Annotated in this window: 58 protein-coding genes and 2 tRNA genes (1 of these 60 running past the window's edge); 25 read left to right on the forward strand and 35 right to left on the reverse strand. The window is 67.5% G+C overall.

Annotated elements, in window-relative coordinates; genetic code table 11:
- Positions 1-119: 119 nt before the first annotated feature.
- Positions 120-464, reverse strand: coding sequence for a putative quinol monooxygenase (locus tag ACWEH3_RS23585; RefSeq protein WP_452358386.1), 345 nt, complete (start codon positions 462-464; stop codon positions 120-122).
- 508 nt (positions 465-972) lie between these two features.
- On the opposite strand from ACWEH3_RS23585, the gene ACWEH3_RS23590 reads away from it, so the two are divergent.
- The 4 genes from ACWEH3_RS23590 (at position 973) to ACWEH3_RS23605 (ending at position 3,903) form a co-directional block, all read left to right on the forward strand.
- Entirely contained in the window at positions 973-1,779 is an 807-nt protein-coding gene (locus ACWEH3_RS23590) for a hypothetical protein (protein ID WP_450015208.1), read from the forward strand.
- 200 nt (positions 1,780-1,979) lie between these two features.
- A complete protein-coding gene (locus ACWEH3_RS23595) occupies positions 1,980-2,153 on the forward strand; it encodes a CsbD family protein (RefSeq protein WP_379252935.1) in 174 nt (57 codons plus the stop codon).
- A gap of 204 nt (positions 2,154-2,357) precedes the next feature.
- Positions 2,358-3,071, forward strand: coding sequence for a FadR/GntR family transcriptional regulator (locus ACWEH3_RS23600; protein WP_450015209.1), 714 nt, complete (start codon positions 2,358-2,360; stop codon positions 3,069-3,071).
- A gap of 4 nt (positions 3,072-3,075) precedes the next feature.
- Positions 3,076-3,903, forward strand: coding sequence for a sterol desaturase family protein (locus ACWEH3_RS23605; protein ID WP_450015210.1), 828 nt, complete (start codon positions 3,076-3,078; stop codon positions 3,901-3,903).
- On the opposite strand, the gene ACWEH3_RS23610 is transcribed toward ACWEH3_RS23605, so the two are convergent.
- From ACWEH3_RS23610 to ACWEH3_RS23630, 5 genes are all read right to left on the reverse strand, one after another.
- Positions 3,864-5,981 carry an MMPL family transporter gene (locus ACWEH3_RS23610; protein ID WP_450015211.1) on the reverse strand — a complete coding sequence of 706 codons (2,118 nt, stop codon included), beginning with the start codon at positions 5,979-5,981 and terminating at the stop codon, positions 3,864-3,866. The two genes, ACWEH3_RS23605 and ACWEH3_RS23610, sit on opposite strands and share 40 nt — an antisense overlap.
- Before the next feature lie 150 nt (positions 5,982-6,131).
- On the reverse strand, positions 6,132-6,941 hold the full coding sequence (locus tag ACWEH3_RS23615; RefSeq protein ID WP_450015212.1) for an RNA polymerase sigma factor SigF: 810 nt from the start codon (positions 6,939-6,941) through the stop codon (positions 6,132-6,134).
- A complete protein-coding gene (locus ACWEH3_RS23620) occupies positions 6,934-7,371 on the reverse strand; it encodes an ATP-binding protein (RefSeq protein ID WP_450015213.1) in 438 nt (145 codons plus the stop codon). The genes ACWEH3_RS23615 and ACWEH3_RS23620 overlap by 8 nt, the downstream gene beginning before the upstream one ends.
- 237 nt (positions 7,372-7,608) lie before the next feature.
- The gene (locus ACWEH3_RS23625) at positions 7,609-8,091 is read right to left on the reverse strand and encodes a DUF4254 domain-containing protein (protein WP_450015214.1); all 483 of its coding nucleotides are present in this window, start codon (positions 8,089-8,091) and stop codon (positions 7,609-7,611) included.
- Positions 8,092-8,201: 110 nt separating this feature from the next.
- Positions 8,202-8,627, reverse strand: a complete 426-nt coding sequence (locus ACWEH3_RS23630) for a VOC family protein (protein WP_450015215.1) — start codon at positions 8,625-8,627, stop codon at positions 8,202-8,204.
- A gap of 138 nt (positions 8,628-8,765) precedes the next feature.
- Between ACWEH3_RS23630 and ACWEH3_RS23635 the strand changes: the two genes are divergently transcribed.
- Entirely contained in the window at positions 8,766-9,740 is a 975-nt protein-coding gene (locus ACWEH3_RS23635) for a GlxA family transcriptional regulator (RefSeq protein ID WP_450015216.1), read from the forward strand.
- 202 nt (positions 9,741-9,942) lie between these two features.
- The gene (locus tag ACWEH3_RS23640) at positions 9,943-11,814 is read left to right on the forward strand and encodes a potassium transporter Kup (RefSeq protein ID WP_450015271.1); all 1,872 of its coding nucleotides are present in this window, start codon (positions 9,943-9,945) and stop codon (positions 11,812-11,814) included.
- Positions 11,815-11,868: 54 nt separating this feature from the next.
- On the opposite strand, the gene ACWEH3_RS23645 is transcribed toward ACWEH3_RS23640, so the two are convergent.
- Positions 11,869-12,594: a glucose 1-dehydrogenase gene (locus ACWEH3_RS23645; RefSeq protein WP_450015217.1), complete on the reverse strand. Its 726-nt coding sequence runs from the start codon at positions 12,592-12,594 to the stop codon at positions 11,869-11,871.
- A gap of 88 nt (positions 12,595-12,682) precedes the next feature.
- On the opposite strand from ACWEH3_RS23645, the gene ACWEH3_RS23650 reads away from it, so the two are divergent.
- Together ACWEH3_RS23650 and ACWEH3_RS23655 are read left to right on the forward strand one after the other, a co-directional pair.
- Complete coding sequence (locus tag ACWEH3_RS23650; RefSeq protein ID WP_450015218.1) at positions 12,683-13,105, forward strand: MarR family winged helix-turn-helix transcriptional regulator; 423 nt, start codon at positions 12,683-12,685, stop codon at positions 13,103-13,105.
- Positions 13,106-13,307: 202 nt separating this feature from the next.
- A complete protein-coding gene (locus ACWEH3_RS23655; RefSeq protein ID WP_450015219.1) occupies positions 13,308-15,164 on the forward strand; it encodes a DNA/RNA non-specific endonuclease in 1,857 nt (618 codons plus the stop codon).
- Between the two features lie 11 nt (positions 15,165-15,175).
- Here ACWEH3_RS23655 and ACWEH3_RS23660 read toward each other — a convergent pair whose 3' ends face one another.
- The 3 genes from ACWEH3_RS23660 to ACWEH3_RS23670 form a co-directional block, all read right to left on the reverse strand.
- Positions 15,176-15,634: an SRPBCC family protein gene (locus ACWEH3_RS23660; RefSeq protein ID WP_450015220.1), complete on the reverse strand. Its 459-nt coding sequence runs from the start codon at positions 15,632-15,634 to the stop codon at positions 15,176-15,178.
- A 489-nt stretch (positions 15,635-16,123) separates the two neighbouring features.
- On the reverse strand, positions 16,124-17,350 hold the full coding sequence (locus ACWEH3_RS23665) for a cytochrome P450 (RefSeq protein WP_450015221.1): 1,227 nt from the start codon (positions 17,348-17,350) through the stop codon (positions 16,124-16,126).
- Positions 17,347-17,565, reverse strand: coding sequence for a ferredoxin (locus ACWEH3_RS23670; protein ID WP_450015222.1), 219 nt, complete (start codon positions 17,563-17,565; stop codon positions 17,347-17,349). The genes ACWEH3_RS23665 and ACWEH3_RS23670 overlap by 4 nt, the downstream gene beginning before the upstream one ends.
- A gap of 456 nt (positions 17,566-18,021) precedes the next feature.
- On the opposite strand from ACWEH3_RS23670, the gene ACWEH3_RS23675 reads away from it, so the two are divergent.
- Positions 18,022-21,183, forward strand: coding sequence for a BTAD domain-containing putative transcriptional regulator (locus ACWEH3_RS23675; protein ID WP_450015223.1), 3,162 nt, complete (start codon positions 18,022-18,024; stop codon positions 21,181-21,183).
- A gap of 87 nt (positions 21,184-21,270) precedes the next feature.
- Here ACWEH3_RS23675 and ACWEH3_RS23680 read toward each other — a convergent pair whose 3' ends face one another.
- The 4 genes from ACWEH3_RS23680 to ACWEH3_RS23695 all read right to left on the reverse strand — a co-directional run bounded on the left by ACWEH3_RS23680 (position 21,271) and on the right by ACWEH3_RS23695 (position 24,605).
- On the reverse strand, positions 21,271-21,915 hold the full coding sequence (locus tag ACWEH3_RS23680) for a DUF4097 family beta strand repeat-containing protein (protein WP_450015224.1): 645 nt from the start codon (positions 21,913-21,915) through the stop codon (positions 21,271-21,273).
- 46 nt (positions 21,916-21,961) lie between these two features.
- Positions 21,962-22,723: an ABC transporter permease gene (locus ACWEH3_RS23685; RefSeq protein ID WP_450015225.1), complete on the reverse strand. Its 762-nt coding sequence runs from the start codon at positions 22,721-22,723 to the stop codon at positions 21,962-21,964.
- On the reverse strand, positions 22,720-23,664 hold the full coding sequence (locus ACWEH3_RS23690; RefSeq protein WP_450015226.1) for an ATP-binding cassette domain-containing protein: 945 nt from the start codon (positions 23,662-23,664) through the stop codon (positions 22,720-22,722). Before ACWEH3_RS23690 ends, ACWEH3_RS23685 begins: the two co-directional genes overlap by 4 nt.
- Positions 23,665-24,029: 365 nt before the next feature.
- The gene (locus ACWEH3_RS23695) at positions 24,030-24,605 is read right to left on the reverse strand and encodes a dihydrofolate reductase family protein (RefSeq protein WP_450015227.1); all 576 of its coding nucleotides are present in this window, start codon (positions 24,603-24,605) and stop codon (positions 24,030-24,032) included.
- A 72-nt stretch (positions 24,606-24,677) separates the two neighbouring features.
- On the opposite strand from ACWEH3_RS23695, the gene ACWEH3_RS23700 reads away from it, so the two are divergent.
- The 3 genes from ACWEH3_RS23700 to ACWEH3_RS23710 all read left to right on the forward strand — a co-directional run bounded on the left by ACWEH3_RS23700 (position 24,678) and on the right by ACWEH3_RS23710 (position 26,426).
- Positions 24,678-25,259, forward strand: a complete 582-nt coding sequence (locus ACWEH3_RS23700; protein WP_450015228.1) for a TetR/AcrR family transcriptional regulator — start codon at positions 24,678-24,680, stop codon at positions 25,257-25,259.
- Positions 25,260-25,313: 54 nt separating this feature from the next.
- Positions 25,314-26,117 (forward strand): LLM class flavin-dependent oxidoreductase, encoded by an 804-nt coding sequence (locus ACWEH3_RS23705; protein WP_450015229.1) that lies wholly within the window; start codon positions 25,314-25,316, stop codon positions 26,115-26,117.
- Positions 26,118-26,189: 72 nt separating this feature from the next.
- Positions 26,190-26,426, forward strand: a complete 237-nt coding sequence (locus tag ACWEH3_RS23710; protein ID WP_450015230.1) for a DUF6374 family protein — start codon at positions 26,190-26,192, stop codon at positions 26,424-26,426.
- A 101-nt stretch (positions 26,427-26,527) separates the two neighbouring features.
- Here ACWEH3_RS23710 and ACWEH3_RS23715 read toward each other — a convergent pair whose 3' ends face one another.
- Both ACWEH3_RS23715 and ACWEH3_RS23720 read right to left on the reverse strand, forming a co-directional pair.
- On the reverse strand, positions 26,528-27,187 hold the full coding sequence (locus tag ACWEH3_RS23715; RefSeq protein WP_450015231.1) for a serine protease: 660 nt from the start codon (positions 27,185-27,187) through the stop codon (positions 26,528-26,530).
- 233 nt (positions 27,188-27,420) lie between these two features.
- On the reverse strand, positions 27,421-27,666 hold the full coding sequence (locus tag ACWEH3_RS23720; protein ID WP_450015232.1) for a hypothetical protein: 246 nt from the start codon (positions 27,664-27,666) through the stop codon (positions 27,421-27,423).
- Between the two features lie 697 nt (positions 27,667-28,363).
- Here ACWEH3_RS23720 and ACWEH3_RS23725 point away from each other — a divergent pair.
- From ACWEH3_RS23725 to ACWEH3_RS23735, 3 genes are all read left to right on the forward strand, one after another.
- A complete protein-coding gene (locus tag ACWEH3_RS23725) occupies positions 28,364-28,678 on the forward strand; it encodes a hypothetical protein (protein ID WP_450015233.1) in 315 nt (104 codons plus the stop codon).
- An 857-nt stretch (positions 28,679-29,535) separates the two neighbouring features.
- Positions 29,536-29,706, forward strand: coding sequence for a hypothetical protein (locus ACWEH3_RS23730; RefSeq protein ID WP_450015234.1), 171 nt, complete (start codon positions 29,536-29,538; stop codon positions 29,704-29,706).
- A gap of 326 nt (positions 29,707-30,032) precedes the next feature.
- Positions 30,033-31,829 (forward strand): serine/threonine-protein kinase PknD, encoded by a 1,797-nt coding sequence (locus ACWEH3_RS23735; RefSeq protein WP_450015235.1) that lies wholly within the window; start codon positions 30,033-30,035, stop codon positions 31,827-31,829.
- 87 nt (positions 31,830-31,916) lie between these two features.
- On the opposite strand, the gene ACWEH3_RS23740 is transcribed toward ACWEH3_RS23735, so the two are convergent.
- A tRNA-Ile gene (locus tag ACWEH3_RS23740) sits at positions 31,917-31,990 on the reverse strand.
- A 113-nt stretch (positions 31,991-32,103) separates the two neighbouring features.
- Between ACWEH3_RS23740 and ACWEH3_RS23745 the strand changes: the two genes are divergently transcribed.
- Positions 32,104-32,532 carry a nitroreductase/quinone reductase family protein gene (locus ACWEH3_RS23745; protein ID WP_379252909.1) on the forward strand — a complete coding sequence of 143 codons (429 nt, stop codon included), beginning with the start codon at positions 32,104-32,106 and terminating at the stop codon, positions 32,530-32,532.
- 5 nt (positions 32,533-32,537) lie between these two features.
- On the opposite strand, the gene ACWEH3_RS23750 is transcribed toward ACWEH3_RS23745, so the two are convergent.
- The gene (locus ACWEH3_RS23750) at positions 32,538-32,702 is read right to left on the reverse strand and encodes a hypothetical protein (RefSeq protein ID WP_355072572.1); all 165 of its coding nucleotides are present in this window, start codon (positions 32,700-32,702) and stop codon (positions 32,538-32,540) included.
- 64 nt (positions 32,703-32,766) lie between these two features.
- Positions 32,767-33,762, reverse strand: a complete 996-nt coding sequence (locus ACWEH3_RS23755) for a zinc-binding dehydrogenase (protein ID WP_450015236.1) — start codon at positions 33,760-33,762, stop codon at positions 32,767-32,769.
- A gap of 78 nt (positions 33,763-33,840) precedes the next feature.
- Here ACWEH3_RS23755 and ACWEH3_RS23760 point away from each other — a divergent pair, with 78 nt between their 5' ends.
- Both ACWEH3_RS23760 and ACWEH3_RS23765 read left to right on the forward strand, forming a co-directional pair.
- A complete protein-coding gene (locus tag ACWEH3_RS23760) occupies positions 33,841-33,993 on the forward strand; it encodes a hypothetical protein (protein WP_174553193.1) in 153 nt (50 codons plus the stop codon).
- Positions 33,994-34,299: 306 nt separating this feature from the next.
- Positions 34,300-34,812 (forward strand): hypothetical protein, encoded by a 513-nt coding sequence (locus ACWEH3_RS23765; RefSeq protein WP_450015237.1) that lies wholly within the window; start codon positions 34,300-34,302, stop codon positions 34,810-34,812.
- Between the two features lie 2 nt (positions 34,813-34,814).
- Here ACWEH3_RS23765 and ACWEH3_RS23770 read toward each other — a convergent pair whose 3' ends face one another.
- From ACWEH3_RS23770 to ACWEH3_RS23780, 3 genes are all read right to left on the reverse strand, one after another.
- The gene (locus ACWEH3_RS23770; protein WP_450015238.1) at positions 34,815-36,593 is read right to left on the reverse strand and encodes an SDR family oxidoreductase; all 1,779 of its coding nucleotides are present in this window, start codon (positions 36,591-36,593) and stop codon (positions 34,815-34,817) included.
- Between the two features lie 32 nt (positions 36,594-36,625).
- Positions 36,626-37,663, reverse strand: a complete 1,038-nt coding sequence (locus ACWEH3_RS23775) for a PDR/VanB family oxidoreductase (protein WP_450015272.1) — start codon at positions 37,661-37,663, stop codon at positions 36,626-36,628.
- Between the two features lie 62 nt (positions 37,664-37,725).
- A complete protein-coding gene (locus ACWEH3_RS23780; protein ID WP_450015239.1) occupies positions 37,726-38,628 on the reverse strand; it encodes a metal-dependent hydrolase in 903 nt (300 codons plus the stop codon).
- A gap of 196 nt (positions 38,629-38,824) precedes the next feature.
- Between ACWEH3_RS23780 and ACWEH3_RS23785 the strand changes: the two genes are divergently transcribed.
- Positions 38,825-40,216, forward strand: coding sequence for a WS/DGAT/MGAT family O-acyltransferase (locus ACWEH3_RS23785; RefSeq protein WP_450015240.1), 1,392 nt, complete (start codon positions 38,825-38,827; stop codon positions 40,214-40,216).
- Positions 40,217-40,262: 46 nt separating this feature from the next.
- Here the strand turns inward: ACWEH3_RS23785 and ACWEH3_RS23790 are convergent, their stop codons facing one another.
- Positions 40,263-41,072: an alpha/beta fold hydrolase gene (locus ACWEH3_RS23790; RefSeq protein ID WP_450015241.1), complete on the reverse strand. Its 810-nt coding sequence runs from the start codon at positions 41,070-41,072 to the stop codon at positions 40,263-40,265.
- A gap of 286 nt (positions 41,073-41,358) precedes the next feature.
- On the opposite strand from ACWEH3_RS23790, the gene ACWEH3_RS23795 reads away from it, so the two are divergent.
- Entirely contained in the window at positions 41,359-42,099 is a 741-nt protein-coding gene (locus ACWEH3_RS23795) for a glucose 1-dehydrogenase (RefSeq protein WP_364427488.1), read from the forward strand.
- Between the two features lies 1 nt (position 42,100).
- Here the strand turns inward: ACWEH3_RS23795 and ACWEH3_RS23800 are convergent, their stop codons facing one another.
- Positions 42,101-43,102 (reverse strand): YdcF family protein, encoded by a 1,002-nt coding sequence (locus ACWEH3_RS23800; RefSeq protein ID WP_450015242.1) that lies wholly within the window; start codon positions 43,100-43,102, stop codon positions 42,101-42,103.
- A 199-nt stretch (positions 43,103-43,301) separates the two neighbouring features.
- On the opposite strand from ACWEH3_RS23800, the gene ACWEH3_RS23805 reads away from it, so the two are divergent.
- Positions 43,302-44,492, forward strand: coding sequence for a lipase family protein (locus ACWEH3_RS23805; protein WP_450015243.1), 1,191 nt, complete (start codon positions 43,302-43,304; stop codon positions 44,490-44,492).
- A gap of 77 nt (positions 44,493-44,569) precedes the next feature.
- Here the strand turns inward: ACWEH3_RS23805 and mbp1 are convergent, their stop codons facing one another.
- Complete coding sequence (mbp1, locus tag ACWEH3_RS23810; RefSeq protein ID WP_039804891.1) at positions 44,570-44,821, reverse strand: microaggregate-binding protein 1; 252 nt, start codon at positions 44,819-44,821, stop codon at positions 44,570-44,572.
- A complete protein-coding gene (locus ACWEH3_RS23815) occupies positions 44,724-45,317 on the reverse strand; it encodes a protein phosphatase 2C domain-containing protein (protein ID WP_450015244.1) in 594 nt (197 codons plus the stop codon). The genes mbp1 and ACWEH3_RS23815 overlap by 98 nt, the downstream gene beginning before the upstream one ends.
- 20 nt (positions 45,318-45,337) lie before the next feature.
- Here ACWEH3_RS23815 and ACWEH3_RS23820 point away from each other — a divergent pair, with 20 nt between their 5' ends.
- On the forward strand, positions 45,338-45,469 hold the full coding sequence (locus ACWEH3_RS23820; protein WP_450015245.1) for a hypothetical protein: 132 nt from the start codon (positions 45,338-45,340) through the stop codon (positions 45,467-45,469).
- Positions 45,470-45,569: 100 nt separating this feature from the next.
- Here ACWEH3_RS23820 and ACWEH3_RS23825 read toward each other — a convergent pair whose 3' ends face one another.
- From ACWEH3_RS23825 to ACWEH3_RS23835, 3 genes are all read right to left on the reverse strand, one after another.
- Positions 45,570-47,051, reverse strand: a complete 1,482-nt coding sequence (locus tag ACWEH3_RS23825; protein WP_450015246.1) for an MDR family MFS transporter — start codon at positions 47,049-47,051, stop codon at positions 45,570-45,572.
- Between the two features lie 388 nt (positions 47,052-47,439).
- Positions 47,440-47,919 (reverse strand): YybH family protein, encoded by a 480-nt coding sequence (locus ACWEH3_RS23830; protein ID WP_450015247.1) that lies wholly within the window; start codon positions 47,917-47,919, stop codon positions 47,440-47,442.
- Between the two features lie 52 nt (positions 47,920-47,971).
- Positions 47,972-48,550, reverse strand: a complete 579-nt coding sequence (locus tag ACWEH3_RS23835; protein ID WP_450015248.1) for an NADPH-dependent FMN reductase — start codon at positions 48,548-48,550, stop codon at positions 47,972-47,974.
- A 137-nt stretch (positions 48,551-48,687) separates the two neighbouring features.
- Here ACWEH3_RS23835 and sigJ point away from each other — a divergent pair, with 137 nt between their 5' ends.
- Positions 48,688-49,578 carry an RNA polymerase sigma factor SigJ gene (gene sigJ / locus ACWEH3_RS23840; RefSeq protein ID WP_450015249.1) on the forward strand — a complete coding sequence of 297 codons (891 nt, stop codon included), beginning with the start codon at positions 48,688-48,690 and terminating at the stop codon, positions 49,576-49,578.
- A gap of 398 nt (positions 49,579-49,976) precedes the next feature.
- Here the strand turns inward: sigJ and ACWEH3_RS23845 are convergent, their stop codons facing one another.
- Positions 49,977-50,219, reverse strand: a complete 243-nt coding sequence (locus ACWEH3_RS23845) for a hypothetical protein (protein ID WP_450015250.1) — start codon at positions 50,217-50,219, stop codon at positions 49,977-49,979.
- Positions 50,220-50,232: 13 nt separating this feature from the next.
- Between ACWEH3_RS23845 and ACWEH3_RS23850 the strand changes: the two genes are divergently transcribed.
- Positions 50,233-50,367: a hypothetical protein gene (locus ACWEH3_RS23850; RefSeq protein ID WP_450015251.1), complete on the forward strand. Its 135-nt coding sequence runs from the start codon at positions 50,233-50,235 to the stop codon at positions 50,365-50,367.
- A gap of 470 nt (positions 50,368-50,837) precedes the next feature.
- Here ACWEH3_RS23850 and ACWEH3_RS23855 read toward each other — a convergent pair whose 3' ends face one another.
- Together ACWEH3_RS23855 and ACWEH3_RS23860 are read right to left on the reverse strand one after the other, a co-directional pair.
- On the reverse strand, positions 50,838-51,155 hold the full coding sequence (locus ACWEH3_RS23855; protein ID WP_450015252.1) for a DUF222 domain-containing protein: 318 nt from the start codon (positions 51,153-51,155) through the stop codon (positions 50,838-50,840).
- Positions 51,156-51,565: 410 nt separating this feature from the next.
- Positions 51,566-51,638: transfer RNA gene (locus tag ACWEH3_RS23860), tRNA-Asn, on the reverse strand.
- Between the two features lie 203 nt (positions 51,639-51,841).
- On the opposite strand from ACWEH3_RS23860, the gene ACWEH3_RS23865 reads away from it, so the two are divergent.
- Positions 51,842-52,087: a hypothetical protein gene (locus ACWEH3_RS23865; RefSeq protein WP_039796811.1), complete on the forward strand. Its 246-nt coding sequence runs from the start codon at positions 51,842-51,844 to the stop codon at positions 52,085-52,087.
- 70 nt (positions 52,088-52,157) lie between these two features.
- Here ACWEH3_RS23865 and dnaG read toward each other — a convergent pair whose 3' ends face one another.
- The 3 genes from dnaG to ACWEH3_RS23880 all read right to left on the reverse strand — a co-directional run.
- On the reverse strand, positions 52,158-54,077 hold the full coding sequence (dnaG, locus tag ACWEH3_RS23870) for a DNA primase (protein ID WP_450015253.1): 1,920 nt from the start codon (positions 54,075-54,077) through the stop codon (positions 52,158-52,160).
- An 87-nt stretch (positions 54,078-54,164) separates the two neighbouring features.
- On the reverse strand, positions 54,165-54,914 hold the full coding sequence (locus tag ACWEH3_RS23875) for a Mut7-C RNAse domain-containing protein (RefSeq protein ID WP_450015254.1): 750 nt from the start codon (positions 54,912-54,914) through the stop codon (positions 54,165-54,167).
- Positions 54,911-55,655, reverse strand: partial view of an FIST signal transduction protein gene (locus tag ACWEH3_RS23880; protein ID WP_450015255.1) — the 3' portion only. Its footprint extends 410 nt past the window's final position; the window shows 745 of its 1,155 coding nt (coding positions 411-1,155); the start codon falls outside the window, past its right edge — the gene reads right to left on this strand; its stop codon occupies positions 54,911-54,913. The genes ACWEH3_RS23875 and ACWEH3_RS23880 overlap by 4 nt, the downstream gene beginning before the upstream one ends.

The following is a 55,655-nucleotide window of genomic DNA, read 5'->3' on the forward strand; positions in this document are numbered from 1 at the left end:
CGCTGGAATCCAATGGTGCACGAGACAGTGCGGGCGCTGGCTCGTGCGGAAGCACGCAGCGTCGACACCGTCCACGGCTTCGCCGTATGGTGCGGGATCGCTGCGCGCCTGTGATCCGGTCAGTCTGCCGCAGGCAGTCCCTTCGCATCGGCAGGGGCCAGGAATTCCACCCGAAACGACGCGATGTACTTCTCACGCTGACCCAGGAAGTGCTTCGTGTGCGGCTGCCGCTCGTGCGTATCGAACGCGTCGCGGTCGCGGTACACCTCGTAGAACACTCGTGACAGCGGTTCGTTCTCAACAGCGTGAGTGGCGTAGACCAAAGTTCCGGGTTCCAGTTCGGTGATGGCATGGACGGTTTCAGCGACCAGTTCGTCGAACTCGGCCGCCTTCTCGGCGTCCTGAAGTTCGAACCTCACAACGAGCGCGAACATAGCTCCTCCTCGGCACTGGTACACGGCCACCGTACATGCCCAGGACCAGCAGCCAGACTGGTTCGACGTGCTCGATACCCGCGTGTCGATGTCACTGCGGGGCGCTTCGACCGCTTTGTCGGATGCCTGGGCTGCTTTGCGGAACTCGGCCGCGAGGAGTTACATCCGCTCCGAGGTGAGGTAGCCGTCGCGGAGTGTCGTGCTGACCAGTTCGCCGACCACTTCGAAAGCCCCCACACGACGGGGATCGGATGGGCTCTTGATCAGGCCGCTGCGTGGCTCGGAACCCGGACAGCGGGGCAAAGCCCCGTTTCGAGGGTGGTTTCCCTGATTTCGGTTGAAGAAACCCAGCAGCAGCGCAGTCGCGATCGGTTGACCACGGCGGCAAGGCTATTCGACGCTCTCACGCGGATTCGATTGGCAGCGGCGCGTTTCACCACAATCGAAAATAAATTGAACTGCCGCGCATCCGTATGGCTTTCTGGACCGAACTAGAAGGGTAGGTACATGTCCTCTTCAGAATGAGGTGGGTAAGTCCATGGGCATAGCAGTACCCGAAATCGAAACTCCAGCACACCCGTTCTTCCGCCGCGCCGCCACTCTGGTAGTCGCGGGCGCCATCCCGTTGTCCTTGGTCGGCGCCGCCGCGACCGCCACCGCGAACCCGCTGCCGGAGATCTCCGTCCAGGTTCCGTTCGCCCCGGGTCCCGGCCTTGGCGTCATCCCGGTGGCCGATCCCGCGGACCCCGAGGCTCTTCCGGCCGCACCTCCGGTTTCCGCGGGCCGCAACGACCTGAGCGTCAACCGGCCGATGCCGGATCCGAACCTGCTCGCGCCGATCGAGCCGCAGCGACTGCACCTGCCCAACCCCGCCGCCCCGGCTCCCGCGGTCGCGCCGATCGAGGCGCCGCCCGGCACGCTGCGCGTGGGTTCGGTGGTGGTCGGCCGCCCGGATTTCATGACTCCCGAGCAGGGCAAGATGTTCAACGACGCGATCGCGGGCCCGGAAGCAGGCATCGCGCAGACCCTGGATTCGGCGGGCTTCGATCCGTCGCGTTCCGACCGCATCGCCGCCGACCTGATCGGCTCCACCGCCATCGGCGCCTCGGCGGGCAGCATGGTGGCCGCGCCGGTCGCCTCGATCGGAGCGGTCATCGGCGCCATCTGCGGCGCCATCGCGGGCCTGCCGATGTTTCCGACCGGGACGGTGGCCGTCATGGCCTTCGGCGCCGCCATCGGTTATGGATTCGTCGCCTCCCCCGCCATCGCCGTCGGTGCGGCCCTCGGCGCGGGTGTCGGTGTGCTGCAAGGCCTTCTGACGCCGCCCACGGTTCCGGCCGCATAATTTCCGGCGCGCCGGAGACCGCACGCAGTATGCGGATTCGGCGGCGATTTCGAATACGCACGATTTCCGCGAAGACCCGGTTTTCCGCCGGGTCTTCCGCTTTTACAGGAATGGCCGATGTTTGGCCGCCCGATTACGGGCTACTGCGAAGAAGACCGGCTGAAGATGGCCGGCCGGTCGCTTCAAAAGGAGGTTGTGACATGAGCACAGTCGACAAGGCGAAGAACAAGACCGATAAAATCGCTGGTCAGGCCAAGGAAAAGCTGGGCGAGGCCAAGGGTGACCGGGGGAAGCGCGACGAAGGTCGCACCGACCAGATCAAGTCCGACCTGAAGGACGCGGGCGAGAAGGTCAAAGACGCCTTCCGGCACTGACCGCCGCTTGTGCGCTGCCGGACGCAGTCCGTCCCGGGCGGCGCGCGGCCGGACAGAACGCGGGAAAACCACCCGCACGGCGTTGCGAAAGCATAGCTAGGTATGGCGTAGGCGGATGGCCGCAGCGAGCGGTCATCCGTCTCTCTTTCGAAGCAACTGGTCCAACCAGTTGACCTGTTGACCTCAGTGCGCGACACTCGGGGCATGGAATTCGCCGCGGTCGCCCGCACCGCCGTCTCCGATGTGGTCTTCGGTCAGATCATCGACGCGATCCTGAGCGGCCGGCTCGCCCCCGAGGCGGCGCTCCCCTCCGAGCGCGAGCTGGCCGAAATGTTCCAGGTGAACCGCCACGCCGTGCGCGAAGCGCTCAAGCGCGTACAGCAGAGCGGGCTGGTCCGCGTCACGCCGGGCGGCAAGACCCGGGTTCTCGACTGGCGCTCGCACGCGGGCCTGGACATTCTGACCGCGCTGACTCGCTCCGGGGCGGTACCGGCCACACGGATCCTGCACGACATCGCGGTGATGCGGCGTTCGGTCGCCGCCGACGCCGCCCGCTTGTGCGCCGAGCACGCCGACGCCCATCAACTGGCGATCGTGCAACGCGCCGCCGCGGCCTACCCGGACGCCACCGCGCCGTTCGGCGCCGTGGTCGATGCCGATCTGGCGTTCTGGGTGGCGATCCTGGACGGCTCCGGCAATCTCGCCTACCGGCTGGCGTTGAACACCCTGGTCTCCGGCTATTTCGGGATAGGTATGGAAATCGTCGCCGAACTAGGCCTGAACAAGGAATACATCGATCCGGGCGCCCATCGCGCGCTCGCGGAACACATTGCCCGCCGCGATTCGTCCGCGGCCTACGACACCGCTTACGCCCTGCTCACCCGCCTGGTGGACGCCCAAGCAGCACCGAAAGATTGACCCGTTGTTCGACCTGATCGCCCACGCCATACCGGTTTTCGTGCTCTGCCTGGCGCTCGAAGCGGCCTCCTTCCACCTGCTGCCCGACGACGACCATCTCGGCTACCAGTTCCGCGACGCGCGCACCAGCGTGCTCATGGGGCTGGGCAATGTGGTGGTGAACCTCGGCTGGAAACTCGCGGTCGTCGCGGTGTACGCCGCGGCGTACCTGGCCGCCCCGTTCCATCTCCCGGCGGACCACCCGCTGACCTGGGTCGCGCTGTTCTTCGCCGACGAGATCGCCTACTACTGGTATCACCGCACGCACCACACGGTGCGCGTGTTCTGGGCCAGCCACGTGGTGCACCACTCCAGCGAGTTCTACAACCTCTCCACCGCGCTGCGCCAGCCGTGGACTCCGTTCAGCTCGCTGCCCTATTGGTTGCCGCTGGCGCTGGCCGGTTTCCCAACCTGGATGATCCTGCTGCAACAGTCGGTCAGCCTCGTCTACCAGTTCTTCATCCACACCGAGCGGTTCGCGACGCTGTGGCGTCCCGTGGAATTCGTGTTCAACACCCCGTCCCATCACCGGGTTCACCACGGCTCCAACGATCGCTACCTGGACAAGAATTACGGCGGCATCCTGATCATCTGGGATCGGCTGTTCGGCACCTTCGAGCCGGAGGACGAACGCGTCCGCTACGGGCTGACCAAGAACATCGAGACGTTCAATCCGGCGAAGGTCGCCACCCACGAGTTCGCCTCGATCTGGCGGGACCTGCGTAGCGCGCCCTCGTGGCGCGCCCGCGGCGGCTACTTGTTCCGCGGCCCGGGCTGGGCGCCCGCCGACTGATCCGTGCCGCCGCGCCCGCCGCCCTCCTCCTCGACGAGCCGCAGCTCGCTCGGCCACCAGATCTTCCGCCCGATCAGGCTGAACAGCGCGGGGATCACCACCGTGCGCACGACGAACGTGTCCAGCAGGATGCCGAGGCCCACCACGATGCCGACCTGAGTCAGGGTGATCAGCGGGAGTACGCCGAGCACGCAGAACACCGCCGCGAGCACGATGCCCGCACTGGTGATCACCGCGCCGGTCACCGACACCGCCCGCACCATGCCATGCGTGGTGCCGTGCCCTGGAGTCTCCTCGCGGGCCCTGGTCACCAAGAAGATCGTGTAGTCGACGCCGAGCGCGACCAGGAACAGGAACGCGAACAGCGGCACGCTGATGTCCAGCGCCGGGAACCCGAACACGTGCTCGCTCATCCAGCTGCCCAGCCCGAGCGCCGCCAGCGCGCTCAACACCGTGACCGCGACGAGCAGCAGCGCGGCAGGCACCGCGCGCAGCAGCACCAGCAGCACCACCAGCACCACGATCAGGATCAGCGGAATGATCAGCTTGCGGTCGCGGCTCGCGGCCGTCTGGACGTCCAGCGCCTGGGCATCGGTGCCGCCGACGAGCGCGTCGGCACCCGGCACCTGGGCCACCGACGCGCGCAGCGCCTCGATCGTGTCGAAGGCACGTGCGGAAGACGGCGGCGCGTCGATCACCACGGCCCACCGGGTCAGCCCGGTCGGCGAGGTGCCGGTCTGCCAGGTCATCACCACGCCCTCCGTGCGGTGGAACGCCGCGTCGATCTCCACCACCGCGTCGCTGCGCGCGAGGACGATCGCGGGATCGGAAGCGCCGGAGGGGAAATGCCGAGCGAGGGCGTCGAATCCCTCCACCGACTCCGCGCGAACCCGGAACTGCTCGGTCTGCGACAGGCCCACCCGCGTCGACAGCAATCCGGTCGCACAGATGGCCAGCACGACGAGCGCGGTTCCGGCGACCACCGCGGGCCTGCGCACCACCCACGCGGCGACCGCGTGCCAAACTCCCTCGTTCGCCGTATCGCGATCGTCGGCCTCCGGCACGAACGGCCAGAACACGTTGCGTCCGCACAACGCGAGCGCGGCGGGCAGCGCGATCAGGACGAACACCACCGCGACCAGCAATCCCAGCGCGGCCATCACACCGAGACTGCGTGTGCTCGGCACGGACGCGAGCACCAGCACGAGCAGGGCGGCGACCACCGTGACGTTGCTGGCCAGGATCGCGGGCCCGGCGCGCCGCACCGCGTGTCGCAATGCCGTGCGGTGGTCGGCTTCCCGATGCAGTTCGTCCCGATAACGCGACACCAGCAGCAGCGCGTAGTTGGTGCCCGCACCGAACACCAGCACACTCGTGACACCGGAGGTCGAGCCGTCGAAGGTCAGGGCGGTCACACGCGCCAGCGCGGTTCCGGCGCCGGTGGCCACCCGATCGGCCGCGCCGACCACCGCGAGCGGCACCAGCCACAGCACCGGGGAGCGGTACGTCGCGATCAGCAGCACGGCGACGACCATCGCGGTCACCGCCAGCAGGGTGACGTTGGCGCCGGAGAACGAGTCGGCGATGTCGGCGCCGAACGCCGGACCGCCGGTGACCTGCAGGACGAGTCCGTCGGGCAGGCCGTCCCGCGCGACGGCACGGATTTCCCCGATCCGGTCGGTCAGTGGGAATCCGCTCAGGTCGGCGTCCACGGGCACTTGCCCGATCGCCGCTTTCCCGTCCGGCGCGGAGAGCAGGTCGCTCGGACCGGGTGCCCGTCCCGACGCGCGGGCCACCGCCGCCACGGTGGCGTTGCGGTCGTCCTCGGTCAACTCTCCGTCATCGGCGCGCGTGACCACGATGATCGCGGCGGCCGACCCCGCGTCCGGGAACTCCTCGAGCGCCTGTTCGACTCGCGCCGATTCGGCGGAGGCCGGTAGCGCCGTGGGCGCCTGCCCGGCGGACTCGTTCTCGCCCACCGCGCCGATCAGGCCGATCGACGCCGCGGCGAGCACCACGAGCAGCACCCACGAGGTCCGGGCGGTCACCACCGACGCATAGCGATCCCAAGCGCTCACGCCGCAACTCTCTCAGAAACTGAGCCGCGATGGCCGAACTGCCCGACGCGGATCTGCGCGCCGCGCACCGCGTGCTGGTCGCCGTCGTCCACGCGATGCGCGAGCATCACGACGAGCTGACCGGCGAGTGAACGCCTCCGTCGGGGCGTGTCAGTCCCGCAGCGCCTGCTCGCGCAGCGATTTCAAGGTCTTCGACAGAATCCGTGAGACCTGCATCTGCGAACACCCGATGCGCTGGGCGATCTGCTCCTGGGACATCGAGTCGAAGAAGCGCATCACCAGCACCTGCTTCTCGCGTTCCGGCAGCGCCGCCAGCAGCGGCTTGACCGCCAGGTAGTTCTCCACGGTGCCGAAGTCCGGGTCTTCGGCGCCGAGCGAGTCCAGCAGCGAGGGACCGCCGGACTCGGAGTCGTCGGTGTCCGAGGCGGCGTCGATCGAGGAGGTCTGGTAGGCGTTGCGGGCGATGAGCGCCTGGGTCACCTCGTTCAGGTCCGCGCCCAGTTCCTCGGCGATCTCCCGCGCCCGCGGCATCCGGCCCAGCCGCTGCGACAGGATCTCCACCGTCGGGCCGATGGTGGACTGGATCTCCTTGAGCCGCCGCGGAACCCGCACCGACCAGGCGTAGTCGCGGAAATGCCTGCGCACTTCACCCATGATCGTCGGCACCGCGAACGACAGGAAGGTCGCGCCGTGCCCCGGATCGAAGCGGTCGACGGCGGCGAGCATACCCACCCGAGCGATCTGCAACAGGTCCTCGAAGCTCTCGCCGCGGCCGCTGAACTTGCGGGCGATGTGTTCGGCCAGCGGCAGGCAACGTTCGATCAGCTCGGTGCGCACGGCTTCCCGGCGTGGATCGTCCGGGGCCAGCGCGGCCAGTTCGGCGAAGAGCGGCTCGATATTGTCGTAGGTGTCTCCCCGCGATTTGCGCTTGGAAGCGACCTGATTCGACTCGCTACTCATTATTCGAGCCGCCGCGCACCCAACGGAAGTCGACGACAGTCGGGTAGCCGCCCGCAGCGGAATCGTGTGCGCCTCGGGTGGCCGAGACCGAATCCGTGAGCGTCGCCACGATGTGCCAGCCGAAGCCGGACTCGTCCGGGCTGGCGTCCGACACCGTGACGGTGGAGACGCGCACCTCCACCGCGTCGTCCTCGAAGCCGAACGCGCACTCCAGCTCCGCCCCGTCCACCGCGTCCAGCACCAGGGCGCTGGCCACCTCGTCGAGGGCCAGCCGGATGTCGGTCACCTCGTCGATGCCGAAATCGGCCATGAGCACGACGGTCTCGGCCAAAGCACGCAACATCGCGAGCTGTTCGGACACCGCGGGCACCCGCACGCTGATCGTGCCGGTCCGCGTCGTAGCGGGAGGAGTCCCCTCACCCTTGCTCATGCACCGCTCCCAGAAGTTGCGCCGTCCGTCGGAGCGCCAAGCCTACGCCCTCTCCCGTAGTGAGCTCGATCGGCCACGGCTCGGCGCGCGCGTCTTCGTCCGGGGACGGCTGATCGCGAGGCGCCGCGACGCGGACGCGCGCACTCCCCACAACGGCTGCCGACGCCGATGACCAGCGCGTTCGTCCGATGCGACCGACTCGGCCACTCGATCGGCCGCCGGTAGGCCACCCCGGCATCACCGGGCCCCCGAAGCGCCGGTTCGTCCGGACGGAAGACGCCGACGGCCGTCCCCGATCGCGCGCACCAGATCGGCGTAGGCGATCTCCAGTTCGGCCAGCCGGGTCCATGCCGCGTGCATGCGCTCGCCTCCAGGATCGTCGTGCATCAGCAGATGGAACGCGTCTTCCGCGACGGCGGCCATCCGGTCGATCATCTCGCCCAGGCTCTCGTGGTGCACCCGCACCGCGGGGTCGGCGCACGGCAGGTGCAGCGCCGCCCAGGTGTCGATCCGTTCGACCAACTCGGCGCGCCGCCGCCGCGTCTCGACCGCCTCCCGTGCGTCCTCCCGGCGCCGCCGGTGTAGTTCGGTCAGCTCGCGCGCCCACCGGCTCACCGGGCCCTGCACGTGCTGGCCGCCCAGCGCGCACAGCAGTGCGCTCGGACTCGGCAGCGCCGAATCCTCGGACAGCTTCCGCGGTCGCGCACGCTGGACCAGCATCGGCCTACCTCCCCGGCACGACCGCACCGCTCGTACGGCCGGTCGGCCAAGCCTTCATCAGGACAGCGTTCATTCCCGATCGGGCATGCCCGCTGCGGGCGGACGCAAACTCACAGGGGCGCAGTGAGTTCGAGATGGATGCCGTCGGGATCGGAGAACGACAGGATCGCGATGCCGAAATCGGCCATCTCGGTGATCTCCCCGTGTTCGATGCCCGCATCGGCCAGGCGAGCGGCCGCGGCCGCCAGATCGTCCCGCGCCGGGACGGTGAAGCTGAGATGGTCCAAACCCACACGTTCGGAATCGAATCGGTCCGCCGGATCGGCGACCGGACGCAGGCCGAGCAACATGCCGTTGGCCTGGAACACCACCCCGCCGAACAGTCGCATCGGGTCGACGCGCACCTCCGGATCGTCCGGGCTGCCCGGCGATTCGGCGGCGATGGGGAAACCGAGTACATCTCGGTAGAAGGCACGCGACCGGGCGATGTCGGTCACGGTCAACCGGATGTGATGCGTCCCGGTCGTTTCGATCATGGTCACGCTCCCAAACGAGGTACGGCGGGTCGATCGGCTCCCCGGTTCGCTCGGCGGCGAGCCGTCTCGCGATGACGGTAGGACAGAATCCCGGCGGAGCCGAGTGTCGCAAACGACATCTTCGGTACCGTTTCCGACATGGACGTCGTCGTCTTCGTGGTGGACGGCGTAGCCGATTTCGGATACGCCGCCCTACTGGAAACCTTCAACACCGCCAACGCCGTGCGCACCGAGCTGCCCGACCCGCCGCAGGCATGGCGGGTGCACAGCGCGTCGTTCGGCGCCACGGTGCGGTCGGGCAACGGCCACACCGTGCCGACGATCCCGCTCGACGAGCTCGGCGACGGGTTCGATCTGATGATCGTGCCCGCCGTGCACGTCCTGGAGGCCGCGGCGCTGATCGACCTGGTTTCCGCACCCGCCAGCCGTCCGGTGCTCGACCGGCTGGTCGCGGCCCGCGATCGGGGCGCTCACCTCGCCGGCGCCTGCACCGGAACGTTCTTCCTGGCCGAGGCGGGCGTGCTGGACGGCTCCCCCGCGACCACGAGGTGGTGGCTCGGCCCCAGCTTCCGCCGCCGCTACCCACACGTGGAACTCGACGAGGGGCGCACGCTGTGTCGCGGTCGACGCGTCACCACAGCGGGCGCCGCGCTCTCGCACATGGACCTGGCGCTGTCGCTGATCGCGAGCAAGAGCCCGGCGCTGGCCGAACGCGCCATGCGCTACCTGGCGGTGGGCGCGGGACGACCGCAACGCGAGTTCATCGTTCCCGAGATCATCGCCCGCGGCGATTCCGTCACCGCCGCCTTCGAACGCTGGGTCCGCGCGCACCTCGGCGAGAATTTCCGGATATCCCAGGCCGCTCGCGCCATCGGCGTCACCGAACGCAGCCTGCAGCGGGCCACCCACGCCGAACTGGGCATGCCCCCCACGGAATTCGTGCACGACATCCGCCTGGAACGCGCCGTGCAACTGCTGCGCACCACTTCGCTCACGGTGGACGCGGTGGCCGCCAAGGTGGGTTATCTCAACGCCGGAACACTGCGCGGATTGTTCCGCCGCCGCCGGGGCATGTCGATCTCCGAGATCCGCATGACGCGCGTGTCGTATTGAGCCGCGGTTGGCACGACGCCGGAGGTCATGCGGCGGCTACTGCCCGACGGCCGAACTCCGGGAACGGTATTGTCCGCACCGGCGGCCGGACAGCCCGCGCGAGGAGGACTCGGTGATCGATCGGCAGCACACGACCACATCCGACGAGGAGCGACCCCCCGCGCCCGCCGCGACGAGCGCACACGACACCGCGCGGCTCGGCGTGGTGGTCGCCGCACTCGGCGTGGTGTTCGGCGACATCGGCACCAGTCCGATCTACACCATCCAGACGGTGTTCAACCCTGCCGACCCACATCCGGTGCCGGTGAGCGTGGACAACGTGTACGGCGTGGTCTCGCTGATCTTCTGGTCGGTCACCATCGTCGTCACCGTCACCTACATCCTGCTGGCCCTGCGCGCCGACAACGACGGCGAGGGCGGCATCATGGCGCTGATCACGCAGCTGCGGCGGTGGGGCTCGCAGCACGGCCGACGGCAGACCGCGGTACTGGCGGCGCTGGGCATCTTCGGCGCTTCGCTGTTCTTCGGCGACAGCATGATCACTCCGGCGATCTCCGTGCTGTCCGCCGTCGAGGGAATCGAGGTCGTGCAACCGTCGCTGGCGGATTTCGTCGTACCGATCACCGCGGTCATCATCGTGACGCTGTTCCTGGTGCAGCGCCGGGGCACCTCGGCCGTGGGCCGGGTGTTCGGGCCGGTGATGATCGCCTGGTTCGCGGTCATCGGTGCGTGCGGGGTGGCGGGCATCGCCGATCATCCGCAGATTCTTCGAGCCCTGTCACCGACCTACGCGCTGGGCTTCCTGTTCGGTCATTTCGGCACCGCCTTCTTCGCCTTGGCCGCGATCGTCCTCGCGGTGACGGGAGCCGAGGCGCTGTACGCCGACATGGGTCATTTCGGTCGCCGGGCGATCACCCGTGGCTGGCTGTTTCTGGTGTTCCCGGCGTGCATCCTCAGCTATTTCGGCCAAGGCGCGCTGATCCTCGGCGATCCCGGCCACGTCAGCAGCCCGTTCTTCCTGCTCATGCCCGCATGGGGCCGCCTGCCGCTGGTGCTGTTGGCCACCGCGGCGACGGTGATCGCGTCGCAGGCGGTGATCACCGGCGCGTATTCGGTGGCATCCCAGGCCGCCCGGCTCGGGTACCTGCCCCGGCTGCGCATCGCGCATACCTCGGAGGCGACGGTCGGCCAGATCTACGTGCCGTGGATCAACTGGCTGCTGATGGTCTCGGTGCTCACCCTGGTGTTCGCCTTCCGCAGCTCGGCGGCGCTGGCCTACGCGTTCGGCATGGCGGTGACCGGCACGATCACCATCACCACGCTGTTGTTCTTCTACGTCGCCCGCGCCCGCTGGCACATCCCGCTGTGGCTGCTGGCCGTGGGCGCCGTCCCCCTACTGTCGGTGGACCTGCTGTTCGTCGCGGCCAACCTGACCAAGCTCGTGCACGGCGCGTGGCTGCCGCTGCTGATCGGTCTCACCGCGTTCACCATCATGACCACCTGGCAACGCGGGCGCGACATCGTCACCGCCGAACGCGAACGGCGGGAGGGGTCGCTGCGCGAGTTCGTCGACCACTTGCACGCGGGCGACCCGCCGGTACTCGAGGTCCCCGGCACGGCCGTCTTCCTCAACCGAGGCAAACGAACCGCGCCGCTGGCCTTGCGGGCAAACGCCGAACACAACCACGTGCGCCACGCGCACGTCGTGATCATGTCGATCGAGACCGAACCCGTGCCGCGGGTTCCGGCGGACGAACGGATCAGCGTCGATTCCCTCGGCTACGCCGAAGACGGCATCATCCACGTTTGCGCCCGGTTCGGCTACATGGAGTCGCAAAACGTGCCCGGCGCGCTGGCATTGCTCGACCCCGCTGTCACCGAGGGACCGTTGCAGCTGGACCGTGCGTCCTACTTCCTGTCGAAGATCGAGCTGCGCCCCGGCACCGAGCCGACGATGGCCCAGTGGCGCAAGCGGCTGTTCATCGCCACCTCCTACATCACCGCCGACGCCGCCGAGCAGTTCGGCCTACCCCGCGAGCGCACGGTGATCATGGGCGCTCACATCGAGATCTAGGCGCGCATACCCTGATTCCGTCTCGGCACCGTCTCCGTCCCAGTGCGCTCGCGGTCAGAACGCTCCCCCACCGACGGGCACGCTCGCCCCGGTGATCCAGCGAGCCTCCTCCGACGCCAGAAAGCCGACCACATCCGCAATGTCGTCGGGCTCGCCCATGCGGCCGAGCGGAACCGATTGGCGGATCCGCTGATTCGCCCCGATCGCCCCTGACGCGGCGAGTGCGTCGGTGCGCACCGCACCGGGCAGCACGCTGTTGGCCGTGATGCCGCGCGGGCCGAGTTCCCTGGCCAGCACCCGAACCAGCTGCTCTACTGCGGCCTTACTGGCGCCGTAGACACCCGAGCCCGGCCGGTTGGTCAGTGTCGCGCCGGAGGACACGACGACGATGCGGCCGTTGTCGCGCAACCGCTTCGCGGCCTCACGCAGGGCAACGAACGTCGCCTTGGTGTTGACCGCGAACATCAGCTCGAAGTCCTCGTCGGTGGCCTCGGCTATCGAGCCGAAACGCGCGACGCCCGCGTTGTTCACGAAGACGTCCACGCCGCCGAAACGCTCCTCGGCGGCGTCGAACAACCTGCGCGGGCCCGCCGGGTCGGCGACGTCGGCCCGCACCGCCCACGCCTGCCCACCGGAGCACTCGATGGCGGCCACCACCTGTTCGGCGGCCGGCCGGTTCGATTGGTAGTTGACGACGACGGAAGCTCCCCGCGTGCCCAGACGCTCCGCGATGGCGCGACCGATGCCGCGGGATCCTCCGGTGACGATCGCGACCGGCATCTCACCTCCCATTGATGACCATAGCGATAGTCCAGATCATCAACTAAATCAGCGAGGGTGTCAACTGTCCATGGCCTAGACTTTCCCCATGCCGACCGACGATCAGGGGCTCGCGCCCGCCTTCGCACGGCTGCACCGCGAGATCAGCGCCCTCTACACCTCGATCGCGCGACGCCTCGAACTGACGAGTCAGCAAGCCGAATTGCTGTGCCTGCTCGGCGCCGACCGGCCGCCGTCCTTCGGCGAGCTGGCCGCGATGCTCGGTTGCGACAAGACCAATGTGACCGGCATGGTCGACCGGCTGGAGCGGCGAGGGCTGCTCGTCCGGGAGACCGACCCGGGAGACCGCCGCGTGACTCGCGCCGTTGCCACCGAACAGGGCTCGGCGGTGCGGCACAAGTTCCGCGCGGAGCTGGAGCACGAGCTGGCCCGCAGGCTTCCCGGCATCGACCGAACTCGATTGATCGGCCTCGTGACCGCGACGGCGACAGCCTTGGCCGAACATCGGTGAAAATCCAACGTCGCTGAAACCGACAGCACGCATAGGCCATACCTACTGTTTTGGTTATGCGAACTAACTTTTGCGCAGCATTGCGGCACCCAGCGTTCGAGTAGTTCGCTACTCGTGTGCGGGCACGACTGTGACCAGAGAATGGCGATAGCTGGTGCGACAACGCCGTCGACGCCACGCTCACCTCGATCACGGAGTCACCATGCCTGCCAAAAAGAATTCACCAGCCCGCCGGACGCACACCGGAAACGACGATCTTCTCGCCGCCCTGCGCAAATTCATCCGCAGCAAGGGAGAGAACTTCCTCGAAGATCCCAATATCTCCTCGATCGGCATCGGCCACAAGCAAGTCGACGGAAAATCGACCGGCGAGATCGCGGTGCAGTTCACCGTGCACGAGAAGGTGTCCGAACCGGAGGCGCTGGAAGCGCTTGGCACGTCGGCGATTCCGGAGACCGTCACCGTCGACGGGATCGAGGTACCGACCGACGTGCTGCAACGCACGTTCGAGCCGGCCTTCCGGCTGGTCACCGAAGCGGCCGCGCCCGAGCGGAAGTCGCGCCTCGACCCGATCGTGCCGGGAATCAGCGTTGCCCACCCGAGCACCACGGCGGGGACGATCGGTTGCGTCGTCTACGACCGGGACGACGGAACGCCGTATGTGCTGAGCAATTGGCACGTCCTGAACACCGCGGCGGGCAGGCTCGGCGACGACGTCGTGCAGCCGGGCCCGCGTGACGACAACCGGGTCGACCGCAACCGGCTCGGGAAGCTGATCCGATCCCATCTCGGCACGGCGGGCGACTGCGCCGTCGCCGACATCGAGAACCGGCGGTTCAGCGCCGCGATCATCGGCCTGGACGTCGTCCCTGACCGCCTCGGCGAACCCGAGCTCGGCGACAAGGTGATCAAGAGCGGCCGGACCACCCAGGTCACCCACGGCATGGTGCGGCGCGTCGACGTGGTCGCCGAGATCGACTATCACGGCGTGGGCGCGAGAAGCATCGGCGGCTTCGAGATCGGGCCCGACCCGGACCATCCCGCGGTCGACGGCGAGATCAGCAGCGGCGGCGACTCCGGATCGGCGTGGATGTTCAAGCTCCCCGACGGCAAGACCAGCACCGTGCTGGCCGGATTGCATTTCGCCGGCGAGATGGGCGCGAACACCGACGAGCACGCGCTGGCCTGCCTGCCGCAATCGGTGTTCGAGAAGCTCGGCATCACCTTGACCCCGCCGGCCGCGGAGGAAGCCGCGGCCGTCGCCGGATACGACCCGAATTTCCTCGCGTCGCCGATTCCGGTCCCCGAGGTGGACGCCGAGGTCCGCCCCGACGTGGCGACCGCCCTGGACGGCGCCGATGTCTTGCACTACACGCATTTCTCCCTCGCGATGCGCCGCTCGCGCCGCTTCGCCATCTGGGTGGCCTGGAACATCGACGGCGGCTCGATCAAGAAGCTGTCGCGGAAGAAGATCGACTTCGTCAAGGATGCGCGGCTCGACGCGGACGCCCAGGTCGGCAACGAGTTGTACCGCGACAACCGGCTCGATCGCGGCCATCTCGCCCGCCGCGCGGACCTGCTGTGGGGCAGCCTGCCCGAAGCCAAGAAGGCCAACGAGGATTCGTTCTTCTACACCAACATCACCCCGCAGATGGACGACTTCAACCAGAGCATGCGCGACGGGATCTGGGGGCGGCTCGAGGACGCCGTCTTCGCCGACGTCACCGTCGACGACCTCAAGGTCAGCGCGTTCGGCGGCCCGGTCTTCACCGACGACGACCAGGAATTCCGGCAGGTCAGGATTCCGCGCGAGTTCTGGAAGGTCATCGCCTTCCGGGAGAACGGCGAACTGAAGGCCCGCGGCTTCCTGCTGAGCCAGAACCTGGACCAGCTGGAAGTGCTCGATCTCGACGAGTTCCGCGTCTTCCAGGTGCCGCTGACCGAGATCGAGCAGCGAGCCCGCTTCCACTTCCCCCAGGCACTGCGGGACGCGGATCTGCAACTGGCGCCGGAGGAAGTGGCCGCTCCCTTGAACTCGGTCGCGGACATCCAATGGTGAAGCGGAGCGACCTATACGGCGCGTGATTTCGGGGGCGCGGTATATCCCTCGGCGAATTCGATGAAGTTCTGCACTACGGTCTCGGCCTCCCGCCGAACACTGCGCTTGAGGAGTAGTCCGGGCAGCAAGAGCGAGGATTGCAGCTCGGTGTGATACCAGACCTGCGATCCCGCGCCGTCCTCGGCGACTTCGAACCAGCCACCGCCGCCGACGCCGACACAGCTGTCCACGACCTGCCACGACACTCGCTCCGCGGTCCAGTCGTATTCCAGCACCTGGAGATCGGACCTGCCGAGCGGAGTCTCCGCGGTGACGTAGACCCGCTGTGGACGACCGGATTCATCGCGGGTGGCCACGCGCGCATCCGAATGCGTCGACCATTCGGGAAGCATTTCGATCGCGGCGACCGCATCGAACACCCGGGTGGGATCGACGCCGACGGTGAAATGGATGTCGGTTTTTACGCGCATAACTCCTCCACCCCCGGGATCAACCCGGCCGATTCTGCCCGTGCCGCTTCCCATCCGTCAATACGCGTTCGACTCGCAACCATCATTTCCACGCAAAGCGCGATGTCAGAGCCAAAAATAAGTCGCCAGCTACCCGTTGGCTATTCGCGATTCCAATTGTTACCGACGAGTATAAAAGTAGGATCGCAAGAGTTTCCCCGCAGTGTTCGTGTGCGATAAGCCGATCCAACCGTGGCGAGGGTGTTCATTCTGTCCGTGAGCGGTATTCATGCCACCGGTCCGTCGCGGCCCGCACGGCCTCTTCGTGTTCTTTCGCATGGGCTCGAACCACCCCGCCGCCGGTGACGAGGACGACGCCGGAAATACGCTGCGCGCCTGGCCACAACGATCCGACTCGTCATGGGCATGCCCGCCCTGGCCGGCAACCGAGACGGCCAGGGCTGTCGGGCAGGCCGTGCACGCGCGTTCCCACGCGCTCGGCCGACAGTTCTACCGTGCCGTCTCCGTCCAGGTGACCGGCAGTTCGTGGACGCCGTAGATATTCATGTCGGTCCGGAGTTTCACCGCACCGGCGGGGATGGCGAGCTCGAGCGTCGGGAAGCGGCGCAGCAGTCCGGCGAAACCGGCGCGCATCTCGATGCGGGCCAGTTGCTGGCCGAGGCATTGATGGACGCCGTGGCCGAAGGACAGATGGCCGCGTGCCTTGCGGTGCAGGTCCAGGGTGTCGGGATTGTCGAAGCGCTGGGAGTCGTGGTTGGCGGCCAGCAGCGAGACGACGACGGTCGAACCCTTGCCGATCGTTTCACCGCCGAGTTCGATGTCGTCGGTGGCGTAGCGATAGAAGATGTCGGCGACCGACAGGTAGCGCATGAGTTCCTCGACGGCGTCGGGAAGCAGATCCGGGTCGGCGCGCAGTTCGGCCAGCTGCTCGGGGTGCTCCAGCAGCGCGAAGGTGCCGAGCGCGAGCATGTTCGCGGTGGTCTCGTGGCCCGCGAGCAGCAACAGGAAGGCGATCCCGGTCAGCTCCTCGATGGTGAGGTCGTCGTGGCGAGCCAGGTCGGACAGTATGTCCTCGCCGGGTTCGGCGCGCTTGTGCGTGACCAGTTCGGCCAGGTACGTCGTCATCGCGCCGTACGCGGCCATCTTCTCCTCGAGCGATTGGTCCTTGACCAAGAACTTCGCGGAGTTGACCTGGAAGGTCTCCCGGTCCGCGTAGGGCACACCGAGCAGCTCGCAGATCACCAGCGAAGGCACCGGCAGCGCGAACTCCTTGACCAGGTCGACCGGCGGGGTCAGCCGCGCCATCCGGTCCAATTGTCGCTCGGCGATGTCGATGATGTGCTCCTCGAGCTGCTTCATCCGTTTGACGGTGAACGCGCCGGTCAGCTTGCGCCGCAGCCGGGTGTGGTCGGGCGGGTCCATGGCGATGAACAGGCCCGGCACCTGCGGTGACGGTTCGGTGGCGACGGGCATGCCGGGGGTCTCGTACGGCACATGGACGATGCCGATGTCCTGGCGGGAGCTGAACCGGGTGTCGGCCAGGAGCCTGCGGACCGCGTCGTAGCCGGTGACGAGCCAGCCCTCGTGACCGTCGGGGAAGATCAGGGGGCTGACCGGGCGAGCCTCGCGCAGCCGGGTGATCTCGCGGGGTGGGTCGAAGGGTCCCGCGTCGCGCTCCAGGGGGAGGCCGTGCGGGATGGGGGCCGTCTGACTCATCGGGTTTCCTCTCGCGGCGATTGTCGAACGATGGTGATCGCGCCGGACGGGCACAGCTGGGCCGCCTCGCGGACGGCCTGCTCCCACTCGGGCGCGGGTGTGCGGTCCAGCGGCGCCACCCGGCCGTCCTCCGGGTCCTGGTCGAATACTCCAGGGGCGGTCAGTGCGCACATGCCGGCGCTGACGCAGCGCTCACGGTCCACTCCGAGTTCCACCGGCTACCTCCTTTCCCTGGTGACCGGAAGAGAACGCACACCGTGGGCAAGTGCACTGGTGCACAGCGCCGTCCGGAACACCTTCCATAGCCCTGTCATTGCTGAACTGTTCACAGGAGAACTCTCGCCGGACTGGCTGACACCGACCTGATACCGGCCTGACACGCCGCCGACACGGCGTTCGCCCTGCTCAAGGTCGAAAAGGGTCGCCTTCACTACCCACCGCCCGGCACGCGCCGTTCGCGCCCGCAGCGAACGGCCCTACGGCACCGGCAGGTATCTCGACGCGCACCGCCTCCGCGTAGAGCCGATCAGATCGCGTAGATGCCTGCTCTCCGGCAGGCCGACATCTCAGTACGCTGCGGCCGACCGGCGTCGGTCGCCCCATCGGAGCGGTTATCACCCCGGGGACGGGCGGCCCGGCTCACCGCCGAGAGTCCACGGCAGAATGGGCCGGTGCAGATCGGGATGCTTGGACCGCTCGAGATCCGACTAGACGACGGCGGATCGATCGAGGTGCCGGGCGCTCGGTTGCGGGCGCTGTTGATCGCGCTCGCGCTCGAACCAGGTCGCGTAGTGCCGAAAGCGACTCTGGTCGACTGGATTTGGGGTGAACAGCCGCCCGCCGACGCGGCGAACGCCTTGCAGGCACTGGTCTCCCGGCTGCGCAGGGTGCTGCCGGACGGGGCGCTCGACGGGCAGGCGGGCGGATACCGGCTGGCGGTGGAACCCCACGCCGTCGACGCCTTGCGGTTCGAACGGCTTCTCGACCAGGCCCGCGGCGGTGACGACGCGCGACAGGCCCAGCTCCTGCGCGAGGCCGTCGAGCTGTGGCGCGGTGCGCCGATGCAGGACGTCGGAATACAGGACAGTGAGGCTTTCGACGCGGTGGTCACCCGGCTGGAGGGGCTGCGCCTCGCCGCCATGGAGGATCGGTACGAAGCGGAGGTCCGCCTCGGCCGGGGTACGGAGCTGATCACCGAGCTGACCGAGCTGGTGGCCCGGCACCCGGTGCGGGAACGGCTCGTCGCCGCGCTGATGCGCGCGCTCGGCGCCGCGGGTCGTGGCGCCGAGGCGCTGATCGCGTACCAGCGCGCACGGGAGGCACTCGCCGACACGCTGGGCGTCGATCCCTCGCCGGAACTCTCCGCATTACACGTGGCGCTCCTGCGCGGCGAAGTGCGAACGGAGGAGAACCACCGCAACACGAACCTTCGGGCCGAGTTGACCGAATTCGTCGGCAGATACGCCGACATCGCCGCTGTGCGCGAACTCATCGCGAACCATCGGCTCACGACGTTGACCGGTCCTGGTGGCTCGGGCAAGACCAGGTTGGCCCTCGAAACCGCGCGAACCATGCTCGACGACCTGCCCGACGGGGCCTGGCTGGTGGAACTGGCGTCCGTCGGCGCGAGTGGCGACATGGCGCAATCCGCGCTCGCCGCGCTCGGACTCCGCGACGCGCTGCTCGGCGGCGCACCGAACGCGGAACCGATGGACCGGCTCGTCGCGGCGATCCGCGAGCGCGAAACGCTGTTGATCCTGGACAACTGCGAGCACGTGATCGAGTCCGCGGCGGCGTTCGCCCACCGGCTGCTCGGAGAGTGCGGGCGGCTGCGGATCCTCGCTACCAGCCGGGAACCGCTCGGCATCATGGGCGAGGCGTTATGGCAGGTCGAGCCGTTGGCGTTGCCCGCGCAGGACGCGGATCCCGGCGAGATCGAATCCTCCCCGGCCGTGCAGCTGTTGCGGGACAGGGCCGGTGCGGTGCGTCAGGATCTCGCGGCCGATGCTCCCACCTTGTCGACCATGGCGCGCGTCTGCCGGGCCCTCGACGGCATCCCCCTGGCGATCGAACTGGCCGCGGCCAGACTGCGCACCATGTCCCTCGACCAGCTCGCCCACCGCCTCGACGATCGATTCCGCCTGCTGACCGGCGGCAGCCGCACCGCGATTCCGCAGCACCGGACGTTGCGAGCGGTGGTCGACTGGAGCTGGGAGCTGCTCACCGACTCCGAACGGGTGGTGCTGCGCAGGCTCGCGGTGTTCTCCGGCGGCGCGAGCCTGGAGGCGGCCGAGCAGGTCTGCGCGGGGCCCGAAGCCCAGGGCGAGGAGAACATGGCGGTCGAGCGGTGGGAGGTGCTCGAGCTGCTGACCGCGCTGACCGAGAAATCGCTGCTGCGCACCGTGGAGGACAGCGGGCCGCGCTTCCGGATGCTGGACACGATCAAGCAGTACGCCCGGGACCGGCTCGAGGAGTCGGGCGAATCCGATTCGGCGCGTCGAGCGCATCTGGCGTACTTCACCGAACTCGCCGACATCGCGGAGCCGCACCTGCGCCGCGCCGAGCAATTGGAGTGGCTCGCCACGCTCGAGGTCGAACACGACAACATCGCCGTCGCGATGCGTGGCGCGCTCGCGGCCGGGGACGCGACCGGGGCGATGCGGCTGGCGGCGGCCGCGGGCTGGTACTGGTGGCTCGGCGGCCACAAGGCCGAGGGCATGGAGCTGATCACCGCGGCTGCCGCCACGTCCGGCGAGGTGGACGATGAGATCAGGGCCAGGGTGTACGGGCTGGTCGTGCATTTCATGAGTTCCGGGCCGAGTGACGAGCACCAAGTGGAGGAATGGATCCACAAGGCATACCTGTTCAGCCGACGCAGTCGGGGCCGATACCCGCTGCTGGCGTTCGTCGCGGCGCTGGAACGCATGTTGCAGGGGCCGGACGCGTTGCTGCCCGCGTTCGAACCGCTGCTCACCGATGACGACCCTTGGGTGCGGGCGCTGGCCCGGCTCCAGCTCGGCAAGGCGCGGATCGCGCTGGGACAGCAGGGGCGGGAGGCGGACGAGTATCTGGAGACGGCGCTCGCCGAGTTCCGGACCATCGGCGAACGCTGGGGAATTTCGTTCGCTCTGACCGAACTGGCCAATCGAATCGCCATGCGCGGTGAGTTCGCCGGTGCGTGCGCGCATCTCGACCAGGCGATCGCGGTGGTCACCGAGGTCGGCGCGATCGAGGATGTTTTCTTGATGCGGGCGCGGCAGGCTCAGCTGTACTGGCTGCTGGGCGATGCGGAGGCGAGCGCGGCAGCCATGGCGGAGGCGCAGCGGCACGCGGATCGCTCAGCTTGGCCGAACGCACTGGCCGAACTCGCCCTGACCAGGGCGGAGCTGGCTCGTTGGAGCGACGACACCGAGCAGGCGTACCGGCAGATCGATCTCGCGACAACCCTCCTCGGCAGCGATGCCGAGCAACTCTACGTCAGGGCGCGGACCCACAACCTGCTCGGCTACCTCGCCGACGGTCTCGACGAAGCCCGCGAACACCACGACGCCGCCTTCCAGGCGGTGTCCGATGTGGGGTACGCCCCGCTGATCGCTCAGGTGCTCGTCGGGATCGCCGACTTGGCGCAGCGCGCCGACCACGATGAGCATGCCGTGCGGCTGCTCGCGGCGAGTGCCGCGGTGCGCGGCCTGTCGGACCGTTCCCAACCGGATGTGGAACGGATCGAGCAGACAGCACGACGTCGCCTCGGCGATGTGCGGTTCACCGAAGCGACGAAGGAGGGTGCGCAGGCGAGCTGGCGTGAACTGGTCGCCACTGCGCTCGCTCGCTGAACAGGGCGAAAACAGGTGTGCGACATCGACGTGGTGTCGCACACCTGTTGGACACTGTGCGCGGGACGGGGTGGCGGGAGCGCAGTATCAGGCGGCCGTGGCGTGCTGGATGACAATGTTGCCGTATGAGTTGCGCGCGTACACCCGCACGATGTCCTCCTCGCCCTGCGACCGGTCGACCGGCTGCATCTGGTTGCGCACGATCCCGTGCTCGGCGTTGGTTTCCAGCTGCACCGCGCTACTCGGGCTGATTCCGACCTGAAGCTCGCCCATGGACGTTTCCAGCCGGAGCACGCCGCGCGATGCCTCGCCGATACGGATGTCGCCTTTGGCGGTTTTCGCGGTTACCGAACCACGCGGGCGCTCGACGGTGATGTCGCCCGCGGATATCTCCAGGTCGCATTCGCCGAGTTCGCCTGCGCCCAGCAATCGGCCCACCGCGGCGGCGCCCTTCAGCTGGGAGCCGGTGGGTACCTCGATCGTCAGCTCGATCGACGGGTTGCCGCCGAACGGGGTGTAGGTCCGCCAGTCTTTCGGCGTTCTCACGGTCAAAGTGCCTGCGATGAACTCGATCTGGGTTTGTGCGGCGGCGCGCACGTCACTCTTTTTGGACGCATCGGCCGGACGGACCTCCACGACGGTGTCGATACGGTCCGAGGCGATCACCGTGACCGCACCGGAGAGCACGTCGATCGTGACGGCGATCGGTTCCTGGGTCTCGAACGTCGGCATGGCTGTCTCCTGTCTGTGTGAATTGGTAGGTGTGTGAAGGTCGCGACTACACGCGCTTGTTGAAAGTGGCGCGCGACCACAGGTATCCGATGACGGCGAACCCGGCGCACCAGGCGAGCGCGGCGGCCGTGTAACCACCCGAAGGGTGTCCGGCGAGAAACCCGCGCAACGCTTCGATGATCGGCGTGAAAGGCTGGTATTGCGCGAACTGCCGGATGCCCTGCCCCATCTGGTCGGCGGGCACGATCGCGCTGCTCACGAACGGCAGCATGATCAGCGGCACCACGGTCATGCCCGCGGATTCCGGAGTCTTCGCGGCCATTCCCAATGCGACCGTGAGCCAAGCGGCCGCGAACGACGTCGCCGCCATGATGCCGATCGCGCCCAGCCAGTCGAGTGCGGTCGCGGGTGGCCGGAACCCCAGCGCGAAGGCCACACCGACAACAGCCGCGATGGCCATCACATTGGTCAGTACGGTGGCCGCGACGTGGCCGGTCAGTACGGCGCCACGGGAGACGCTCATGACCTTGAACCTGTTGATGACGCCTTTCGCCATATCGGAGCTCACCGATACCGCGGTGCCCGACAACCCGTAGCTGATGGCCAGCAGGATCATGCCCGGTGTCGCGTAGTCGATGTACTGTTCGCCGACATCGAACGCGTTGCCGAACACGTACACGAAGATCAGCATCATCACGACCGGCATCAGGGCCGCGTTGAAGATCGTGACCGGAGTCCGGGCGATGTGCTTGAAGTTGCGGCGCAGCATGATCGACGAATCGGCCAGCGGCGCGGAAATGGTGCTCATGGTGCGACAGCCTCCTTGGTGGCGTGACCGGTCAGGGCGAAGAAGACATCGTCGAGGTCAGGGGTGTGGACGGAGACCTCCTCGGCCTCGACCGAGTGTTCGGCGAGCCGATTCAGCAGGTCCCGCAGTGCTTTCGTCCCGCCGTCGCCGGGGACTCGCAGGGTCAGGGCCTCGTCGTCGCGGGTGGCCCCCGGCACGATCCGCGCCGCCGCATCGACCTGCGTGACGTCGGTGAATCGGAGCTGGATGTGGCTGCCGGGCACCCGGCGCTTGAGGTCGTCAGGTGTGCCTTCGCCGACTATGCGGCCCTGGTCGAGCACCGCGATCCGGTCGGCCAGCTGATCGGCTTCCTCGAGGTACTGAGTGGTGAGGAAGATCGTCACACCGTCGTTCGTCAATTCCCGGACGATTTCCCACATGGTGCGCCGGCTGCGCGGATCCAATCCCGTTGTCGGCTCATCCAGGAAGACGATGTCCGGCTTGGTGACCAGCGTCATCGCCAGATCCAATTTCCGGCGCATACCCCCGGAATAGGTCGACGCCTGCTTTCGCGCCGACCCCACCAAATCGAACCGTTCGAGCAATTCGGTGATCACCCGCTTGCTCTCGTGTGCCCGCAGATGGTGCAGATCCGCCATCAGCCGCAGGTTCTCCTCCCCCGTCAGCAGATCGTCCACCGCCGCGAACTGACCGGTGACGCCGATGGCCGCGCGCACTGCCTCGGCATCGGTCGCGATGTCGTGCCCGGCGACCCGCGCCGTGCCGCCATCGGCCTTCGACAGCGTGGTCAGCACGTTCACCGTCGTCGTCTTACCCGCCCCGTTCGGGCCGAGCAGAGAGAAGATCGTGCCCGCACCGATATCCAAGTCGATACCATCGAGGATCGTCTTGTCCCCGTATGTCTTTCGCAGCCCAGAAGCTGCAATCGCTGAACTGTTCACAGGGATACTGTCGCGAGCCCGGCTGATACCAGCCTGACACCGGCCTGACACGTCCGCTGACACGGCATTTGGCCTGGTCAGAGCCGGATTCGACGAGCAGCGGTCCGTGCACATGCAGATCGCGCGGCAAATGATTATTCGGACACCCCAGGTCGCCGATCGGGCGCTACCGCGCCCCGTACCTGCCGTGCCGGGGCCACCCGCCCTTGGAATTGGTGACCGTGCGCGGAGGCACGGGGCGAGTCACGAAGCGCTGCTGGTTGGTCTGGGTCGGGAAGATGCTGCGTTGCTTTCGCATATCGGTACTGCCTTTCGAAAGGCTCGTGAAGCCAGGGATGCCGGAACTCCGGCGGGATTGCGCCGGATCAGGCGCGGTCGAACCAGGTGACCTGCGCGCCGGTGCTGAACTCTTCGCGCTGGGTGACCTTGAATCGCGTCGGCTCGAAATTGCCCGTGAAGGCCCCGACACCGTCGCCCGCGATCACGGGGTAGCTCTTGATGATCAGCCGGTCGACCTCGCCGAGAAGCTGGCCAGCCAGATTGCCGCCGCCGCAGAGCCAGATATCCAGGCCCGCTTCCTTCTTCAGTTGCCGGACCAGCTCGACCGGATCGGCGTCGACGACCTCCACCTGCGGGTTGTCCACCGGTGCGAGGGTGCTGGAGAAGACGTACTGCTTCAGGTGGTTGTACGGGCTGGTACAGCCGAGCGCGAGACCCGGTTCGTAGGTACCGCGACCCATGACGACGGTGTCCAAGGTCTTGTTCGGCGTGTCGAGGGGCATGCCGACGGACTCGCGCAGAGGCGTCGGCACCGTCTCCGGGTAGCGCTCATTGATCCACGCCGTCATGTCCTCACACATCGGATAGAAGTCGAATTCCCCCTGCGGACCCGCGATGTAGCCGTCGAGGGAGACCGCCACGTAGTAGACAAGCTTTCGCATCTTAACCGCCTCAAGTGTAGTACTCTGTGCGAAGTGATTTGAACCGTAGTACTACAGATGGAGTGGTGTCAAGTGGTGCGTACGAATCCGGAACGCCGGCAGACTCTGCTGGATGCGTCAATCGAGGTCCTGGCCCGCGAAGGGGCACGTGGACTGACCTTCAGGGCGGTCGATCAGGAGGCGGGAGTGCCCGCCGGAACCGCCTCCAATTACTTCCCGAACCGGGACGCACTGCTCGTCCAGGTCGGACACCGCTATTACGAGCGACTGATCCCCAGCGACGCCGCTATGGCGAAATCCCGCGGACCACAGACCCGCGAGACCATGACCGAACTCATGACCGAGGTGGTCGACCGGGTCGCCCATTTCCGCACCGGCTATCTCGCGATCCTCGAACTGCGACTGGAGGCCACCCGGCGGCCCGAACTGCAGGCGCTGCTCACCGAGCGGGTACGCGCGGATCTCGACTTCAATATCAGCAACTATCGAGAGTCGGAGCTGCCCGGCGACGAGGACGCCGTGGTGCTGCTCTACCTCGCCCTGAACTGGCTCATCCTCGAACGACTCACCCTCCCCGGCATTTTCGACGAGCAGCGGGCCGCCGAACTGGTGCGGACGATCGTGGACCGGGCAATACCCGCCCAGGTCGGGTAAACCGGAACGATCCATCAATTGTTCGCACCGATGCTCTCCGAGAGGAAGTCAGGCATGACGAGACCGTTTCGATTCGGGGTCGTCGCCCCGCTCAGGGCCGACCTGCCGACGTGGCGAGATCGCGTGCGCCGCATAGCCGACAGTGGCTACTCCACGCTGCTGGTGCCCGACTTCCCGCAGACGCAACCGGCGCCCGGCCCCATGCTGGCCACCGTCGCGGCCCTGACCGACCTGCGCGTGGGCACCTGGGTGTACGCCTCTCCGCTACGCCCGTCCTGGCTGACGGCATGGGAAGCGCACTCGCTGTCGCTGCTGACCGACGGTCGCTTCGAGATGGGCATCGGCACCGGCAGACCGGGAATCGAGGACGAGCTCCGCGACAAGGGACTGCCCGTCGTACCACCGAACGAGCGGCTGGCGCAGGTACGTGAGACCGTCGAAACGCTGCGCGAACTCGACGGCCCCGACCTGCACACGCCCGTGGCGATGGCCGTACTGGGTCCAAAGGCCCGGGCGTTGGCGGCAGAGGTCGCGGACACGGTCACGTTCGCGCTGGGCGATCAGCCTCGGGGCGAAGTAGAGCGGCTGGCACGCGACTTCCGCACCATCGGGAACATCGAGCTCGCGCTCGCCGTGCCGGTCATCGGTGACACCGTCGCGCCGTATATGGCGCCACCCGACACCGACCCTGCCGCGCTTCGCGCGGCGGACCTACTGACCGTACTTCCGGACGACCCGGCGGCCGCCGCCGAGGAAATCCAGCGGCGACGCGAGGAGATCGGCTTCTCCTACTTCGTCTTCGGCGCCGACTTCGCCGCCAGGTTCGCTCCGGTCGTCGCCGAGCTCGCCGGACGGTAGCCGGGCCACGAGGGATCTGCGCCGACAACGACCTATCGAAAATACGTTCGACTCGAGGTAAGGTGCCTGAGCATGCCGGACCACGAGCCCACCCCCCTTGCCGGAACGCAGATCAACGAGGTGCGCAGGCAGTTGCTGGATGCGGCCGCGTTCGGCAAGCACCTGCGACCCGAACAGCTGGAGAACATGGCGGGCAAGCTGGCCGAGGGTTTGCGCGCGTGCACCGAGGCCATCACCGCCGCGACCGCACCGGTGAACCCACCCACCGACGGGCGGGCCTGCCTCGACTACCGCGGCCGTCACCGATGACGGTCGGTGTCCCGCGAATTCCGTACTCATCCCGAGCGCGGGACGGGACGGATCCGGCCCGGCGGGGGATGTCGGCGGCACCCTCTCGGTCGGTACGCCGGCTAGATCGGGCGGAAGCCGGCTCCGGGACCACCGCGCGCGTCGACGTCGTCGATGATGGCGGTCATCTTCGTCCCGAGCTGAGGCCCGAGGCAGGGCACCGTCACGTATGCGTTCACCATGCTGACGAGTGTCGTTCCGACCACGACCGGCCCACCGGAGTCACCAGGGACGACACATATCTGCGTCCAGGTCCACCCGGACTCCAGCACGTCTCCGTAGGTCAGTCCGCAGGTGTGGCCGGTGCTATAGCCTTCCTTGCACGCGATATCCGGGAACTGCGCGGGACCGCCCACCTGGGCGATCGTCGTGTTGCCGACGCGGCTCACCGGTACGACTTTGTCCGGTTCGAACACGATGACGGCGTAGTCCATGTCGTTGTTGGCCTGGGCGATGGTGCCGACCACGCCGGCGTCGCGATCGGCCGCCGCGGCGACGGTGGTACCCGCACCACCGCAATGAGCCGCGGTGAATCCGACCAACCGGCCCGCGCCATCGTGCCCGATCGTGGTGAGCGTACAAATGCCCTGATCGTTGACGACGATGCCGGAGCCGCCGCCCAGCACGACCGGAGCGGCGGCGCGCACCATGCCCGCGTGCGCCCCGATCAGCGTTGCGCATACCGCGAGCGCAGCAGCTGTTCCCGCAAGTTTCTCGAACATGCCGCATCCAATCGGTCGAAGGGGAAGATCGTCCCCCCATGCCGCGCGAACAGTACTGCTGTTTACTTGAAGAACTCGTAGACCAGGCATCCGGACGTCGTCATCAATCTTGCGGGATCGAGCCTGGTCGAGTGCGCCTCCTAGGTGACGAAACGCCGACGGTCACGCCACGATCTGGCGAGCGTGGGTGACGCGCGGCGTTCGTCGTTTCCTCAGCGATGCCGTCCAGCAGATCATGCGATGCAGATCGGGAAGACGAACAGCAGCGGCGGGATGAAGCAGACCGGCCAGAAGAACGGAGCCCAGAACAAAACGGCGTCATCGGTCTGCACTTGCCCATGCTGGGAGACATCTACGGCTGCCGGAGGGGCAGGCACAGGCGCTACGTCCGGGGACCCGGTAGCAACACCCGAACCGAAAGCGATCATTGGCACACAGGCTGCCGCAGCTGCGGCTGCGATAATCTTGTTTTTGGTCATTGTGCTTCCTTCAACTGACGGTTGGGATGCCTTCGCCCGTTGAAGGCTCCCGCTTATGACCCCTCTAACTCTTCTCTCAGGAAGCACGCAAGATCATCGTCCCACGGGTCGGAAACACTCACCCCTCGGGGTGAAACCCGAGGTGAGCACGGGTTCGCGCACCGCGCCGGCGTCAATGGCCGAAATGTCGTCGGCGAGTCGACTTCGCCGACCCGATGCCCGCGAAAGACGGGTTCGAATTGCCCGAACCGGCCACGCCGGGAAACCCTCAGCGTCGAAACACAGGCGTTTCCCTTGTCCCGCCGGATCACCTGCGATTCCCGGTATTCCGCGATCGGGAGCAGGCGACCGCGCCCAGGGCAGGCCGGATGCCGTTGAGGCGGCGAGAATCTCGCTGAACGGGGGTTACGGCACAACGATTCAGGCATGGGTATGGATGGGACGCACCGGCAACCTCGCCACGCCGGAGGAGCTTTCGATCCAACACCGAGTCCGATGTCGAAGCGGCGGTGCAGGAACTGATCGAATTACTCGGCGATGCCGAACTCGGCGAGCAATAGCATCTGTCCCACACTCGGCTGCGACACACCAGCTTCGTCGAATCGACGTGTCCACCGCGTCTGGATACCTACCGAGCCAGCAAAAATAGGGGCTCTACCGCCTGGCTACGATCAGCCCAACGTTCTGAGAGGAAATCATGACCAAGCCCTTCGCCGCTGTGCTCGCTGCGGCCGCCGCCACTCTGCTCTTCCTGCCCGCCGCACCCGCGCAAGCCCAGTCCCCCTTCTGCGCCAGGGCCATCGAGCTGATCAACCTCGCGATCGACACGAGTGGCGGCACCATGGACACGGCGACGGCGACCGCGCTGTCCGACCGACTGGGCGGCCTGGCCCTTTTCGCCCAAGGCGCGGAGAAGGACGTCATCACTGCCTACGCCGACGCACTGGTAGATGACAACGTCACCGACCTCGACCCTTACACCGACGAGCTCAACCGCGTCTGCGCCGCCTGACCGCAAATCACCTGAACCCCTCAGCATCGAATCTGAGGGGTTTTGCGCTGTGCCCATGCGTTTCATTCAGCGCCGTCGCGGCTTCCGCGTCGTCAGCCGGGAGTGAGCTACGTTCTCGGGCAGACGATTTCGCCGTCCTCAGGCATCCATACCCGGGCTGGGCTGGGGTTGTGGAACCTGGGGTGCTGTTGCGCGCCGCCCGGGCGGCGGCGGGAATCTCGCTGCGCGGGACGGCCGAGCGGACCATCTACAGCAGAACGTACTTGGGGCTGATCGACGGGCCAGCGCGCCGTGCCCGCAGGCGTGACAGCCGCCTATGAGCGGGTGCTGGGTACGACGGATCTGGGGAGGCTCATCGCCGCCACGAGATCACCCGCCAGCGCGGACGCCAGCACCCTGGCCGACGTGGCAGTGATGCTCTCGGCTACCCGCCGGATCGAAGACACGGCTGGACTGGCCGCGCGCGGAGAAACACGCGAGGCATAAGGCGCCATGGCCGCCGCCGACGCCGCGACGGAAACGGCGGACGGCGTCGAACCGCCCGAGGCTATGTACTGGTGGACTCCCGGGTTCGGCGCCGTGCAGCGCGGCGGGGTTCTTGCACGCTCGGACGCCATTCCGAAGCGGTGCGTGAGGCGACACAGGGACTGGCGACCATGCCCCATGAGCACCGGCGGACGGAGTGGCTGGCGTCGGCGCTGCGCCGAGTCGACCCGGACCTGACCGGCGACGCCCGACCCGGCGGTGCCGACCGGCACGATGCCGCCCGCGCTACTTCGGCATCGATGTGGGCATGCTCGGGTTCTCCCCAGCCGATCCGACCGTGCGATCCATGACACCCCACCTTCTGACCGGTCGTGCTCGGCCCGTTGGCCCTGCTGGTGCTGATCTCCGCGCGAGGTCTGCCGTTCGTGATCGCCATCAAGGTGCGCAGACCGCGCGCTCGCGGCGTTGTGCGTGGTGCTGGACCCGAACTGCTGCCGCTGACCGCTGATCGTTGGCAGGTTTGCCTCGGTGTCGGGTGTTGACCCGCGGAGCGGGCTCGTCAGTGGCGTTTGTTCATGTTCCAGGACAGTTCATGGTTCGCTGCCCGGGCGGCGGCGAGTTCTTCGTCGCCTCCCCCGAGGCGAGTGGTGAGCTCGACCGTGCGTCGCTACGGCTCCGAGTAGACTGAACTCGCGACAGGTTGTTGGCGGATTTCTGGGAACGATCCGCGCGCTGGTGGCCGCGTACCACCGCCCACTCTCGACTGTCTGGCCTGGCTGAATCAACCAGTGTGGGCCACCCGCTCGGGCGCGGGTCGGAATGAATTCGAGTACATCGGTTGCCAGTCGGGTGGTCATGGGACGGCACGATGGATGACACGTTACTGGGTGACGGGGACGCCACTCAGCCAGCGGAGGCGTTCGGACGCTATCGGCTCCTGTCGCTGCTGGGTCAGGGCGGCATGGGCCAGGTGTGGCGGGCGCACGATTCGCTGACCAACCGGGTGGTGGCGCTGAAGGTATTGCCCGAGCGCTTCAATGATGACGAGCAGCTGCGCGAGCGGTTCCGCCGGGAATGCCGGGCGGTGGCGCAGTTGACCGAGCCGCATGTGATCCCCATCCACGACTTCGGCGACATCGACGGTCGGCTCTATCTGAATATGCGCCTGATCGAGGGCACCGACCTGCGCACGGTGATCACCCGAGAAGGGGCGTTGTCGCCGCGGCGAGCAGTGGCGATCATCGCCCAGGTGGCCGGCGCGCTGCAGGCCGCCCACGACGCCGGGCTGGTCCACCGCGATGTCAAACCCTCCAACGTCCTGCTAGGGAGCGATGAGTTCGCCTCCCTGATCGACTTCGGGATCGCCCACGCCACCGACGACCGCACGCTGACCTCGATCGGCGAGACCATCGGCACCGCCGCCTACATGGCGCCGGAGGAGATCAGCGCAGGAGTCAAGGCCGATGCCCGAGTGGACGTGTACGCGTTGACGTGCGTGCTGTACGAGTGCCTCACCGGCCGACCGCCGTTTACGAGCGAATCGGGCATGCAGGGTGTGATCGCCCATCACCTCTACACCCCGCCACCGCGTCCCAGCGCCACCACGCCCGAAGTACCGACTGCGTTCGATGCGGTTATCGCCAAGGGAATGGCCAAAAACCCCGACGATCGCTACCAGACCGCGCGCGAACTGGCCGCGGCGGCCTGCGCCGCGGTGGACGACTCCGCGGTCGGCACCACCGGGGGCGTGGCCACGCGACAAGGGCCGCGAATCAGATTGTCGCCCAAGACCGTCATAGTGCTCGCCGCCGCCGCGGCCACGGTGGTGGCCGCCGTAGCAGTCGTCGTCGGTGTCCAACGGGAATCAGGCGGCGGTGGCAACTCGCCTACACCTATCGCCCCGGATTACTCGTCGCAGATTGCGCTGCCGTTTACCGGCGTCAGCCTGCCCACCGGTGTGGCGGTCGACAATGCGGGCAACGTATACGTTGCCGACATGGGTAACGATCGGGTGGTGAAATTGGCGACGGGCGCATCGGCGCCGACCGCGCTGCCGTTCACCGGCCTGAAGAATCCGCAGGATGTGGCGGTCGACAATGCGGGCAACGTATTCGTCACCGACACGAGCAACAATCGGGTGGTGAAACTCGCGGCGGGCGCATCGGCGCCGACCGCGCTGCCGTTCACCGGCCTGAAGAATCCCCAAGGCGTCGCGGTCGACAATGCGGGAGACGTCTACGTCGCCGACCGGGGCAATAATCGGGTGCTGAGGTTGACGGCGGGCGCTTCGGCACCGATCACGTTGCCGTTCACCGGACTTCAAGATCCCCAGGGCTTGGCGGTCGACACGACCGGCAACGTATACGTCACCGAATTGGGTACCGAACGGGTGTTGAGCTTGGCGCCGGGCGCTTCGGCACCGACCACGCTGCCGTTCACCGGACTTCAAGATCCTCAAGGCGTGGCGGTCGACACGACCGGAGACGTCTACGTTGTCGACTGGGGTAACGAATGGGTGGTGAGGTTGACGGCGGGCGCGTCGACGCCCACCACGCTGCCGTTCACCGGGCTCAAAAATCCCCAGGGCGTGGCGGTCGACACGGCGGACAACGTTTACGTCACCGACCTGGGGCCCAATCCGGTGGTGAAACTCCCAGTCGGCTGATCCCCCGTTCCGACATTGCTGCCGGAGCGGTGTTCTGGATCAACTCGGCTGTCGAATCGAGTGTTTCCGCAGATCAAAGCTCATGTGTGGGGCGGGCGGGGCTCGAACCCGCGACCAATGGATTATGAGTCCACGGCTCTAACCGACTGAGCTACCGCCCCGTGCCGCGGGGAACCGCGAGCGTTGGGGATGCTACCGGGTCCGGTGGGGTGCGGACCAGTCGGATGGGGATGACCTAGGGTGGGTGGGTCGGAAACTTACTGGAGGGTCAGGTATGGCCGGTCTGTTCACGAAGGTGCTGAAGGCGCATCAGTGGGTGTACGAGAACAGCGGTGGGCTGGTGGGGCATCGGCTGCTGCTGGGGAATCCGACGCTGCTGCTGCGGACGGTGGGACGCAAGTCCGGCAAGGAACGGACCTCGGCGCTGACGTACGCGCGCGACGGTGCGGACTATCTGGTGACGGCGTCCAACGGCGGATCGCCGCGGCCGCCGGGATGGCTGGCGAACGTGAAGGCCCGGCCGGAGTGCGAAATCCAGGTCGGTCGGCGGAAACTGACGGTGCGGGCGCGGGCGACGCTGCCGGATGATCCCGAGTACGCGCGGCGGTGGGCGCTCGTCGACGAGGTGAACAAGGGTCGCTACAGCGCCTATCAAAAGCTGACCAAGCGGCCCATCGCGGTCGTGGTGCTGACCCCGGCGTAGCGGGGTCAGCCCTCGCGGTAGTCCTCGTCCCAGTCGTCCTCGTAGTCCTCGGCGTCGTCATGGTCGTCCCATGGCTCGGCTTCCTTCGGCGGCCTGCTGGCGAACTGGACGACAGCTACCACGAAGCCGAGGACCACGATGACGATTGCGACGACGAGCACAGTTTCCACCCCGGCACCCTAGCGCCGTCGCCGGGGCAGCGCACTACGTCGATTGTCCAGTTCGCCGGTTTGTTCACACTGTTAACAAAGTGCGCCCGAGCGCCGCCCTCGACTCGATGGCCGCATGCGCCCGGTCGGCCTGATCGAGCGGGAAGGTCTGACCGATGACGACCTCGAGGCGGCCCGCGACGACCTCCTCCTGAGCGCGCTGGGCGATCGCCTGCCAATCGATGTCCGCGCCGGTGATGTCGAACAGCCCGTAAACGCTGATGCCGCGCGCCGCGGCGGTTTCCCGGTTCAGTACGGCGAATTGGCCTGCGGCGGCTCCGTATCCGAAAAAACGCCCGCCATCCGCGGCGACCGTGAGCGCAGCCTCGCCGAGCGCGCCGCCCGCCCCGTCGAATACCACGTGCGCACCCGCTCCCCCGGTCGCGGCGCGCGCCTTCTCCGCCCAGTCGGGCGCGGAGTAGTCGACCACCGCGCTCGCGCCGAGCCGCTCGGCGAGTTGCAGCTTGGCGGCGCCGCGCGCGGCGGCGACGACGTGCGCGCCCGCCGCACGGGCGAGCTGGATCAGCAGTACACCGAGCCCGCCGGCCGCGGCGGTGATCAGGACCCATTCCCCCGGCTGGACGGCGGCATGGTCGAACACCGCGAGCGCGGTTCGACCGTCGTGGGCCAGCGCGACCGCCTGCGTCGCGGTCAGCCCGTCCGGCAGCGCCACCAGCGTGTTCGCCTTGGCCAGCGCTTTCTCGGCATATCCGCCGATCGGCAGGCCCCCGCCGATGCCGCTGGCCGCGGTGGGCGTCGACACCCGCTTGCCGATCCAGGACGGATCGACGCCGGAACCGACCGACGCCACCACTCCGGCGACCGCGCCGCCGGGCACATAGGGCAGCTCGATCGCGAAGAAGTCGGTTCCCCAACCGCTACGCAACTTGGTGTCCAGGAACATCACATCAGCGGCGGCCACGTCGACGACCACCTCCCCCGGACCCGCCACCGGATCCGGCAGCTCCCGCACCACGAGCACTTCCGGTCCACCGAACTCACCGGCTTGCACAGCCCGCATGTCACACACCCTTCGTCGTTCCTTGCCGTCTTCGAACGAAGATCAGCATGAAACCTGAAGTCGTGTTGAGGTCAAATCGTGCGTCAGGAACCGCCGCCGCAGCTGGAACTGCTGCCACCACCGCAGCTGGAGCTGCTGCCCCCGCCGCAGCTGGAACTGCTGCCGCCACCGCAGCTGGAACTGCTCCCACCGCCGCAACCGCTTCCCCCGCCGCAACTGCTGCCGTGGTGATGGTGGTGCTGATGCCCGCCGCCACAGCCGCTCGGCTGATCGGACCCGCCGATCAAACCGGCTCCGCCGGCCGCCCAGAACGGATCTGTGGAACCCCCCTCGTAATATCCGCCGCTTCGGGGCCCGCCACGCCACGCACCATACGGCGGCGGCTGATAGCGGTTGCGCTGCGAACGGATGATGGCGACCACGGCGATGATCGGAGCCGCCACGAGGAGCAGCACCATCAACAGGATGATCAGAAAGATGAGTGCGCTCATGTCAGAACGGTAGCCGCACATCGGCGCGCACGTACAGTGAACTGTGGTGAACTTCAGGTTCCGTCGAAACCCGGTGCGCGAGGTCGACCTGGCGACCGTACGCGCCGCCGTCGACGCGCTGGAACTGCCCGAGGCCGTCTACAAGACCTGTCCTTGGCAGCCACGAGAATTGGTGGACAAGGGATTGCGCCAGTGGCTGCTCTGCTGCGGCGCGGCCATGCGTGACGACCAGGTGATCGGCATGCCGTCACACGCGGTCGACGAGGCATGGCACGGATTCATCCTGTGCACCACGCGCTACGCCGATTTCTGCGCGAGGGCTTACGGCCGCTTCCTGCACCACTTCCCGGAAGGCGCGGGGCCGCCGAACCCCGCGCACGGATCCATGGACGAACAACTCGGCCGCACCGTGGTCGCGTGGTCATTCGTGGCGGCTCCCGGCGAGGAGTGCGTGCTGTGGGATCTGGACCGGCGGGTCGGTGTCGAGCACCCGTGGGGCATCGACGCCGATCGGGTCGTGGCCGTCGAGGCGGAGTTGGCCCGCACTCTCGCCTCCTGATCTCAGGTCAGCTTCACCCGCGCCGCCAGGAATCGGACGACACCGGGCGCGAACCGGCCGAAGTGGTACTGCAAGTGGGCTTCCGGCGTCACCGGCACGATGCCGCGATCCCGCTGCACCGCGCGCACGATCCGCTCGGCCACCTTCTCCGGCCCGTATCGCCGCATCCGGTACAGGTTGTCGTAACGCTCCTGCTTGCGCTTCTCCTCCTCCGCGCTGACGCCGGAGAACCGAGTTCGCCGCACGATGTCGGTGTGCACGATGCCGGGGCAGATGGTGTGCACCGAGATGCCGCGACCGGCGACTTCCGCTCGCAAGCAGTCGGAGAACATGAACACCGCCGACTTGCTGGTGGCGTAGGCGCTGAACCCCTGCTGCGGACTGTAGGCCGCCATGCTCGACAGGTTCACGATGTGTCCACCGAGACCGCGCTCGGCCATGGCCGGACCGAACGCGCGGCAGCCGTTCACTACGCCGCCGAGGTTGATCCGCAGTACCCGGTCGAATTCCTCCGCCGACGTCTCGAAGAATCCACCGGCCTGACCGATCCCCGCGTTGTTGATCAGGATGTCCGGGACACCATGGGTCGCCAGCACCGCCTCGGCGTGCGCGCGCATCGCGCCTTCATCGGCGACGTCGAGCGGATAGGCGTGCGCCACACCGTGTTCGGCGGCGATCAGCTCGGCGGTCTCCTTCGCCGCCGCCGGATCGATGTCGGAGACGACGATCTCCGCGCCGCGACGGGCCAAGGCGAGCGCGGTCGCACGCCCGATGCCGCTGCCACCGCCGGTGACGACCACCAGCTGATCGTCGAACGGCCGCACGGTCCGGCCCACCTCGGCGCGGCGCAGGGTCCGGGGCGCCGCCGAGCCGCCGAGCGTGTCGATCAGTTCGGTGGTCGCGGTGGCCAGCAACTCCGGGTGGGAGAACGGCATCCAGTGCCCGGCGGGGACGTCCCGCCGCCACAGCCGCTCGGTCCACTTGTGTTCGTCGTCGAATCCGGCGGGTCGCACGGCGACGTCGCGTCCGGCGACGATCAGCTGCACCGGCACTTCGGTGCGCCGCTCACGTGGGGCGAGCATGCGCTGCACGATATTCGCGCGGTAGATCAGCAGGCCGTCGACGATGTCGGCGCGAAAGGTGGGGCCGAGACGCACGTTCGACGGCGCGGTCTCGTTCATCAGCGCGACGATCCGCCGCCAGAGGCGTTCGGTCCTCACCAGTCCGAGGGTGGCGCGCGGCAGCCCGGGGGTCATGAAGAAGAAGGTGTAAGCCGAGGACAGCAGTTGGGTGAACGGCTGCCACACGTTGCGCGGTGTCGGACGCGTCAGCCGGTCGCGGATCCATTTGCCGACGTGGTCCAGGTTCGGTCCCGAGACGGAGGTGAACGACGCGATCCGGGCCGCCGCGCCGGGCTCGCACACCGCTTCCCATACCTGCACCGAACCCCAGTCGTGGGCGAGCACATGTACGGGCCGACCAGGGCTGACCGCGTCGGCGACCGCGTAGAAATCCGCGGCCAGGCGGTCGAGCCGGAAGTCGGCGGTACGCCGGGTGCGGGTGGAGCGCCCGTGCCCGCGGGTGTCGTAGGCGACGACGTGGAACCGTCGAGCCAGTCGCGGGACGACGGCGTCCCACAAGTGATGGGTGTCGGGCCAACCATGCACCAGCACAACGGTTTCCGCGGCCGGGTCGCCGTATTCGTAGACGGCGAGGTCGAATTCGCCGTTGCGCACGGTGCGTTCGACCGCGAGGAATTCGGCGATTTCGGTGGTGGTCATCAAGATTCTCCTTGGCCGACCGGCGGGTCGGATCACAGATCGAGCACGAGGCGGCCACCGTCGGCGCGCGAGACGCAGACGAGCATCGCGCCCGCCTCGCGCTCGGCGTCGGTGAGCACGCTGTCGCGATGGTCGGGTGCACCGGCAAGTACCCGGACCTTGCAGGTGCGGCAGAATCCTTGCCTGCACGAGTACGGGCGGTCGGGCCGGGAAGCGAGGATGGCGTCGAGCGCGGTACGGTCCGCGGCGACCTCGACGACCTGCCCCGTGGAAGCGAATTCGATCTCGAACGGTTTACCGTTCACGATCGGCGGTGGCGAGAACCGCTCGAAATGCAGTTCCACCTGGGGGATTTCCCGCACCGCGTCGGCAATGACGGTGATCATCGGCACCGGACCGCAGCAATAGACGGCGGTGTCGGGTCCGACGCCGGGCAGCAGGGCGCCCGCATCGGGGAGACCGTGTTCGTCGTCGGTGCGGACCACGACGCGGTCGCCGAATCCCGCCAACTCGTCGAGGAAGGGCAAGGTATCCCGGCTGCGCCCCGTGTACACCATCGACCACTCGATACCCAGCCGGTGCGCCAACCTGACCATGGGCAGGATCGGCGTGACGCCGATGCCGCCCGCAACGAAATGCAAACGCGCGGCGGGAGATCCGTGGCCGGGCACGGCGAACGGGAAGGCGTTGCGCGGACCGCGCACCACGATCGCCGAACCCACCGGAAGACAATCGTGCACCTCGACAGATCCACCGCCGCCTTCGGGGATCCGGCGCACCGCCACCCGGTAGGCGCGGACGTCCGCGGGGTCGCCGCACAGCGAGTACTGCCGCAAACGGCCGGAAGGCAGCTCGAGGTCGAGATGCGCGCCGGGACGCCAGGGCGGCAACGCGCGCCCGTCCGGGGCGGCCAGCCGCAGGCTCACCACGTCTTGGTCGTGTGCCTCGATCCGCCGCTCGGTGACCACCAGCGCGAGCCGCCGATCGTCCGTCTTCGGCCGCGGATCGCGCCGATTGATCAGAGCGGTCCAGCGCAGTCGCGCCGAGGCCACCGCGTCGAGCACCCGCACGGTGCGGTCGCGCTCACGTCTGCCGAACAGGTCCGCGGGCAGTTGGTCGGGAACCGGCGACCTCACGAGGCCATCGCCCGCGCCGCCGGGGACTTGGCCAGATAGGCCACCGCCTGAGCGGTGGAGCCGACCGTCTCCGGGTCGTAGCCGGGCCTGAATGTGCTCAACGCACTCCACAGCAGCGAGGGGACGCCGGGCAACGCCCCGCGCCACATCGCACCGAAGACCCGCGCCAGCAGCCGCGGATAGCCGTGGTCGGGCAGGTCGCGGTCCTGGTGGACGAGGAACTTGGTGCCGCGCACCACCAACGTCAGGAAGATCGGGAACACCAGCAGCATGAGGGCCGCGCGCCGCACGTATCCGGCCCCGAAGTACACGGCCACGTCGTGTGCGACGTGCCGGTGCTCGACCTCCTCGGCCCCGTGCCAGCGGAACAGGTCCGCCATGCGCGGGTCGGCGCCGAACCGCTCCAGATCCGCGTTGAGCACCCAGTCGCCGAGGTAAGCGAAGAAGTGCTCCAGGCACGCGATGAAGGCCAGCCGCTCCACCATCACCTGCCGTTCGGCGACGCCTTCGGCATCTCTCGGCCCGAGCGTGCGGCGGAACAGATACTCGGCGTGCCGCAGATAGGGCTCGGGATCGATGCCGTGCGCGGCGAGCACCTCGTGCAACACCTTGTCGTGCGTCTCGGCGTGCATCGATTCCTGACCGACGAACCCGAGCATCGCCTCCCGCAGCCGCTCGTCCCGCACGTACGGCAGCGCCTCGGCGTACGCGGCGCAGAACATGCGCTCCCCTTCGGGCAGCAGGAGATTCAGCGAGTTGATCAGATGCGAGGCGATGGGCTCGGCGGGCATCCAGCGCAGTGGCGTGTCCGACCAGTCGAAGCGCACGTTGCGGGCGTGCAGCGCCACGGCGCCCGGGTCGGTGTCGGGCCGCCGCCCGGCCCTGCGAAGTAGCTTCATCGATACTCCTCGATCCTCACGCGCCCGCGTCGCCGCACGATTCCTACATATCCGTAGCAAGGATCATACACATACATAGAACTTCCAGTAACACACAAAAGCGTCACGCGCCGCTGTACGGTGACACCACTCGCGACAGTCGTCACACCTGCCGCTTCCGGCCCAAAATTAGAACGTGTTCTAGTAGGCTTCGGCTATGGAACGATTGACCGGATTGGATGCCAGCTTTCTCTACTTGGAAACCGGGACCCAGCATCTGCACGTCTGCGCGCTGCTGATCCTCGACCCGTCGTCGGGCGGCTACTCGTTCGACGGCTTCAAAGCCGAGCTGGCTCGGCGACTTCCCCTTATTCCGCAGATGCGCCGCCGCGTGTACGAGGTGCCGTTGAACCTCGACCATCCCGTGTGGGTGGAGGACGAGAATTTCGACCTCGACTACCACCTCCGCCGCATCGCGATCGCGGCGCCGGCCGGACGCCGCGAACTGGCCGAACTCGTCGGGGACATCGCCAGCCGCCCCATGGATCGCGACCGCCCGTTGTGGGAGATGTCCGTGGTGGAGGGTCTCGATGACGGGAAGGTCGCGGTGATCTGCAAATACCACCACGCCGCCGTGGACGGCGTCACCGGAGCCGACCTGATGATGCACCTGTGCGATCCGGAGCCGGGCGCCGCCAAGGAGGTACCCGACAAGGAGTGGCGCCCCGAGCCGAAACCGAATGACTGGCAATTACTGGCCAAGGCGGTAGTGAAGTTCCCGACCCGAGCGGGCATCGTCGGGATGCTGCCGAAAACGGTCGGCGTAGTCGCCGGTTTCGCGCAGCGCCGTCGCCAGAACAAGACGGGCATGGCCATCCCGTTCTCCGCTCCACGCACGCCGTTCAATCTCGCCATCACCCCGCACCGCGCCGTCGCGTTCACCGAGACCGAACTCGACGCCGTCAAGGAGATCCGCTCCGCGTTCGGCGTCAAGGTGAACGACGTGGTGCTGACCGTCGTCGCCGGTGCGCTGCGCAGCTATCTGGCCGGGCGCGACGAGTTGCCGGACCGCTCGCTCATCGCGTCCGTACCCGTGTCCGTGCACGAGTCGACCCGGCACAAGGCCGGGATCAACAAGGTGTCCACGCTGTTCGCGCGGCTGGGCACCGACCTCGCCGACCCGGTGGAACGCCTGCGCGAGGTGGCCGAGGCCAACCGGGGAGCCAAGGAAGAGCACGAGGTGATGGGCGCCGACTTCCTGCAGGACTGGTCCAAATACGCCCCGCCGAACACCTTCCGGCTCGCCGCACGGATGTACTCCTCGCTCAAGCTGGCGGAGAAGCACCCGGTGGTGCACAACTTGGTGGTGTCCAACGTGCCCGGTCCGCCGATGCCGCTGTACTTCCTCGGCATCCGGGTGGACGGGATGTACCCCTTCGGACCGGTGTTCCACGGCGCGGGCCTGACGGTGACCGTGCTGTCGCACAACGACAAGCTGAACTTCGGCTTCATCGCCTGCAAGGAACTGGTGCCCGACATCGCCGCGCTGGCCGACGCCGTTCCCGGCGTGGTCGCCGAATTGCTCGCCGCGGCACGCACGTCGGGCTGAGCGCCGGGTCCCGGTCCGCCACCGCCGCCGGACGGGACCTGCCGATTCACATCTTCGCGGCAACGGCCGCACAGGCTTCGAGCAGCACCGGTACGAAACGATCGGCCTCCAGCACACAGGACGCGTGCCCGGCCGCGACCAGATGCTTGCTCGCCCCCGGAATCATCGTCGCCAACTCCATCTGCCGATAGACGGGAATCGCGCGATCTCGGGTCGTGATCACCACCGCCGTCGGCATCGTCAGCTCCGGCAACCACGCGGTCGCGTCGAAGCGCCCCACCGCGGCGAGCACCTGGGTGAGCGCCCACCCGCTGGTGCTGCGGAACTCGCCGAGCGCCCAGCGATCCAACCGCCCGGGCGCCCAGGTGACCTCGGGAAGCTCGGGCAGACGGCCCGCGAGTTTCTCGGCACGACGGTAGGAGTATTGCTCCACAGCGGCAGCGACAGCGCCGAACGTCCGATGAAAAGCGTGCTCACGCCATTTCTCGCGGAACCGATAGGGCGTCGCGCACAACACCAGCCCGCTCACACGATCCGGATGGCGATGTCCCGCCAGCAAGCTTACGATTCCGCCCAGCGAAAACCCTGCGCAGATGGCTCGGTCGATCTCCAACGCGTCGAGCACGGCCGCCACGTCGTCGGCGCAGTCCTCCAGGGTGAACCGCTCGGAGCGGATGCCGCGCCCGTGCCACCGCTGGTCGAACAGGATGACCCGGTACCGCCGGGCCAGCTCCGCCAGCGACGGGAACCAGGTGAGGTACGCGGTGCAGGCGGTGGCGTGCAGGAGCACCAGCGCGGGCGCGTGCTCGGGCCCCGGGATGTCGACCACGTACCGCCAGCTCGACCAGGCGGCCACCGGGCACCTCGGCGATGTCCGGCACCCGCAACCGTCCGCCGAACCGCGTCACGCTTCGGCCGGGGTTCGTCATAGCGCACCTCCCGAGTGGTCACACCTGGGTCATTTTAGAACACGTTCCACATGTGCGGCGCACAGGAATGACATCGACGGCCCACTCACCGGGACACGTGGTCGATCACGCTGTCACCGGCGACCGCCTGGGCTACTGTCGCGGCACGCGTCGACATCAGGCGCATTTTCTGTAACGTGTTGCAGGCAGATTCGAGAGACGGAGGTACCCCGGATGGGGCGGTTGACCGGCAAGGTGGCGTTGATCAGCGGCGGAGCGCGTGGCATGGGCGCGGCGCACGCCAAGGCCCTGGTCGCCGAGGACGCGCGCGTGGTGCTGGGCGACGTGCTCGACGACGAGGGCGCCGCGGTCGCCGCGGAACTCGGCGACAACGCCGCCTACGTCCACCTCGACGTGCGCGAGCCGGAAGACTGGCGCAAAGCCGTCGGTGCGGCGGTGGAGCGCTTCGGGTCGCTGAGTGTCCTGGTGAACAACGCGGGCATCGTGAACGGCAACCTGCTCGTCGCGTTCGAATTGGCCGAATGGCAACGGATCATCGACATCAATCTCACCGGCACATTCCTCGGGATGCAGGCGGCGACGCCCGCGATGATCGATGCCGGCGGCGGCTCGATCATCAACATCTCCTCCGTCGAAGGCATGCGCGGCAGCCCGGGCCTGCACGGCTACACGGCCACCAAGTTCGCCGTGCGCGGGCTCACCAAATCCACCGCGCTCGAGCTGGCGCAGTACAAGATCCGAGTGAATTCCGTGCACCCCGGCTTGATCCGTACACCGATGACCGAGAACATCCCGGAGGACTTCCTCCAGATCCCGCTCGGCCGCGGCGCCGACCCCTCCGAGGTCTCCGCCCTGGTGACGTTCCTGGCCAGCGACGAATCGTCGTACTCGACCGGCGCCGAGTTCGTGGTGGACGGCGGTCTCACCGTAGGCGTTCCGCACAAGAGCTTCTGAGTCACCCGCGGGTGGCCAGCAGGGCGAGCGGCGGAAGCGACACCAGCGCCACTGCCACAATCGCGTTGCTCCACTTGTAGGCCACCAGCAGCGCGGCGAACTCGCGCAGGAAGGCGCTCGGCAAGTAGTAGAAGGCGGTCTTGGCGCCCGTCACCTCGGCGTCGAGGTCGAGGCGGCGGGCCAGGATCGCCGTGCGCAACATGTGAAAGTTGCTCGTGACCAGCACCATGCGCGTAGTGGGACCGCGCTCGCCGAGCAGCCGTTTGGTGAAGAGCAGATTCTCCTCGGTCGTTCCCGACCGGTCTTCCAGCACCACGCGGTCTTCCGGCACGCCCCGGCCGATCAAGTAATCACCCATGGCCGACGCCTCGGAGACCTCCTCGTCGTCTCCCTTACCGCCACTGGCGATCAGCAGTGGGGCGCGCCCCGCACCGGCTTCGTCACGATAGACCTCGATCGCCCGATCCAGGCGCGCGGCCAGCAGCGGCGGCACCGCACCGTCGACCAGCCCGGCGCCGTGCACGACGATCGCGTCCATCCCGGGGCGGTAGGGCAACAGTCCGTAGCACAGGGAATACAACAGGAACGCCGCGAACAGAAATCCGACGTAGCTGATCGTCATCGTCAGCGACGCCAGCAGCACTACCAGCCAGATGTTTTCGGTCAGCAGTGCCAGGACGAGCACCACGTACGGCGTCAACAGGGCGATACCGAGTCCGAGCGGCAACAGATTCGGAAGACGCCAACCCTCACGGCGCACCAACTGCGCGCCGTTGGCGATCGACAACCCGGCCAGCACCAGCACCAGCAGCGGTGACAGCAGCACCACCAGGGGCGCGAGCACCACCGTGCGATCGCCCTCGATGATCCGGCCGACCACCCACGCGCCGACGAACCCCAGTCCGAGGAGCAGGAACACCCCGTGGCCAAGACGCCTGCGGTCCCTGCCGAATCGCACCGCGAACACACCGAGCAGGACCACGCCGACGACCAGCAAAAGCACCGGGTCACGGTAGCCGACGAGCGCGCGGCGCGCCCCTCCGTCGACGAGCGGCGCGGCGACCTCGGCTTTTTCCCGATCGTCCCCTACAGTGTGCAGGTCCGGGCATCGGTCGCGAGCGACCGGTGTCCGGCTGCATTCGGCTTCAGCACACCAGCGTTACTGAACAGCACGTTGTGATGAAGGGGAGTCGACGAAAACCATGCTTCGATTATTCATCGCCACCGCAGCGGCCGCCCTCTGTGGGATCACACCGCAGGCCGCTGCGCAACCGATCTACCCCGCACCGGATCCGGATCCGTTCTACGCCGCTCCGGCCGGACTGGACCACGCCGCGCCGGGCGACGTCCTCGCCGTTCGCCCGATGCCCGCACTACCGATGTTTCCCGGCTCGACGGTCACGATGATCAAATTCCGCTCCACCAACTCCACGGGGGAGCCGATCGCGGCCACCACCACCGTGCTGACGCCGCAGAATCCCACCCCCGGTCGGCCACTGCTGTCCTATCAGCACATCATCAACGCACTCGGCACCCAGTGCACGGTGTCGCGCGTGCTCTACACCAGCGACCCCAACCTGTCGATCCGCGAAGCGCCCGCGCTCAATGCCCTCCTGCTGCGCGGCTGGTCGGTGGCTCTCCCCGACCACCTCGGACCCACCAGTGCCTACGGCGCCGCCAAACTCGGCGGCATGATCACGCTGGACGGCATCCGCGCCGCACGGCGGGTCGCCGAACTCGGATTGGCGGACAGCCCGGTCGGCCTGCTCGGCTATTCCGGCGGAGGCATGGCGAGCGCGTGGGCGGCCGCGCTGGCGCCGACCTACGCGCCGGAACTGCCGCTCGTCGGGGTCGCCGCGGGCGGGGTGCCGATGAATCTGGTCAAGATGATCGAGGGCCTCGGCTACGCGCCGCACGCGGTGTTCGGTCTCGCTTTCGCCGCCGCCCTCGGGCTGGAGCGTGAGTACCCGACTCGGCTGCCGGTGAGCGATCAGCTGAATTCGCTCGGGTTGTCGGTCCGCAATCGGATCGCCAACAGTTGCACCAACGACATCCTGCTGGTCGGCGCAGGCCGCGGCATCGTGGACGTCGCGGCCTCGAACTCGCTGGCCGATGACAAGCGCGCACGCGAGGTGCTCGAGGAGAACAGCCTGGAACTCTACGAAGACATCCCGGCCACGCCGAGCTACCAATGGCGTGCGGAGCAGGACACTCTCATCCCGGTGGAGTCGGTCGACGCTACGGTTCGGCGGTATTGCGCGGCGGGTGCGCGAGTGCAATACGAGAAATTCCCGAGCCCGGACCATCTGTCCGCCGCGGTGCTCGGCATACCGTCCGCGCTCAATTGGCTGGAAGCGCGCTTCAAAGGTGTTCCCGCGCCGAGTAATTGCTGAGATCGGCCCGGCGGTAGTTCACCGCCGGGCCGATGATGGGCCGTTCCGCCAAACGGCCACATCGAATCTCGCGGGCGCTAGGCGTCCTTGCCGCTCTCGTACGCGCTCTGCCGAGCCTCGTCGAGATCCGCTTCCGCACGGGCCTTTTCGGCCTCGGCTTCCTTCTGCGCCGCCTCGCGCTGCGATTCGGCCTTGTCCTGCTGTGCGCGACCCTCTTTCTTCAGGTCCTCGTCACCGGTGACGACGCCAGCGGCTTCCTTCGCCTTCCCCTTGGCGTCCTCGACGACACCTTCGACAGCTTCCAGGGGTCCGCTCCGATGCTCGGGCATCACATACCTCCCATATTCCTTGTCGGCTGACATAGGTCGCATACCCGTGTCCGGCAGAGCCAATCACCTTGTGAGCGCTGCCACGGCCCGCCTTCCCTCGTTCCCGCGCGACCGCGACGCGAATAGCCATACGAACCGCTGCCCGCAGCCCGCGAATTCCCGTAGAGATCCGGCCGTGCGAAGACCGCGCCGCGGACACTCCGTCGGCCACCGCGACGATCAGTCGATCACGCTCCGGCGCCGCGGTGACCGCGAAATCGTCCTGACGCGGTGCGCCGTTGTATCGGTGCAGGTAACCACGCACCGATACCGCGCGAACGGCGAACGGTCCACGCGACCATCCGTCGATCATGGTGTCCGCGCGGTACGGATTCCTGCCGTACTCGGGGCCGATGGCTTTCGCCTCGAACGCGGATGTGGGGGCGCCGGCGACGATCGGCTCGCTCTGCGTATTGCTGGCGCTGGCGCCGGCCTGGACTAGGTGAGCCGCTGGCATCCGGGCCGCTCCCGTTCGACATGATTCCCGATTCCGACCGACCCGCACGCGATTTCGCGCGCGCGATCGTCACTCCGAGCGTGGCCGCGATTCCCGTGGTCTTGACCGCGCTGATCGTCGGCTACCAGGTAGTCGCGATCGTCGGCGGTTGAGCGGCGTCGTCCGGACATTCCCGCGCCCAGTGCCGATGTAGGAACGTACGGCGAAGCCCCTGGCGCTGGATGCGTCCAGGGGCTTCCGTATCGAAGCGGTTCAGCGCTTGGTCAGCTCGGGAGCCTTGGTCTCTGCTCCCTCGACGGACTCCGCCGGGGCTGCCTCTTCGTGCGCGGCGGCCCGGTTCGGCAGCAGCACCGCCATGACGATCACGATCAGCGCCAACGCCGCCGAGACCAGGAAGGCCAGGCGCATACCGTCGAGATGCGCGGCGACGAGGTCGCTTCCCTCGGCGGCGAGCGACGTGGCGCGCGCCGACATCACCGTCACCACGAGAGCGGTGCCGAACGCCGCGGCGACCTGCTGCAAGGTGCCGAGCATGGAGCTGCCGTGCGAGTACAGATGCTGCGGCAGCGCACCGAGACCCAGGGTGAACACCGGGGTGAACGCCGCCGCCAGCGACACCATCAGCAGGATGTGCAGGGCCAGCAGCTGCCAGTACGGCATGGTCATCGAGATCTGAGTGAACCCGGCCAGCGCTATGGCGATTCCGGCCGACCCCGGGATCACCAGCAAGCGACCGCCGAACCGGTCGAACAGGCGGCCGACGGTCGGCCCGAGCAGACCCATCGCCAATCCGCCCGGCATCACCAGCAAGCCGGTGGCCAACGGGCTGAGGCCACGCAGGTTCTGCAGGTACAGCGGCAGCAGAATCATCGACCCGAGCATGGCCATGAACGCCACCGACATCAGGATCAGCGCCTTGGTGTAGGTGGCCGACAGCAGCACGCGCAGATCGAGCAGCGGGGTACCGGTGCGCTGCAAGCGCAACTGCCGCCACACGAACAGGGCGATCAGCGCCGAGCCCACGGCGACGATGCCGAGCGGGCCCGCGAAGTCGTCGCTTTCGAACCGGCTGAGCCCGAACACCAGTCCGCCGAATCCCAGCGCCGCCAGCGCCACGCTGGCCACATCGATCTGCCCGGGTTGCGGTTCACCGACGTTCTCCAGCTGCCGCAGCCCCAGCCAAGCGATCACACCCGCGATCGGCAGAACCAGCACGAAAAGCCAACGCCACGAGGCGATTTGCAGGACACCGCCGGAGATCACCGGCCCCATCGCGGGCGCTACCGAAATGGCCAAGGTGACATTGCCCATCACCCTGCCGCGGTCGTGCTCGGCCACCACCGTCATCAGGGTGGTCATCAGCAGCGGCATCATCACAGCGGTGCCGAAGGCCTGCACGATCCGGCCGAGTAGCAGCACCGCGAACGACGGCGCGACCGCCGACAACGCGGTACCGGCCAGGAAGACGCCCATCGCCGCGGCGTACGCCTGCCGGGTCGACACGCGCTGCAGGAACCAGCCGGTGGTCGGGATGACCGCCGCCATCGTCAGCATGAACGCCGTCGACACCCACTGCGCCGCCCGGTCGGTGATCGCCAGATCCGCCATCAGGCGCGGAATCGCGTTGATCATGATGGTCTCGTTCAGGATCACCACGAAGGTAGCGAGTACCAGCACCCGGATGACGGTCGGTGTCCGCCCTCCCGAGGCTGGAACGGATGGTGCGGCGGACATCGGATACCTCCGGAGGCATGGGTCGTTGACAGAACATGTGGCCCTTCGCCGAGTCATCGGATCGCGTCCCGGCGCCACAGCTGTAGAGACGGTGTCGACTGCTCGAACTCATCGGGCGCGGGTCAGTATTCCGCCCGGCACCGACACAAATCACCCGGTTTTCCTGCCGACCCACCCAGCACCCCTACTGGAACCCGCTGGTCAGGACCCTCTACAACCCTACGCGAATATCAATCGTGAGCCTGGTCACTCCAGACGATCGGCGCTCGCGGACTGTCCCGGCGCGGACGTCCGAGTGAAAACATGCGCGCCGCAACCCCGAACGCGACACTCGCGCCGGGGCCGCGGCGTGTCGGCGGCATCGCCCGGCTACCGCAGCAGGCAGCGGCTAGGGCTCGAGGTCGGCCACTCCTTTGCCGGTCGAAATATCGAACGGCACAGAAGCCTGGTCGTGCGTGATCAGCCAATCGCCGTCGATCTTCCGGAAGCAAAGAGTGACCCGGACCCACATACCGTTCGTCGCCACCCCGTTCTGCAGCGTGCCGCTGAGCCGGCCGAAGGCGTGTCCGAATGCCACATCGTCGCTCACGGTGAGGGCCAGGTCGCGAACCTCATAGGTCACATCATGGAAGAACGTGAACGCGTTCGCCCAGTTCTTCGCTTTCGCGTCGATACCGACATGCTGCAGCGGAGGCTCGACGTCGAAGGAGACGACGTCCGTTGCGTAGAGCTGCTTCACGCCCTCGAGATCCTTGGCCCCGATTCCTTCGGCCAACTTGTCGATCCGCCGCCTGATCTCGGCTTCGTCCACTGCGCGTCGCGCAGGCGCCGATACCACCGAACCAACTCCGGGATCGTTGGCAGTCATTGCATCCTCCATTCGATGAATTTCCGGCCGCAAGGCGGTCTCTTCCGAGGGATCACCCGACGGTGACCGTGGAAGCGGCGCGCAAAGGTGCGAGGGCGACGCTCCACGCGACGACCTGATCCAGCGTTTTGCCCAGGGCGGCGGCATGGTGCTCGCCCGGTACGAAGGTGGTGTGGTTCTCGAAATCGGTGAGCACCGAGATCGCGACCTGATAGCCCACGTCGGCCATGCCCAGCGTGCTGCAGACCGTCCGCAACTGCACCACCGCGCGGGCGCCGCCGTTCACGCCGTAGGACACGAATCCGACCGCCTTGTCGGTCCATTCCGCGAACAGGTGATCGAAGGCGTTCTTCAGCACTCCGGGGACGCCGCCGTTGTACTCCGGGGTCACCACCACGAAACCGTCGAACGGTGCGATGCGCTCGGCCCAAGCGCGGGTATGCGTGTTGACGGACGGGCCGAACATCGGCGGCACCGCTTCGTCCAGGTGCGGCAGCGGGTGGTCACGCAGATCGATCAGTTCGAACTCGGCGTCGCCGCGCTGCGACGCCACGTCCAGGACCCACTGGGCGACCTGCGAGCCGTTACGGTTGGGTCGGGTACTGCCGAGAATGATGCCGATTCTGGTCATTTCCGGAACTCCTGCTTCGCTGAAAGTGTCACGACCTTCCGACGACACAGCCGTCCGGAATGTCAGGCTGTCTCACAAATCGGGTCGCTGTCTCGTCGATTCGGTAGGGCCCGCATCGACCGAAGGAGCCGATACCCATGACCGATCCGCACCTGCGCTCGGTGATCAGTGAACGCCGTCAACTGATCAATCTCGCCTACCGGCTGCTCGGCTCGTTGGCCGAAGCCGAGGATGTGGTGCAGGAGACCTACCTGCGCTGGTACGCGTTGTCCGAGCGGCAGCGGCAGGAGGTGGCGGCGCCCGGCGCCTGGTTGACGACGGTCGCCAGCCGCATCTGCCTCGACCTACTCGGCTCGGCGCGGGCCAGGCGGGAACGCTACGTGGGCGAATGGATTCCCGAGCCGTTGCCCGACCGTTCCGAATGGCTCGCTGGCCCCTCCCCCGCCGATCCCGCCGACCGGGTCACCCTCGACGAGTCGATCAGCATGGCGTTCCTCGTCGTGCTCGATTCCATGACACCGGCCGAACGGGTCGCGTTCGTCCTGCACGATGTCTTCCGCTACTCCTTCGCCGAGGTCGCCGAGATCGTCGGGCGCACCCCCGCGGCCTGCCGTCAGCTCGCCTCCTCCGCCCGCCGCCGCATCCGCACCGCGCAGGGGCCGTCGGGAACCCGGCACGCCGAGGTGATCAGGGACTTCAAACGAGCCTGGGAGACACAAGACATCGAAGCTCTGATCGGGCTGCTCGATCCGAACGCGACCGCGACCGCCGACAGCGGCGGCCTGGCCCCGGCCTTCCTGCACCCGATCGACGGCGGCGAGCGGATCGCCCGCGCTTGGATCGAAATCGCCGCCCGATCTCCCGAGGTGACGTTGCTCGAGCGCACGGTGAACGGCCAACCCGGCCTGGTGGCGCAGCTCGCCGACACCATCGTGTCGGTCTACGCCTTCGACATCGCCGACAACCGGATCACCCGCATCTGGGCGATCCGGAATCCGGAGAAACTCAGCCTCTGGGCAGCGGACTGAACGACTGCTCCGGGGTCGAGAGTCGGCGGATCACACAGCGACGCCGCAAGCTTCTTGACGCTGGAGGAGCGAGCGAACACAGTACGGGCCTACCACACAAGCGAGGCCGACCTGCCGACGGTCGAGTCCATCACGATGCTGCGGCGGCCGTGCAGAAAGTGGTCATGGATGACGCCTGGGCGGAGGGCGAACCAAAGACGGGAATGGGACGCCGAGTGCCTTTTGGGAGACTTTCTCGTAGTTCGATCCAGCCAACTCCGAGAAACTTCACAAGGCGCTCGATGATCTCCTTGCCGAACTGCACAGCTAGAGCATCGGTTAACCGCGCATCGACCCGCGGCGCGGTCGCCTGCGCTACGAGTCGATGGGCGAGGTGTTGAACAGCGGCGGTATGGGTTTCAGCTGCCCGCGCTGCCGGTCGAAGGTCGCGCCCTGCGCAGTTCGCAGGCCAGCCGGTCGGCGTCCGGCCGGTCCTCACCGGAACGGGCGCAGCCCTGCGAGGTGTAGCCTTGCCGGTCGTAGCCCCACCTGTCGTAACCCCACCTGTCGTAACCCCAGCGATCGTAACCCCAGAGATCGAAGCCGTCGGGGCCATAGGGGTCTTCCGGCTCAACAGTTTTCGGAAATGACGGAGTTGTCACGGGCGGTTCGGTCGTGACCGGCGGAACACTGGTGACCGGCGGCGTGGTCGTCACCGGCGGCACGGTGGTGACCGGCGGCGCGGTCGTCACGGGCGGCGCCGTCGTCACGGGCGCGATGGTGACAGGTGCGGTAGTAGCCGGGGGTTGATCAGGGGTTGCGAATGCCGGTAGGACCAGCGCGGCCGGAGCAAGCACCACCGTCCCGGCGACTGCGGCCAGCAGGACCGACTGTCGAACCGTGCGCGGACTTCTCCTCCAATGAGACATCGTCGACCTCCAACTCAACATAAGCGCGCTCGCCGCACCCGAGTCCCCTATCGGTCGAATGTCCAAATTTGCTACACAGCAGGGAGTTTCGCTTCCCCATCCGTGACGGGGAAACCTGCTCGACGCGCGGAGATGGCCGAACCCCTCCCATGGTGTGATCTGATCAGGACCTCGGAGTTCGACGCACACGATCATCGGCATGTGCGCGCGTTCGCGAGATCAACTGCTGGCCGACGTTGCGCCGTTTCGAAACGAGCCACAGTGGACGCGGCCCGTGCCGGCGCTTACGCGGTGAACGGGCAGTCGGTCCTCGCGGCCTTCCGAACCGAGGTCGAGGCAGCGGGCTCGGCCTCAGCTTGCTGCCGCCAGCACCCTCCATACCTTTCTGGAACGCGAGCGGGCCTGCGGAGCCGCGTATTCGATTCGCTGGCGCGCTTCGTGGGCACTGATCCGCAGCAGATCAGTCAATAGCTCCACGGTGTCCCGATAGCCGGTGTCTGCGGCGAGACCACGACGTTCGGCTTCGGCGACGGCCGCGCGCATGGCAGCATCCAGTCGCCTCCGACGGCGTTCGGTTTCGACGAGAGTGCGCAGCAGATCGACATCGGCCAGTTCCTGCCATCCCCGTGCTGGAGCATCCGGCGCCGCCGCGATCGAATGTATGTTCACCCGAACCAGCCTACCTCATTGTCGAACACATGTTCGATAATTCGATATGCCAGAGCCTGGCGCCACTGTCGGTGCGCTATCGGCGGCCTGGCGGCGCGGCGCATCCGCACGACATTCGGCATGAGCGCTGATTTTCGTACCGGAACCTCGGCTTATCACACTCGGCGTAGACAGCATCGATCTCACACCGAGGCAGTGCCTGCTCCCAGCACCGCACAACCGAGGAAACCGGGACGAACGCGTCACTGTTCGGAACCATGTGACGCCGTTGGACGACTCGGTCAGGTTTCGACACGACCGGTCGACGAAACGTTCGGTGGCGAATTCTTGGCGTTTCTTGGTGAGGTCCGATCAATGGACCAAACAAATGAAGCCCCTGACCATATTTCCTGGTCAGGGGCTTATTCTTGCTCCCCCATCTGGACTCGAACCAGAAACCTGCCGATTAACAGTCGGCTGCTCTGCCAATTGAGCTATAGGGGATTGCCCTTGGCTCGTCCGGTTGGTATCGGGCGGGCCGAGGAGAAACTCTAGCGTATCGCTGGGCGGAGGCCCAAATCGCGTCGCTACCTGCTGAGTTGTCACTCGAGGCGGGCGCGTCGCCACCGGGTGTCCGGATCGACAGGCGTGTGGGGTGTCGGGCAGGATGGGGGCGGCGAACTGGCAACTGGGAGGAGCACATCGAGATGCTGCGGTTGATCATCGGCGTGGCGGCCGGCTACGTACTCGGCAGTAAGGCCGGGCGGGCTCGCTACGAGCAGATCAGCGCCGCTACCCGCGCGCTGACCGAAAGCCCGGTGACCCGCAAGCTCGTGCTCGTCGGCAGGCAGAAACTGGCGGACAAGCTCAGCACCCGCCCCCGCCTCGAGCCGATGGAGCCGATCGACGAGCGGACCACCGTCCTGGTACCGCACGACCAGCTCCGTCGCTGACCCCACACCTGCTGTGACCGATCCTCGCACCAGTCGGACTGTGTGCGGGGAACCACGAACCTGATCGACCCTAGGCCCCGGTGGCGAAGTCCCCGTGGTTGCCCATCGCCTGGGTGAGCAGGCTCTTACGGTACTGCTCGAGGGCGACGAGGTCGCCGAAGAGGGCGAAGTAGGCCTCCGGCTGTTCGGTCGAGGAGACCCGCTGGAGCTTGGACTTGAGTTCGGCGATCTGCCTGCCGACCCAGGCCTCCTGGGTGCGCGCCAGGACACCGGCGACGAAGCGCGGGATGTCGGACTCCGACTTCACCGGCAGCGGCTCGTTGGCCAGCTCCGACAGCAGGGCGCGCACGGTCAGGTCCTCGGTGCGGTCGGCGACGGCGTTGACCCATTCGGCGCCGCCGAGCCCGGCGGCCGTACCGCCCGCCTCGGCGATCAGGCCGCGAAGGACCGAGTAGGCGGGGTGGGCGAAGGCTTCGGTTTCGAGCGCGTCGAAACCCGCTCCGGCCATCGCCGGGTACTGGAGTGCGGCGGCGAGTACCTGACGTTGCGGCAGCAGGGTGGGATCGTTCGGATTCGGCCGCGCCGCAGGATGTTCGGCGACCACCTGGCGCGGCGCGGGCGCACGCCCGGCGCCCGCCTGCCCGCCGCCGTTGCGGTTCCGCTTGGCTTCCTCGCCGACGCGGCGCACCACGGTCTGGATGTCGTCCCAGCCGACCCATCCGGCCAGTTTGGTGGCGTAGGCCTTGCGCAGGGCGTTGTCCTTGATCTGCGCGACCACCGGCACCGCCCGGCGCAGCGCCTCCACCTGGCCCTCCGCGGTGTCCAGGTTGTGGTCGGCCAGCAGACCGCGAATTACGAACTCGTACAACGGGGTTCGGCGGGCGACCAGATCGCGCACGGCGGCGTCACCGGAGTGCTGCCGCAGTTCGCACGGGTCCTGCCCGTCCGGCGCGATCGCGATGTAGGTTTGACCGGCCAGCTTCTGATCACCAGAGAACGCTTTCAGGGCCGCCGCTTGGCCCGCGGCATCGCCGTCGAAGGTATAGATGATCTCGCCGCGCCAGAAATTGTCGTCCATCATCAGGCGGCGCAACAGGGCGAGATGGTCGTCGCCGAATGCGGTGCCGCACGAGGCGACGGCGGTCTTTATCCCGGCCAGGTGCATCGCCATGACGTCGGTGTAGCCCTCGACCACGACCGCTTGGTGCCCCTTGGCGATCTCGCGCTTGGCGTGATCCAGGCCGAAGAGTACCTGGGATTTCTTGTACAGCAACGTTTCCGGGGTGTTGATGTACTTACCGGGCATGGTGTCGTCGTCGAAGAGCTTGCGGGCGCCGAAGCCGATGACGTCACCGGACAGGTTGCGGATCGGCCACAGCAGCCGCCGGTGGAAACGGTCGATCGGGCCGCGCTGACCTTGCCGGGACAGCCCGGCCGCCTCCAGCTCCTTGAAGTCGAACCCCTTGCGAAGCAGGTGCTTGGTGAGCGTGTCCCACCCCGCCGGGGCGTAGCCGCAGCCGAAGTGGTGCGCGGCCGCGGCGTCGAAGTTGCGATCGGTGAGATATTTGCGCGCGGTTTCGGCTTCCGGCTCGCGCAGCTGGGCGACGTAGAACTCGTGCGCGGCCGCGTTCGCCGCGACGAGCCGGGACCGGGTGCCGCGATCGCGCTGCACCGAGGTGCCGCCGCCCTCGTAGTTGATCTGGTAGCCGATCCGGTCGGCCAGCTGCTCGACCGACTCGACGAACCCGACGTGCTCGATCTTCTGCAGGAAGGCGAACACGTCGCCGCCCTCGCCACAGCCGAAGCAATGGAACAGGCCGTGATTGGGTCGCACGTGGAACGATGGCGACTTCTCGTCGTGGAACGGGCACAGGCCCTTCATGGAGTCCGCGCCGGCGCGCTTGAGCGCGACGTACTCGCCCACCACGTCTTCGATCCGGACGCGCTCGCGTATTGCCGCGATATCGCGATCAGGAAGTCGTCCGGCCACGGCAGAGAGTCTAGGCGAAGGCGGGGCCGACGCGCCCGGGCGGCTCGACACCGCGAGTTCCGGTCGAAGGCGCCCTCGAGCGGGGAATCACGAGCCATCCAGTTCCGCGCGGATCGCCGCGACCGTTTCGGCCAGACGTGACTGGTGGGAACCCTGCCAGTAGATCCGGCGGCAATCGCGGCACTGCCGGAAGATGTCGTAGTAGCGACGGGTGAGCGGTTCGAGGCGATCCTCGACCTCGGCTTTGTCGACCTCGGCGACGACGCCGCCGCAGCGCAGGCAGCGGGTGAACGGATCCAGGCACGCGACGAGGTCGAGCCGCCGGATCACCTCCACGACCTGCTCGATCGGCTGGTCCGACCAGATGTAGACGCCGTGTGTGACGTTGCGGCGCTTCAACAGCCCTCGGTCACGGGTGAGCAGGATCCGGTGCTCGGCCGCGGACGCCTCGGCGAGTTCGGCGTCCTCGGCCTCCCACCGGCAGTGCACGTCGAGACCCAGCAGGCGCATCAGCTTGGCGAGACCGCCCAGATTCACGTCGGCGAGGAACCGTGGCTCCCGGAGCGGATGCGGGCGGACCAGCGTCACCCGGCCGATGTCGAGTGTCTCGAACACGGGATACGCGGTGATCCGGCCGCCGAGGCGCGGGTGATGGTCGAAGTCGACCGGTTCCCCGTCGACGAGGACGAGGTCCACTTCGGTGTGCGGAATGCCCGCTGCCTCGATGACGTCCTTGACGGTCTGGTGCGGGCGGCACGGCCGACGCAGCACGGTGTATCGCTCGCCGGGCCGCAGGAAATCGTTCAGCTCGGCGTAGACCCGCAGATCGACGCTCATTCGACGAACAGCGCCATCGACGCGGTGAATCCGTGCAGCGCGTTGCGGCCCGCGATGGGCCCGATCTCACCGGCGGCGAAGAAACCCGCGAGCGGGATGCCGTCGAGCAAGTCCTCGATGGTCGTGGCGTCGTGGTCCGCCACACCGAACATCCGGCGGCCGCGTCCGTTACACGTGAACAGCAACGCACCGGCCGGACGTACGGACAGGTCGGTGCGCGCCCGCGCCAGCGCGGTCCGCAGGTCGTGGTCGGCTCCGATCGCGTCGCGGACCTGGAATTGGACGGTGGTGCCGACTTCCACGACCTCACCCACCTCGATCGCGCCGCTGGACGGATCGGCGCCGAGCAGACCGCGGATCAGGAAGTCGCCCTGCCCGGGCTCGGCCAGGCGCTCGTCGACGACGAACCCGATCTGCAGGCCGCGCGCGAGCTCTTCCTGCTGGTCGGGTGGCAGCACGGCGACGATCTGACGCAACCGCTCGATCGGGGGCAGACCGCCGAGTCCGGTGATCACCGTGCCGTCCGCGCCGGTGACCGTGTAGGGGTTGCCGATCGGACGGCAGCCCTGGGACACGATCGGCACGTTGTGCAGGCCGGGAAGACGCACGCCGACCGCACCCGAGGTCACCACGGCGTGGTCGCGGAACAGGCGGCTGCCTTCCGGGCCGTGGCCGCCGCTGACCAACCCGCCCATCACGACGGTGCCGGGCAGATCCGTGTTCATGTACTCCAGCAGCAGA

The sequence above is a fragment of the Nocardia sp. NPDC004718 genome, from assembly GCF_053601535.1.

Excerpts from the sequence above, each read along its gene's own strand:
- ACWEH3_RS23655 (WP_450015219.1), top strand. The coding sequence starts at position 13,308 with ATGCCTGCCAAAAAGAATTCACCAGCCCGCCGGACGCACACCGGAAAC.
- ACWEH3_RS23715 (WP_450015231.1), bottom strand. The coding sequence starts at position 27,187 with ATGTTCGAGAAACTTGCGGGAACAGCTGCTGCGCTCGCGGTATGCGCA.
- ACWEH3_RS23645 (WP_450015217.1), bottom strand. The coding sequence starts at position 12,594 with ATGCCGGTCGCGATCGTCACCGGAGGATCCCGCGGCATCGGTCGCGCC.
- ACWEH3_RS23780 (WP_450015239.1), bottom strand. The coding sequence starts at position 38,628 with ATGAAGCTACTTCGCAGGGCCGGGCGGCGGCCCGACACCGACCCGGGC.
- ACWEH3_RS23745 (WP_379252909.1), top strand. The coding sequence starts at position 32,104 with ATGGCCGGTCTGTTCACGAAGGTGCTGAAGGCGCATCAGTGGGTGTAC.
- ACWEH3_RS23615 (WP_450015212.1), bottom strand. The coding sequence starts at position 6,941 with ATGAGTAGCGAGTCGAATCAGGTCGCTTCCAAGCGCAAATCGCGGGGA.
- ACWEH3_RS23600 (WP_450015209.1), top strand. The coding sequence starts at position 2,358 with ATGGAATTCGCCGCGGTCGCCCGCACCGCCGTCTCCGATGTGGTCTTC.
- ACWEH3_RS23680 (WP_450015224.1), bottom strand. The coding sequence starts at position 21,915 with ATGCCGACGTTCGAGACCCAGGAACCGATCGCCGTCACGATCGACGTG.
- ACWEH3_RS23755 (WP_450015236.1), bottom strand. The coding sequence starts at position 33,762 with ATGCGGGCTGTGCAAGCCGGTGAGTTCGGTGGACCGGAAGTGCTCGTG.
- ACWEH3_RS23815 (WP_450015244.1), bottom strand. The coding sequence starts at position 45,317 with ATGCCAGCGGCTCACCTAGTCCAGGCCGGCGCCAGCGCCAGCAATACG.
- ACWEH3_RS23710 (WP_450015230.1), top strand. The coding sequence starts at position 26,190 with ATGCCGGACCACGAGCCCACCCCCCTTGCCGGAACGCAGATCAACGAG.
- ACWEH3_RS23825 (WP_450015246.1), bottom strand. The coding sequence starts at position 47,051 with ATGTCCGCCGCACCATCCGTTCCAGCCTCGGGAGGGCGGACACCGACC.
- ACWEH3_RS23785 (WP_450015240.1), top strand. The coding sequence starts at position 38,825 with ATGGAACGATTGACCGGATTGGATGCCAGCTTTCTCTACTTGGAAACC.
- ACWEH3_RS23650 (WP_450015218.1), top strand. The coding sequence starts at position 12,683 with ATGCCGACCGACGATCAGGGGCTCGCGCCCGCCTTCGCACGGCTGCAC.
- ACWEH3_RS23820 (WP_450015245.1), top strand. The coding sequence starts at position 45,338 with ATGATTCCCGATTCCGACCGACCCGCACGCGATTTCGCGCGCGCGATC.
- ACWEH3_RS23865 (WP_039796811.1), top strand. The coding sequence starts at position 51,842 with ATGCTGCGGTTGATCATCGGCGTGGCGGCCGGCTACGTACTCGGCAGT.
- ACWEH3_RS23635 (WP_450015216.1), top strand. The coding sequence starts at position 8,766 with ATGGACGTCGTCGTCTTCGTGGTGGACGGCGTAGCCGATTTCGGATAC.
- ACWEH3_RS23695 (WP_450015227.1), bottom strand. The coding sequence starts at position 24,605 with ATGCGAAAGCTTGTCTACTACGTGGCGGTCTCCCTCGACGGCTACATC.
- ACWEH3_RS23830 (WP_450015247.1), bottom strand. The coding sequence starts at position 47,919 with ATGACTGCCAACGATCCCGGAGTTGGTTCGGTGGTATCGGCGCCTGCG.
- ACWEH3_RS23595 (WP_379252935.1), top strand. The coding sequence starts at position 1,980 with ATGAGCACAGTCGACAAGGCGAAGAACAAGACCGATAAAATCGCTGGT.
- ACWEH3_RS23665 (WP_450015221.1), bottom strand. The coding sequence starts at position 17,350 with ATGAGTCAGACGGCCCCCATCCCGCACGGCCTCCCCCTGGAGCGCGAC.
- mbp1 (WP_039804891.1), bottom strand. The coding sequence starts at position 44,821 with ATGCCCGAGCATCGGAGCGGACCCCTGGAAGCTGTCGAAGGTGTCGTC.
- sigJ (WP_450015249.1), top strand. The coding sequence starts at position 48,688 with ATGACCGATCCGCACCTGCGCTCGGTGATCAGTGAACGCCGTCAACTG.
- ACWEH3_RS23630 (WP_450015215.1), bottom strand. The coding sequence starts at position 8,627 with ATGATCGAAACGACCGGGACGCATCACATCCGGTTGACCGTGACCGAC.
- ACWEH3_RS23625 (WP_450015214.1), bottom strand. The coding sequence starts at position 8,091 with ATGCTGGTCCAGCGTGCGCGACCGCGGAAGCTGTCCGAGGATTCGGCG.
- ACWEH3_RS23590 (WP_450015208.1), top strand. The coding sequence starts at position 973 with ATGGGCATAGCAGTACCCGAAATCGAAACTCCAGCACACCCGTTCTTC.
- ACWEH3_RS23770 (WP_450015238.1), bottom strand. The coding sequence starts at position 36,593 with ATGACCACCACCGAAATCGCCGAATTCCTCGCGGTCGAACGCACCGTG.
- ACWEH3_RS23805 (WP_450015243.1), top strand. The coding sequence starts at position 43,302 with ATGCTTCGATTATTCATCGCCACCGCAGCGGCCGCCCTCTGTGGGATC.
- ACWEH3_RS23660 (WP_450015220.1), bottom strand. The coding sequence starts at position 15,634 with ATGCGCGTAAAAACCGACATCCATTTCACCGTCGGCGTCGATCCCACC.
- ACWEH3_RS23835 (WP_450015248.1), bottom strand. The coding sequence starts at position 48,550 with ATGACCAGAATCGGCATCATTCTCGGCAGTACCCGACCCAACCGTAAC.
- ACWEH3_RS23685 (WP_450015225.1), bottom strand. The coding sequence starts at position 22,723 with ATGAGCACCATTTCCGCGCCGCTGGCCGATTCGTCGATCATGCTGCGC.
- ACWEH3_RS23705 (WP_450015229.1), top strand. The coding sequence starts at position 25,314 with ATGACGAGACCGTTTCGATTCGGGGTCGTCGCCCCGCTCAGGGCCGAC.
- ACWEH3_RS23875 (WP_450015254.1), bottom strand. The coding sequence starts at position 54,914 with ATGAGCGTCGATCTGCGGGTCTACGCCGAGCTGAACGATTTCCTGCGG.
- ACWEH3_RS23720 (WP_450015232.1), bottom strand. The coding sequence starts at position 27,666 with ATGACCAAAAACAAGATTATCGCAGCCGCAGCTGCGGCAGCCTGTGTG.
- ACWEH3_RS23735 (WP_450015235.1), top strand. The coding sequence starts at position 30,033 with ATGGATGACACGTTACTGGGTGACGGGGACGCCACTCAGCCAGCGGAG.
- ACWEH3_RS23620 (WP_450015213.1), bottom strand. The coding sequence starts at position 7,371 with ATGAGCAAGGGTGAGGGGACTCCTCCCGCTACGACGCGGACCGGCACG.
- ACWEH3_RS23795 (WP_364427488.1), top strand. The coding sequence starts at position 41,359 with ATGGGGCGGTTGACCGGCAAGGTGGCGTTGATCAGCGGCGGAGCGCGT.
- ACWEH3_RS23725 (WP_450015233.1), top strand. The coding sequence starts at position 28,364 with ATGACCAAGCCCTTCGCCGCTGTGCTCGCTGCGGCCGCCGCCACTCTG.